Source organism: Parafrankia discariae (genome assembly GCF_000373365.1).
In the GTDB taxonomy this organism is placed as follows: domain Bacteria; phylum Actinomycetota; class Actinomycetes; order Frankiales; family Frankiaceae; genus Parafrankia; species Parafrankia discariae.
The window spans coordinates 1-41992 of the sequence record NZ_KB891219.1 but is presented as its reverse complement, the minus strand read 5'-3'; the positions used below and the strand labels follow the sequence as shown (position 1 = coordinate 41992).

55 protein-coding genes and 1 pseudogene are annotated in these 41992 nt (G+C 70.6%); 11 read left to right on the top strand and 45 right to left on the bottom strand.

Features of this window, described 5'->3' with window-relative positions:
- A partial coding sequence (locus B056_RS40745) for a WD40 repeat domain-containing protein (protein ID WP_195905923.1) occupies positions 1-586 on the top strand: 586 nt, incomplete at its 5' end.
- A gap of 301 nt (positions 587-887) precedes the next feature.
- Entirely contained in the window at positions 888-2147 is a 1260-nt protein-coding gene (locus B056_RS0117275; RefSeq protein WP_018503117.1) for an MFS transporter, read from the top strand.
- A gap of 123 nt (positions 2148-2270) precedes the next feature.
- Here B056_RS0117275 and B056_RS0117270 read toward each other — a convergent pair whose 3' ends face one another.
- Both B056_RS0117270 and B056_RS0117265 read right to left on the bottom strand, forming a co-directional pair.
- Complete coding sequence (locus B056_RS0117270; protein ID WP_018503116.1) at positions 2271-2621, bottom strand: MerR family transcriptional regulator; 351 nt, start codon at positions 2619-2621, stop codon at positions 2271-2273.
- A 496-nt stretch (positions 2622-3117) separates the two neighbouring features.
- Positions 3118-4197, bottom strand: coding sequence for an Lrp/AsnC family transcriptional regulator (locus tag B056_RS0117265; RefSeq protein WP_018503115.1), 1080 nt, complete (start codon positions 4195-4197; stop codon positions 3118-3120).
- A gap of 148 nt (positions 4198-4345) precedes the next feature.
- On the opposite strand from B056_RS0117265, the gene B056_RS36960 reads away from it, so the two are divergent.
- From B056_RS36960 to B056_RS0117250, 3 genes are all read left to right on the top strand, one after another.
- Positions 4346-6013, top strand: a complete 1668-nt coding sequence (locus tag B056_RS36960; protein ID WP_018503114.1) for an MFS transporter — start codon at positions 4346-4348, stop codon at positions 6011-6013.
- Positions 6014-6232: 219 nt separating this feature from the next.
- Positions 6233-6748 (top strand): hypothetical protein, encoded by a 516-nt coding sequence (locus B056_RS42840; RefSeq protein WP_154677090.1) that lies wholly within the window; start codon positions 6233-6235, stop codon positions 6746-6748.
- A gap of 212 nt (positions 6749-6960) precedes the next feature.
- A complete protein-coding gene (locus tag B056_RS0117250; RefSeq protein ID WP_026239798.1) occupies positions 6961-7242 on the top strand; it encodes a cell division protein SepF in 282 nt (93 codons plus the stop codon).
- A 438-nt stretch (positions 7243-7680) separates the two neighbouring features.
- Here the strand turns inward: B056_RS0117250 and B056_RS0117245 are convergent, their stop codons facing one another.
- Together B056_RS0117245 and B056_RS0117240 are read right to left on the bottom strand one after the other, a co-directional pair.
- Positions 7681-7959 (bottom strand): ribbon-helix-helix protein, CopG family, encoded by a 279-nt coding sequence (locus B056_RS0117245; RefSeq protein ID WP_195905922.1) that lies wholly within the window; start codon positions 7957-7959, stop codon positions 7681-7683.
- Between the two features lie 14 nt (positions 7960-7973).
- Positions 7974-8222 carry a hypothetical protein gene (locus tag B056_RS0117240; RefSeq protein ID WP_195905921.1) on the bottom strand — a complete coding sequence of 83 codons (249 nt, stop codon included), beginning with the start codon at positions 8220-8222 and terminating at the stop codon, positions 7974-7976.
- A 1253-nt stretch (positions 8223-9475) separates the two neighbouring features.
- Here B056_RS0117240 and B056_RS0117230 point away from each other — a divergent pair.
- The 3 genes from B056_RS0117230 to B056_RS0117225 are packed head-to-tail and all read left to right on the top strand — an operon-like array spanning position 9476 to position 10445.
- Positions 9476-9820 carry a hypothetical protein gene (locus tag B056_RS0117230; RefSeq protein WP_018503108.1) on the top strand — a complete coding sequence of 115 codons (345 nt, stop codon included), beginning with the start codon at positions 9476-9478 and terminating at the stop codon, positions 9818-9820.
- Positions 9821-9873: 53 nt separating this feature from the next.
- Positions 9874-10038: a hypothetical protein gene (locus B056_RS44485; RefSeq protein ID WP_230203039.1), complete on the top strand. Its 165-nt coding sequence runs from the start codon at positions 9874-9876 to the stop codon at positions 10036-10038.
- Positions 10038-10445: a hypothetical protein gene (locus tag B056_RS0117225; protein ID WP_230203070.1), complete on the top strand. Its 408-nt coding sequence runs from the start codon at positions 10038-10040 to the stop codon at positions 10443-10445. Before B056_RS44485 ends, B056_RS0117225 begins: the two co-directional genes overlap by 1 nt.
- A 588-nt stretch (positions 10446-11033) precedes the next feature.
- Here the strand turns inward: B056_RS0117225 and B056_RS0117220 are convergent.
- The 19 genes from B056_RS0117220 to B056_RS36935 form a co-directional block, all read right to left on the bottom strand.
- Positions 11034-11315 carry a hypothetical protein gene (locus B056_RS0117220; protein WP_018503106.1) on the bottom strand — a complete coding sequence of 94 codons (282 nt, stop codon included), beginning with the start codon at positions 11313-11315 and terminating at the stop codon, positions 11034-11036.
- A gap of 15 nt (positions 11316-11330) precedes the next feature.
- Positions 11331-12089, bottom strand: a complete 759-nt coding sequence (locus B056_RS0117215) for a DNA-methyltransferase (protein WP_018503105.1) — start codon at positions 12087-12089, stop codon at positions 11331-11333.
- Positions 12089-12913, bottom strand: a complete 825-nt coding sequence (locus tag B056_RS41975) for a peptidoglycan recognition protein family protein (protein WP_084647187.1) — start codon at positions 12911-12913, stop codon at positions 12089-12091. The genes B056_RS0117215 and B056_RS41975 overlap by 1 nt, the downstream gene beginning before the upstream one ends.
- 68 nt (positions 12914-12981) lie before the next feature.
- Positions 12982-13215, bottom strand: coding sequence for a hypothetical protein (locus B056_RS0117205; RefSeq protein ID WP_018503103.1), 234 nt, complete (start codon positions 13213-13215; stop codon positions 12982-12984).
- A 3-nt stretch (positions 13216-13218) separates the two neighbouring features.
- A complete protein-coding gene (locus B056_RS0117200; RefSeq protein WP_018503102.1) occupies positions 13219-13524 on the bottom strand; it encodes a hypothetical protein in 306 nt (101 codons plus the stop codon).
- A 334-nt stretch (positions 13525-13858) separates the two neighbouring features.
- Positions 13859-14320, bottom strand: coding sequence for a hypothetical protein (locus B056_RS0117190; RefSeq protein ID WP_018503100.1), 462 nt, complete (start codon positions 14318-14320; stop codon positions 13859-13861).
- Positions 14321-14333: 13 nt separating this feature from the next.
- Positions 14334-17684, bottom strand: coding sequence for a hypothetical protein (locus tag B056_RS0117185; protein ID WP_026239796.1), 3351 nt, complete (start codon positions 17682-17684; stop codon positions 14334-14336).
- Entirely contained in the window at positions 17684-19786 is a 2103-nt protein-coding gene (locus B056_RS39530; RefSeq protein ID WP_018503099.1) for a phage tail tape measure protein, read from the bottom strand. Before B056_RS39530 ends, B056_RS0117185 begins: the two co-directional genes overlap by 1 nt.
- Positions 19689-20078, bottom strand: coding sequence for a phage tail assembly protein T (locus tag B056_RS40735; protein ID WP_076784714.1), 390 nt, complete (start codon positions 20076-20078; stop codon positions 19689-19691). The genes B056_RS39530 and B056_RS40735 overlap by 98 nt, the downstream gene beginning before the upstream one ends.
- A 17-nt stretch (positions 20079-20095) precedes the next feature.
- A complete protein-coding gene (locus B056_RS0117170; RefSeq protein ID WP_018503097.1) occupies positions 20096-20491 on the bottom strand; it encodes a hypothetical protein in 396 nt (131 codons plus the stop codon).
- A gap of 3 nt (positions 20492-20494) precedes the next feature.
- A complete protein-coding gene (locus B056_RS0117165; RefSeq protein ID WP_018503096.1) occupies positions 20495-20926 on the bottom strand; it encodes a phage tail tube protein in 432 nt (143 codons plus the stop codon).
- Positions 20927-21265 carry a DUF3168 domain-containing protein gene (locus tag B056_RS0117160; RefSeq protein ID WP_018503095.1) on the bottom strand — a complete coding sequence of 113 codons (339 nt, stop codon included), beginning with the start codon at positions 21263-21265 and terminating at the stop codon, positions 20927-20929.
- Positions 21262-22287: a hypothetical protein gene (locus B056_RS0117155; RefSeq protein ID WP_018503094.1), complete on the bottom strand. Its 1026-nt coding sequence runs from the start codon at positions 22285-22287 to the stop codon at positions 21262-21264. Before B056_RS0117155 ends, B056_RS0117160 begins: the two co-directional genes overlap by 4 nt.
- Positions 22288-22289: 2 nt before the next feature.
- Positions 22290-24140, bottom strand: a complete 1851-nt coding sequence (locus B056_RS0117150) for an SGNH/GDSL hydrolase family protein (protein ID WP_018503093.1) — start codon at positions 24138-24140, stop codon at positions 22290-22292.
- A 2-nt stretch (positions 24141-24142) separates the two neighbouring features.
- The gene (locus B056_RS0117145; protein WP_018503092.1) at positions 24143-24733 is read right to left on the bottom strand and encodes a hypothetical protein; all 591 of its coding nucleotides are present in this window, start codon (positions 24731-24733) and stop codon (positions 24143-24145) included.
- Positions 24734-24743: 10 nt separating this feature from the next.
- Complete coding sequence (locus tag B056_RS0117140; RefSeq protein WP_018503091.1) at positions 24744-25121, bottom strand: HK97-gp10 family putative phage morphogenesis protein; 378 nt, start codon at positions 25119-25121, stop codon at positions 24744-24746.
- Positions 25121-25825 (bottom strand): glycosyltransferase family 2 protein, encoded by a 705-nt coding sequence (locus B056_RS0117135; RefSeq protein WP_018503090.1) that lies wholly within the window; start codon positions 25823-25825, stop codon positions 25121-25123. The genes B056_RS0117140 and B056_RS0117135 overlap by 1 nt, the downstream gene beginning before the upstream one ends.
- Complete coding sequence (locus B056_RS36940) at positions 25822-26103, bottom strand: WDGH domain-containing protein (protein WP_018503089.1); 282 nt, start codon at positions 26101-26103, stop codon at positions 25822-25824. Before B056_RS36940 ends, B056_RS0117135 begins: the two co-directional genes overlap by 4 nt.
- Positions 26103-26339 carry a hypothetical protein gene (locus tag B056_RS36935; RefSeq protein ID WP_018503088.1) on the bottom strand — a complete coding sequence of 79 codons (237 nt, stop codon included), beginning with the start codon at positions 26337-26339 and terminating at the stop codon, positions 26103-26105. Before B056_RS36935 ends, B056_RS36940 begins: the two co-directional genes overlap by 1 nt.
- 43 nt (positions 26340-26382) lie before the next feature.
- Between B056_RS36935 and B056_RS0117120 the strand changes: the two genes are divergently transcribed.
- Complete coding sequence (locus B056_RS0117120) at positions 26383-26718, top strand: hypothetical protein (RefSeq protein WP_018503087.1); 336 nt, start codon at positions 26383-26385, stop codon at positions 26716-26718.
- Here the strand turns inward: B056_RS0117120 and B056_RS0117115 are convergent.
- The 3 genes from B056_RS0117115 to B056_RS0117105 are packed head-to-tail and all read right to left on the bottom strand — an operon-like array spanning position 26715 to position 28566.
- Positions 26715-27506, bottom strand: a complete 792-nt coding sequence (locus tag B056_RS0117115) for a glycosyltransferase family 2 protein (RefSeq protein WP_018503086.1) — start codon at positions 27504-27506, stop codon at positions 26715-26717. The two genes, B056_RS0117120 and B056_RS0117115, sit on opposite strands and share 4 nt — an antisense overlap.
- Positions 27503-28111 (bottom strand): glycosyltransferase family 2 protein, encoded by a 609-nt coding sequence (locus B056_RS0117110; protein WP_076784713.1) that lies wholly within the window; start codon positions 28109-28111, stop codon positions 27503-27505. Before B056_RS0117110 ends, B056_RS0117115 begins: the two co-directional genes overlap by 4 nt.
- Complete coding sequence (locus B056_RS0117105) at positions 28108-28566, bottom strand: hypothetical protein (RefSeq protein WP_020572552.1); 459 nt, start codon at positions 28564-28566, stop codon at positions 28108-28110. The genes B056_RS0117110 and B056_RS0117105 overlap by 4 nt, the downstream gene beginning before the upstream one ends.
- A 137-nt stretch (positions 28567-28703) precedes the next feature.
- On the opposite strand from B056_RS0117105, the gene B056_RS0117100 reads away from it, so the two are divergent.
- Positions 28704-28931 carry a helix-turn-helix domain-containing protein gene (locus B056_RS0117100; protein WP_018503083.1) on the top strand — a complete coding sequence of 76 codons (228 nt, stop codon included), beginning with the start codon at positions 28704-28706 and terminating at the stop codon, positions 28929-28931.
- Here the strand turns inward: B056_RS0117100 and B056_RS0117095 are convergent.
- The 19 genes from B056_RS0117095 to B056_RS0117000 all read right to left on the bottom strand — a co-directional run bounded on the left by B056_RS0117095 (position 28925) and on the right by B056_RS0117000 (position 41411).
- A complete protein-coding gene (locus B056_RS0117095; protein ID WP_018503082.1) occupies positions 28925-29635 on the bottom strand; it encodes a hypothetical protein in 711 nt (236 codons plus the stop codon). The two genes, B056_RS0117100 and B056_RS0117095, sit on opposite strands and share 7 nt — an antisense overlap.
- Before the next feature lie 5 nt (positions 29636-29640).
- Positions 29641-29808 (bottom strand): hypothetical protein, encoded by a 168-nt coding sequence (locus B056_RS42835; RefSeq protein WP_020572551.1) that lies wholly within the window; start codon positions 29806-29808, stop codon positions 29641-29643.
- Between the two features lie 13 nt (positions 29809-29821).
- Positions 29822-30433 carry a glycosyltransferase family 2 protein gene (locus B056_RS0117085; RefSeq protein WP_018503081.1) on the bottom strand — a complete coding sequence of 204 codons (612 nt, stop codon included), beginning with the start codon at positions 30431-30433 and terminating at the stop codon, positions 29822-29824.
- The gene (locus B056_RS0117080) at positions 30424-31095 is read right to left on the bottom strand and encodes a hypothetical protein (RefSeq protein ID WP_154677088.1); all 672 of its coding nucleotides are present in this window, start codon (positions 31093-31095) and stop codon (positions 30424-30426) included. The genes B056_RS0117085 and B056_RS0117080 overlap by 10 nt, the downstream gene beginning before the upstream one ends.
- On the bottom strand, positions 31092-31331 hold the full coding sequence (locus tag B056_RS0117075; protein ID WP_018503079.1) for a hypothetical protein: 240 nt from the start codon (positions 31329-31331) through the stop codon (positions 31092-31094). The genes B056_RS0117080 and B056_RS0117075 overlap by 4 nt, the downstream gene beginning before the upstream one ends.
- Positions 31328-31669 carry a head-tail adaptor protein gene (locus B056_RS0117070; protein ID WP_018503078.1) on the bottom strand — a complete coding sequence of 114 codons (342 nt, stop codon included), beginning with the start codon at positions 31667-31669 and terminating at the stop codon, positions 31328-31330. Before B056_RS0117070 ends, B056_RS0117075 begins: the two co-directional genes overlap by 4 nt.
- Positions 31666-32082, bottom strand: a complete 417-nt coding sequence (locus tag B056_RS0117065) for a hypothetical protein (protein WP_018503077.1) — start codon at positions 32080-32082, stop codon at positions 31666-31668. Before B056_RS0117065 ends, B056_RS0117070 begins: the two co-directional genes overlap by 4 nt.
- A gap of 1 nt (position 32083) precedes the next feature.
- Positions 32084-32932 carry a hypothetical protein gene (locus B056_RS0117060; protein WP_018503076.1) on the bottom strand — a complete coding sequence of 283 codons (849 nt, stop codon included), beginning with the start codon at positions 32930-32932 and terminating at the stop codon, positions 32084-32086.
- An 84-nt stretch (positions 32933-33016) separates the two neighbouring features.
- Positions 33017-33550 carry a hypothetical protein gene (locus B056_RS0117055; RefSeq protein ID WP_018503075.1) on the bottom strand — a complete coding sequence of 178 codons (534 nt, stop codon included), beginning with the start codon at positions 33548-33550 and terminating at the stop codon, positions 33017-33019.
- 89 nt (positions 33551-33639) lie between these two features.
- Positions 33640-34386 (bottom strand): VG15 protein, encoded by a 747-nt coding sequence (locus B056_RS0117050; RefSeq protein WP_018503074.1) that lies wholly within the window; start codon positions 34384-34386, stop codon positions 33640-33642.
- Positions 34386-35723: a phage portal protein gene (locus tag B056_RS0117045; RefSeq protein WP_018503073.1), complete on the bottom strand. Its 1338-nt coding sequence runs from the start codon at positions 35721-35723 to the stop codon at positions 34386-34388. The genes B056_RS0117050 and B056_RS0117045 overlap by 1 nt, the downstream gene beginning before the upstream one ends.
- Positions 35724-35744: 21 nt before the next feature.
- Complete coding sequence (locus B056_RS0117040) at positions 35745-37391, bottom strand: hypothetical protein (protein ID WP_018503072.1); 1647 nt, start codon at positions 37389-37391, stop codon at positions 35745-35747.
- On the bottom strand, positions 37360-37851 hold the full coding sequence (locus B056_RS0117035; protein WP_018503071.1) for a phage terminase small subunit: 492 nt from the start codon (positions 37849-37851) through the stop codon (positions 37360-37362). The genes B056_RS0117040 and B056_RS0117035 overlap by 32 nt, the downstream gene beginning before the upstream one ends.
- A 12-nt stretch (positions 37852-37863) precedes the next feature.
- Positions 37864-37998 (bottom strand): HNH endonuclease, encoded by a 135-nt coding sequence (locus tag B056_RS43645; RefSeq protein ID WP_020572549.1) that lies wholly within the window; start codon positions 37996-37998, stop codon positions 37864-37866.
- Positions 37999-39443: 1445 nt separating this feature from the next.
- Positions 39444-39677, bottom strand: coding sequence for a MerR family transcriptional regulator (locus B056_RS0117020; protein WP_018503069.1), 234 nt, complete (start codon positions 39675-39677; stop codon positions 39444-39446).
- Positions 39674-39892, bottom strand: a complete 219-nt coding sequence (locus B056_RS0117015; protein WP_018503068.1) for a hypothetical protein — start codon at positions 39890-39892, stop codon at positions 39674-39676. The genes B056_RS0117020 and B056_RS0117015 overlap by 4 nt, the downstream gene beginning before the upstream one ends.
- The gene (locus B056_RS0117010) at positions 39889-40767 is read right to left on the bottom strand and encodes a hypothetical protein (protein ID WP_018503067.1); all 879 of its coding nucleotides are present in this window, start codon (positions 40765-40767) and stop codon (positions 39889-39891) included. Before B056_RS0117010 ends, B056_RS0117015 begins: the two co-directional genes overlap by 4 nt.
- Positions 40768-40774: 7 nt before the next feature.
- Positions 40775-41167, bottom strand: coding sequence for a hypothetical protein (locus B056_RS0117005; protein WP_018503066.1), 393 nt, complete (start codon positions 41165-41167; stop codon positions 40775-40777).
- Complete coding sequence (locus B056_RS0117000; RefSeq protein ID WP_018503065.1) at positions 41148-41411, bottom strand: hypothetical protein; 264 nt, start codon at positions 41409-41411, stop codon at positions 41148-41150. The genes B056_RS0117005 and B056_RS0117000 overlap by 20 nt, the downstream gene beginning before the upstream one ends.
- Before the next feature lie 407 nt (positions 41412-41818).
- Here B056_RS0117000 and B056_RS42825 point away from each other — a divergent pair.
- Positions 41819-41992 (top strand): annotated as a pseudogene (locus tag B056_RS42825) (IS256 family transposase); the annotation flags it as partial.

Here is a 41992-nt window from a genome sequence, read left to right as displayed (position 1 = left end):
CCTGTGGGACGTCACCGACCGGACCCACCCCCAGCCACTCGGCCCACTCCCCGATCACCACACCGACTGGGTGAACTCGGTGGCGTTCTCCGCCGACGGCCGAACTCTGGCCAGCAGCAGCCTCGATAACACAGTGAGATTGTGGAACCTGTCCGACCGATCAAAGCCCCGCCCTCTCGGCCAACCTCTCTCCGGCCACACTGGCGGGGCGAACTCGGCGGTGTTCTCCCCTGATGGCCGTACGCTGGCCACCAGCGCCAGGGATACCAGAATCCGGCTGTGGGACGTTACCGACCGAGAAAAACCTCAGCTACTCGACCCACCCCTGGTTGGCCACAAAAATACAGTAGGGCCTCTTGCCTTCTCCACCAACGGCCGCATTCTGGCCAGCGGCAGCTACGACAACACGGCGCTGCTGTGGGATCTGACCGACCGGTCCAATCCCCGACGGCTCACCCCACCCCTGACCGGCCATACCGACTGGATATGGTCGATAGCATTTTCTCCCGACGACCGCACTCTGGCCACCGGCAGCAAAGACAATAAGATACAGCTATGGGCGCTGTCAGGATCAGAAAACCAGTAAAATGCCACCCGATCCCCGGAATGCGTTCGGACGGGGCAGGATCGAAGCGAGGACGTCAACGTCACGGCCGTGATCGCCGGAATCCTTTGACCAGAGCTCACACCGGCGCGGGGTCCGTTCGCCGTCGGCCTCCGTGGCCTGGACGTCCACCGAGTCGGTGGCGGGTCGCCCACGCCACCCAAGCCGAGATCGAGGCCGAGATGCCCTGCCCACGCACCCAGGTCGTCGCGGCCGTCGAGCAGGCCCGGAAAAGGGGACGTTCCCACGACCGGATCGCCGCCAGGCCGGCCGAGGATTCCGCGTGGGGCTGAGGCACGCCCTGCTCGACGTCGCTCCCCTGCGTTCGTCCCCCGCCTTCCGGCGGTTGTGGATCGGGCAGACCCTTTCCGGCATCGGCGGTCAGATGGCGCTCGTCGCCGTGATGTTCCAGGTCTGGCAGACGACTCAGAGCACCGTGTGGACCGGGGCCGTCGGTCTGGCCCAGGCGGTCCCGCTTGTCACGCTCGGGCTCCTCGCCGGATCGATGGTCGATCGCGTGGACCGGCGGACGTTCTACCTGATCACCACCGGTGGGCAGGCGGCCTGCTCGCTCCTGCTCGCCCTGCAAAGCTTTCTCGGGCATCTTCCGACCGTCGGCGTGCTGGGACTGGTCGCGGCGCAGTCGTGCTTCACCGCCGGCAGCGGCCCGGCGTCGCGCACCTTCATCCCGTACCTGCTGCCCCGGTCGCAGCTGGCCGCCGGCCTGGCCCTGCGCGGGCTGGCCGTCCAGGGTTCCATGCTCGCCGGCCCCGCCCTGGGCGGGCTGATCGTGGGCTGGCTGGGCGTCGGCGGGTGCTATCTGCTCGACGCGCTCACCTTCGCCGCCGTCATTTTCGGCGCGTTCGGCCTGCCCCCGATGAGCCCCGGGGACGCGCCCGCCGCACCCGGCCCGCGCGGAGTGCTGGAAGGTCTTTCCTTCCTGGTCCGCACCCCCGTCATCCGCGGCGCCCTGCTCACCGACCTGGCCACCACCGCACTGTCGATGCCCGTCAGCCTGTTCCCGCTGATCAACGCCGAGCGGTTCGGGAACGACCCGCGCACTCTCGGCCTGTTCCTCACCGCGATGGCCGTCGGCGGCCTCGTCGCGTCCCTGCTCTCCGGGGCCTTCATCCGACTCCCCCGCCCCGGCCTGGTCATGATCTGCGGTTCCGCCACCTGGGGCGCGGCGCTCACCCTGTTCGCCCTGGCCCACGATCCCTGGGTCGGGCTGGCCTTCCTGGTCCTGGCCGGCGGCGCCGACACCGTCTCGGTGGTCTCCCGCAGCACGATCGTCCAGCTGCACACCCCCGGTGAACTACTGGGCCGCATCAGCGCCGCCGAGACCATCGTCGGGCAGGCCGGCCCGCACCTCGGCAACCTGCGCGGCGGCGTCGTCGCGGCCGCCACGACCGGTACGGCCAGCCTGATCAGCGGCGGCCTGCTGTGCCTCGGCGCCGTCGCCGTGGTGGCGGCCACCACCCCGGCCCTGCGCTGGTCCTCCGCGGGAACGCCCCAGCCCCACGCGGCCCCGGCCGGCCCCTGACCTCTCGGTGAGCTCCCGGGAGCTCGACACGCCTCGAAAGCCGCCCGGTCCAAGGCGGGCCGCCGGGGCCGAACCACTCCCGCTACCGCACCGCGTCCCACTCGCCTTCCTGCCAGTCCGCCGTCATGAGGTTTCAGCGGGCGGCGGCGAGCCTGTCGCCGGTTGGCGTAGCTGCTGATTGAGCCGCTGAGCCTCAGCAAGTTGATCTTCGAGGATGACGATGCGGCAGGCGGCGTCGATCGCGGTGCCCTGGTCGACGAGTTCACGGACGCGGGCGGCGATCCGCAGCTGGTAACGGGAGTAGCGGCGGTGGCCGCCCTCTGAGCGCAGCGGCGTGATCAGGCGGGCTTCGCCGAGGGTCCGCAGGAAAGCGGGCGTGGTGCCGAGCATCTCGGCGGCGCGGCCCATGGTGTAGGCGGGGTAGTCGTCGTCGTCGAGACTGTCGGCCGTTTTGCGTGTGCTTCCAGGGGTCATCGCGCCTCTCGGGACACGTCTAGGGGCCTTGGTGCCGTACGGCACCAAGGCCCCAGGGGGGTTCAAAACCATTTACCGGCCAGAACGCGCCGGACTCTGGAAACCGCATGCCCACCTGAGAGGGTGGCGATGCAGGGATCGGGTGTGCGTGACCGGGGACCACCTTCCAATCCGGGGCCTACGGTGACCGAACGAGCTGGATCATCGCTCGGCCGAGCCTGACGGCGCCTGCCCCCTCTCCATACAGACCGACTACCGGGTACTTGCCGGACTCCTTACGGTGATGCTCGGCGACCCGCCTGGCCGCCGCCCCGCTCGCGACAGTTCATGTCTGCCGCGACCATGGACTCTCTTGGCTACGAGATGAACTCTACCCAGGACGGCAGCCAATGTCTACCGTGGCGGCGACAGATTTTTCGGGATCGAGGACACAGCTGTGCTCCGGAGCCCAATCATCACCAGCGCCGGCCGGGGACGACGCGGGCGCACCTGCCGATCAGGCCGGCTGGCGGCGCGGGCGGTGGACGAGGGGCGGTTCGACCAGACGGCCGTCGTCGGTCCAGGCTCCGGACTGCTTGACCGTACGGAAGACCGGTGAGATCTCCAGGGTCTGGATGCCGTCGAGCTGGCCGACGCGGCGGGTGGTGAAGGCGTAGAGATCGGCCAGGTCGCGGCAGACGACGGAGGCCACCAGGTTGTGCCGGCCGGACCGGGCCGCGGCGAACGCGACCTCCGGCAGGTCGGCGAGCGCCTGGCCGGTCTCGTGCAGCCGGGCCGGGCTGACTCCCATGTAGAGGTGGGCCTTCGCGTTGTAGCCGAGTCTGGTCATGGCCAGGTCCATGTCGAGGTGCATCGTGCCGCTCTGCAGCAGCGCACCGAGCCGGCGGGTGACCCGGCCCTCGCTCATCCCCGCCGCGGCGGCCAGCTCCGCGTAGCTCGCACGGCCGTCGCGGGCCAGCACGGCGGCGATCGCCTCGTCAGCCGGCTCCAGCGGCACAGGCCGCGGCGCGGGGGCGGCGGCCGACGGGACGGCGGCAACGCGCAGCGCGGCCGTCTCGTCGGTGCCCAGATACCCGGCCAGCGCTCCCCAGTCATCGGAGCGCTGGCCGACGAAGTAGTGCAGCAGGACGGAGGCCTCGACGCTCAGGACATGGGCCGCGCGGGGCAGCCGGCGGGTGAGCAGGGTGTCGCGCTGCTCGGCCGACAGCGACCGGATCGCGAAGGTCACCTCGGATCCGCCCGCGGACAGGACCACCCATGCGATGTCGTCGCGCCGCGCCAGCGCCGCGGCCAGCGCCTCGGCGCTGTCAGGACGGCAGTGCACCCGGACGCTCCACGGATGCTCGCCCGTCGTGGCCGGGTTCAGAATGCCGAAGATCCGCAGGATCCCGTCGCGGCGCAACGCGCCGTAGCGCCGGGCGACCGTCCGTTCGGGCAGGCACAGCACGGCCGCGATCCGCGCGAAGGGCGCTCGGGGCGCGAGCTGCAGCGCACGGATGATCCGCAGGTCGTCCGGGTCGGTCACCACGTGCCGAGCCCGCGTCGTGTCGGATTCCCGCGGGACGGCCGTCGTCACGGCTGGAAATCTACACGGCGTGCCATATCCGGCGGTTCGTTTCCCGACGGCCGGCAAAGTGGAGACCGGCGTCGCGGGGCAGTCCCCGCGGGCGAGGTCGTCCAGGTCGCGGGGCCGACGCCCGGTCCGAAGGGACGTGTGAGGGTCGATGGAACGCAAATGGTGGACGCTCGTCGCGGTGCTGGCGTCGACGTTCATGCTCCTGCTCGACATCACGATCGTCGTCGTGGCGCTGCCCGACATCCAGCAGGAGCTGAACACCAGCTTCAGCGACGTGCAGTGGGTCGTCGACGCCTACGCGCTCACCCTCGCGGCGCTGCTGCTGACCTCCGGCTCGCTCGCCGACCGGTACGGCCGCCGGCTGCTGTTCCTCATCGGCCTGGGGATCTTCACCGCCGGCTCCGCGCTGTGCGCGGCGGCGCAGACGCCGCTGATGCTGATCGGGTCCCGGGCGCTGCAGGGTGTCGGCGGGGCGATCCTGTTCGCCACGTCGCTCGCGCTGCTCGCGATGAACTTCCACGGCCGGGAGCGCGGCATCGCGTTCGGCGCGTGGGGCGCGGTCGCCGGCGTGTCGACCGCGCTCGGGCCGATCCTCGGCGGTCTGATCACCAGCGGAGTGAGCTGGCGAGGGATCTTCTGGGTGAACCTGCCGGTCGGTGTGGCCGCGATCGCGATCGCGCTGCGGAAGGTGGACGAGTCGCGCGCCCCGCACGCCCACCGGCCGGACTGGGCCGGGTTCGCGACGCTGACCTCGGGGCTGGTCGCGCTCGTCTACGGGCTGATCCGGGCCAGCGAGGACAGCTGGGGCGACGGCGGCGTGATCATCTGTCTCGTCCTGGCGGCGGTGCTCCTCGTGGCGTTCGTCGTGGCCGAGACGCGGGTGGCGCACCCGATGTTCGACCTGTCGCTGCTGCGGATCCCGACGTTCCTCGGCGGCTCGGTCGCCGCGTTCGCGATGAACGGCTCGCTGTACGCGATGCTGCTCTACCTGACGGTCTACCTGCAGAACGACCTGGGCTACTCGGCGCTCGGAGCCGGCCTGCGGATGCTGCTCCTCTCCGCGACGGCGATGGTCGTGGCGGCCGCGGCGGGGCGGCTGTCGACGGTCGTACCGGTCCGCTGGCTCATCGGCCCGGGCCTCACGCTCGTCGGCGCCGGGCTGCTGCTGATGGCCGGCCTGGACGCCGGATCCGACTGGACGCACCTCATTCCGGGACTCGTCATCGCGGGCGCCGGGTCGGGTCTGGTGAACCCACCACTGGCCTCGACGGCGGTCGGCGTCGTGCATCCGTTCCGGTCCGGCATGGCGTCGGGGGTGAACACCACGTTCCGCCAGGTCGGCATCGCGGTCGGCACCGCCGCCTACGGCTCGATCTTCACCGCCCAGCTCGCGCACGGCCTCGACGACCGGCTCGCGGGCGTCCCGGCGCTGGCCGGGCAGGCGGACCAGATCGCCGACGCGGTGCACGGCGGCGGCGCGGGCCAGGTGATCGGCGCCGCCCCGGCAGCGGCCCGGCCCGCGCTGACCGACGCGATCCACGCCAGCTTCGCCGGTGCGCTGAACGACCTGTTCGTCACGGCCGGCGTCCTGGCGATCCTCGGCGGCGCCCTGGCCCTCGCCCTGATCCGCGGCAAGGACTTCGCCGCCGTCCCCCAGCAGGCCCCGCCAACCGGCGCGAGCCCGACTGGCACGGACTCAACCGGTACCGCCCCGACCGGTGCCACGCCGGCTCAGGCCCCTGCCGGGGACCAGAGCCCGCCGGCAACTCCGGCTCCGGGCCAGACACCAGCCGAGTCGAGCAAGCCCGCAACGTAGGCCTGGGCCCCTTCAAGGAACGTGGAACCTCAGGGAACGTGGAACCGTCACACCGAAGGGACAGGCCGTCCTGGGACAGATCGAAGACTGCCAGGACGATCAGTTCCAGACCCCCGAACCGCGCCAACACAGAGCCCACCGGCCCGTCACGAGACGCCATCCCCCTCTTCCCGCACGAACTTCGTTGCGCCGCCACCGCCGCCCGGTGACAGTGAACGAATGGAGTGGATCTCCATCACCGGCTCCTGGCAATACCTGCAGGGCAGCAGCGATCAGCCCGGACTGTGGAACAACCAACCAGCGCAAGGATCCCTACCCGTTCCGCAGACAGCGCATCTCTCCGGCCTGCTCGCTCGGCACACGACCACCACGAACCGATGCTGGTTCGCGGTATGGCGAGGATTCGGCGCACTCGTCGTACCCACCGTCGGAATCCCGACCGTCGCCATGACGCACCGTCCCATGGTCCTGCTGACCGGCCCGTTGACCGCGGCGACCACATCGCTGGAGCATCCACCCTGGGATCAGCGGGCCAGCCTGTGGTGGCCCGAGGACCGTGCATGGTGCGTCGCCACCGATGTGGACCTGATGACCACCTACGTCGGCGGCAGCCAGGCCTGCATCAACGCTCTCACCGCGGACGATCGGCTCGAAGCCATACCCGTCCAGGCCGACCAACGGATCACCTGGGACAGCGACAGCATCAACCCGACCCCGCCGCGCACAGCCCACTGAGCGACTCGTCCCACGCGGAGCAGAGCCGGCGGCTGGCCTCGACGACCGCCTGATCGGAGATTGACGAGCAGTTCCTCCGGCGGCAGCCCCGTGCGATCGGCCTCGGCGAGTGGCGGGGTTCCTGTCACTCTCCATCAAGGCACGCGAAGGCGGGCGGGATGAGGTTTCAGGCAGCGACATCGACGGATAATCTGCACATGAGTCCTGCCGGGATGACCAATCTCGATGAGCCGAACGAGCCAGAAACAATCATGGTCGAGACGCTCTCCGACTGCGGCCGGATCGTGGAGACCATCCGCGACAGGGGCCCCGTCATCATGGATCTACGCGCCATCGAGGCCGCGGATGCCCAGCGGGTTCGCGACTACGCCATCGGCGCGGCCTTCGTGCTTCGCGCCGAGGCGTCCTCGCTCGGCGTCGGCGTCTACCTGGTGGCCGGACAAGATCTGCCCCCGGAGCAGGAACGCCAGCTCCGTCACCGCTACGCATCCTGACCGACTCCGCCCGTGCCCCGACAGCCACGGCGGACGTTGCTACAAAAGGCCGATTCCCCGGGCCCCAGAGGCGCCGCAGGCGCCCCGTCTGGGGGCTCGGGGGACGTCCCCCGACCAGCATTACGGCTGCGCCGCAGGCGATCCAAAGGATCGACAAGCATGCGGAACCAGCGCGCGGGCGCGGCAGGGATCGACCTGCGACCACCCGCTTGTAAGCGGATATAGGGCTAACGCCGTACTTCACCTGCATAGATACAGGTCACCGCGGAGCGTCGGGCCCACAATTGAGTTGTGTCTAAACGATCTCTATCGACACGGTTCCGAGATACCCAACATGACGAAAATCACACACATCACAGCACTGCCGGATCTCCTGAACGAGCGCAGACAGGATCACGGCATGGGAACGCAGACCTTTCCCCCACGAGTCTCGCGCTGTCAGGCGACGTCGAGCCAGGCACGGAGGGCCTGCCGGATCACCTCACTGGCATTCGTGTGGTCAGCAGCCGCGCGACTCGCCAGGGCCGCTCGCAGCTCCGGATCAAGCCGCACCGGCACGACCTCGCCCGGCGCCGACCCGATCGGCCGCCGCCCACCCCGGCGCCGCAGAAGCTCGACGTCATAGCCGGCCTCAGCCTCCCCAGCAAGCCGCGCCACGAGCTCGTCAGTAACTGGCACCCCACCTGACGTGGGGACACGCCCTGTCTCGCCTGTCATCTCACCCCTCCTCATCACGGCAGGAGACCCCGATACTTCGGACGCGTACGCATCGCATGGATGATCAGTTCGGTGCCATCGTCAAGGAGCAGGACGACGATCTCCAGAAGGTTGCCCGACCTATCCGGACCCAGCCGAAGCTCCCGCCGCGGGTTCTCGTCGTCGAGCGCGAAGGCGACCAGGTACCTCACAGCGGCGTGAAGGATGTCGGCGTCGGCCACTCCGTGCTTACGCGCCGACCGGTGGATCTCCACATCCACCATCGTAATACGAAACCTCGACCTGCAGCCGGACCGCCATAGAGGGCGCCGGGACCGGACCAGCGCGCCCCACCGAGATCACCCGGAACGGATCCGATGAACCGGTCGCCAGCCGCAACCGCCAGGAAGCACCGACGACGCAGGTTCGGCGCGCGACGAGCGACCGTCGCGCGGCGTGTACGCCCTGCCGCGTCGAGCGGCGCGCAGGGGCCCCCTTCCAGGGAGTATCTGAGGGCATCCCGGCGTGCTGGATGGGTCCAGGCGACAGCCCTACGACTTGCGGGCGACACCGATGACATAGGCCCAGAAGCCGCCCTCGGTCGACTGGGCCGGGTCCTTACTCAGGCCGACACGCAGGTTGCGGTCAAACACTGGTCCGCAAGGCTTGGACAGGCTGGGCCGCATACGGCTGACCCCACCCACAGGATTGTGGTGGCCGCGGGTTCTTTCAGGACAGGCCCCGTTCAACGGCTTCGAGAGTCGATCCACCGTCGGAGTTGAAAGCGATCCTGGCCGTCGGCGCGCCGGCATGAACGAGGTTGACCACGGCCTCGAAGAACTCCAGCAGCGGCTCAGGCTTGCGGACACCACCGCCGATGACAACGACATCCCACCTTGGCTGGCGACCGCCCGCTCGATCCGACCCACGGCCGACTCATCGAGTGGGACAAGGAGTTGCTCCCCTAGATAACCGGCTTCCTGGACCGATTCGAGACCGTACGCGAGACCCCGGTCAACCTCCTGGGCATCAATACCTGGCAGCGCTTTCGGGTGAGAACCGACAATCAGGACATGGGTGGCAGCCATCTCGACAGAACAGGAGGCACGGTCGCCGGGCCCGATGCCGGGACCAGGGGCTTGGCCGCACTCCCCAAAGCACTGAACCCGTACACACCACGCCCAGGGCCGTGGTCAACTACCTCATGATCGCGCACTTAAGTTGTGTCTGAGCGCTGCACTCTCCACGCCGACCCGAGAATCGATCTTTACGAGGTTCGGAGCTAGGAGACACTTGTCCCCCGGCAGACATACATGCTGGTCAGGAGCCCGGCCAAAGGATCGACAAGCACGCGGAACCAGCGCGTGGGCGCGGCAGGGATCGAACCTGCGACCACTCGCTTGTAAGTTACTCCCCCGTTAACGCAGAGCTGACCTGCATTGTTGCAGGTCGCCGGGCACCATACGGGGTCGAGTTAACATCTCCCACGGCGGTGCCACACGCGCCTTACAAGGGCGCCTGACCGCCGGAGATACCCATGCACGGCTCTATACCCTCGACCCCATCGGCACATGAGATACCTCACAGCGCGACGGAACATCGAGGTGTCGACACGAGCCCCAAGCAGGCATCCGCTCTCCCCCTGGCGGCGCTGCAGCCGAGCGACAACGACCTGGCGCAGGCGCAGCGGATCTGCGCCCCGCACGACACCCCCGCTGCCGTCCAGCACGCGGCCGGCACATACATCTCCGTCAGGGCCGAGATGCTCGCCGAGGAGCTCGACGGTGACGCCGTCGATCTGATCGCCCGCCTGGTGCGCGAGATGGCCGCCGGCGCCCGTGTGGCACGTGCCCGTCTCATCGAACTGCGCGGCTCCGCATGAGCCGCGCCGGCGGGCACGAGCGTGGCGCTGGCGGCCGCTACGCCAGTCAGCGCGTGCGCGATATCGCTGCCGACCCGCACGGCACTCGCGAGCAGCGCCGCGCCGCCCGCAATCTGAGCATCAGCTGCCCGCTCGGATGCGCGAAGTGCCGCGCGAACGGCACCCCCCTCGCCAAGCAGGCGGCCGCCACGGCGCCCACAGGGGATGGGACGGCGTGATGGACGCGATGGGCATCCAGGCGCCGGTTTCCGTGCCGGAGTCGGCTCCGGCACGGCCCGGAGCTCTGAGGCGGGCGCTCGGCCGCCGGCGGGCGCGGCGGGCCGCGCGACGCGCAGACCAGAGCGCGGCCGCAGCCGCAGCGCTCTACACCGCGCTGCAGGAGTGGGCGGATGGGTCGGACGAGCGGGCACGGTTCGTCCGCGCACTGGCGACGGAGTGCCGCGGTGTGTGGCTGCGGGAAGCAGCAGCCGGCAGGCTGCGCCGCTGGTTCCTGACCACGGACCACGAGGGCATGAGCGATCTCGTCGTGTCGGTAGATCTCGCTGGGCTCCGCCAGGCGTTGCGCCGTGGGCGGGTCGCTGGCGAGCAGGCGAACCTGGCCATGCTGCGGCGCATCGTCGGCTGATCCTTGGCACGACGAAGCCCCACCCGGAAGGGGGACTACCAGGTGAGGCGTCGCCGCGTCTGCCATCGACAGCGGCAGGTTACCGGGCTCGGTGTCGCCTGCCCTGGCGCTACGGCGCGTGTCGGCACCCGGATATGACGCAGCCCCGCCCGTGTTCCCCATCAGGCGGGGCTGCGCTGCGGATGCCCCCCGCAGACAGGTGCATCCACCGGCAGGCTAGCCCGCACCCCCGGGGCTGGACACGATGAAACGCTGGCCTGTCCCGCACACATGAGGGGCCCGGTCGCCCCCCTGCGGGTGACCGGGCCGGCGGCGCCGGGTTCGAGGTGCGGCGACGCGGCGGTGACGGTACCCGCCATTCCAAGGTCACCCCGGTGACCAGCGCGGCGCGCCGTCAGACCCCGGACACGACGAAGCCCCGCCCGGGGACACGGACGGGGCTTCGTTGCAGATGCACCGGGAGGAGCACCCGCCCGCAGGCTAACCCGCGCTGTTAGGACTGGACATGACGAAACGCCGGCCACCCCGGGTGGGGTGGCCGGCGCTGTCGTTCGCGGCATGGTGCGCCTGGTTCGGCGCCTGTCGGGGTTACCGGGCCGGGTTGACCGGCCCTTGGTTAGTCGGGTCGAGGGAGGCCGAGCCGGTGATGCCGCGGTTCGCGCCGATGGCGCTGAGGATGACGTCGCCGGCGGCGCCCGCGGCCGCGCCGGCCGCAGCGGAGAGGAGAAGCCGGGCGGTGGAGATGTCGCCGGCGGCGGCCGCCGCGGTGATAGCGGCCAGGCTGGCGCCGAACGAGACGCCGGCCGCGCGGGTGGCGCGCTCGGCGAGGTCGCGGGCGGCCGCGGCGATGCGGGTGAGGACGTTACGCACGGGGTTCCTCCAGGGCTATCGGGACGCGGTGGACAGGCGGCGTGCGGCGATTTCGGCGTAGCGCTCGTCGCGTTCGATGCCGATCGCGCGGCGGCCGAGGGCGGCGGCGACCAGGAGGGTGCTGCCGGAGCCGGCGAAGGGGTCGAGGACGACGCGCCCGGGTGGGCAGGAGTAGCGGATCAGCGGGGCGAGGATCTCCCGCGGCTTCTCCGTCGGGTGTAGCGCCTTCCCCCGGAGGCTCTTCGCGGGGATAACGCTGTGGACGAGGCGGGTGCCGTCGTAGAGGTAGGTGGAGGCGCCCATCCCGGAGAAGTGCGGGGCCTTGTCCGGGCCGGAACGCGAGACCGTGCCGACCTTGAGCTTGGAGACCGGGTTGGGTTCCCACTGCGGGTCCTTGTAGATCTCCCGCCATTTCCCTCGGTACCAGTGCAGTGCGTACTCGTGGACCCGGCGGAAGCGGTCGGCGACCGGGCCGGTGCCGGTGGCTTTCTGCCAGATGATGTCCTGGGAGAGGCGCCAGCCACGGAAGTCGTCGAAGTGCTTGAGGAACATCCGCATGCTGCCGAAGCACCACATCGATGCCGCGGCGCCGGCGGCCAGCCCGGGCCAGCCGTCGGGCCATACATCCCAGGCGAGGCTGATCTCGCCGTAGGGAGGGTCGGTGACGATCGCCTCGGCGGTCAGCTGGTCGGCGTACTCGGCGAGGAGTTCCAGGCTGTTGCCGTGATACAGGGTGACCTGGTCGTTTTGGTAGTAGGGGGTGGGTAGCCCCATCAGGTTGGGGTGACGGTGTACGTGCGGGGCGCGGCGAACGCCGCCAGGACGCTGTCGAGCCGCTCGAGTAGCGCGCCGGCGACGGCGGGATCGGCGCCGGTGCCGCCGGCGAGCAGGGTCCGGATCTCCCGGAGGGCGGTCTCCTGGGTGGCGGTCCAGGCGCTGAACGGCCCGCCCAGGAAGTTCTCGATCCGGGCGATCGTGGCCTGGAGGTCGCCGGCCTTGTTGTAGGTCTGCGCGAGGACGTCGCCGACGTCGCCCTGGCGGACGGTGGGCTTGACGTCGCCCATCTGCGCCCAGAGCGCGGCGAGCGTCTTCGCCGCAGACCGGTCCGCGATGGTGTTGATTTCGGCCTCGGTGAGGGGCACGTCTTCCTCCGGGGTCGGTGTGGTGGGTCGGCCGAGCGCGGCGGCGAGGATGTCGCCGCGGCGGTTCGCGCGGATCGTGCCGGGGCAGGAGTGGCCGCCCCAGGCGGCGCCGCCCATCCGGTGCGTGCCGATGCCATAGCCGGACGGCGAGTCGGTGACCTCGGCGCGCCAGCCGAACTCCCGCATCCCCCAGGCGAAGAACTCGCCGAGGCGCTGAACCTGGATGGGTGTGTAGTCGTCGGTGTCCCGGCCGGCGCACTCGCAGCTGATCCAGGAAGCATTTCCAGCGCCCTGAGCCCAGGCTTTGTCGCCGAACACGACGTACTGCTCGAAAATGCCGTCAACCGACAGCCAGAGGTGCGAGCTGACCTCCGCGTCCGGGTTGCTGAACCAGCCGAATGGCGGACTGGTGCCCATCTGGACATGTGGGATCAGGCCGCGGGTGGGCTGGACCATCCCGCCGGAGCTGTGGTTGATCGGAATCGGGCGCCAGCGGGCGCCCGGGTAGCGGGTGGGGTAGCTCGTCACCGGAGGCCTCCCAGGGACCAGATGCAGGCGCTGGCGGCGACGAGCGCCAGGGCGATGAGGAGCGCGGCATAGCGGAGCCGGTCCGCGGCCTGTTCGGCGGGAACGCGGCCGACCGGGCCCATCCCGCGGGGAGGGGGGGTGCCGGCTCTGGTGTGACGGTCGGTCCAGGTGGCCCGGTCGATCTCGCGGCACGGCTCGCCGTCGCGGACCTCGTCCCAGAAGCGGGCCATGGGCTACCCGCGCTCGGCCGGGGGCCGCGACTTGGGGGGCGGGGCCAGCGGCCCGAGCTCTGCCGGGCAGCCCTTCCTGATGTATGCGTCGTAGGCGTCCCAGCTGATGGTCAGGGTAACCGGCCCGGCCGACTCGGGCAGCCGCTCAGCGAGCCGGGTCATGTCCCGTTTGAACGCGCAGTCCGCGCGTACCTCGACGCGCAGCTGGCGAAGCGCACGCTGGGTGTCGCGTACGTACCAAGCAGCGAGGACGGCGAGCAGCGCGGCGAGTAGGACGGCGCCGATCCGGCCGCGGACCGAGCCGATCACCGGGCCACCACCAGGATCGCCGTCAGCCCGAGGCAGCCGGCGGTGAAGAGGAGGGTCCAGGTCCATCCTCGCCAGACGGTGGCCGCGGCGGCGGTGGGTCGTCGCGCGCCCCGCGCCGGGCCCGGTCGATCTCCCAGGCGTCGGGCAGTCCCATCATGAGAGCGCAGACGCCGACGATGATCGGCCGCTCGAGGCCGGTCGCGAGCTCGTGGATGACTCCGAGGAGTCCCACGACGCGTGAGATCGCCTCGAAGATCCCCGTGGCTATGGTCGACCATCGGCGCATGTCCCCTCATCTGTCTGGTGTCGTGCGGGCGGCGCGGCCGTGAGGCCGTCAGATGGTGTGGAATTCGCCGCAGACGATCAGCGCGTCGCCGTTGCCCCAGGTCCAGGGATAGGTGGCGTTGGCGCCGGTCGAAGTCGTCGAGCCGAAGATCATGCGGCTGAAGGTCGTCGCGGACATGACGGTGAGGCCCGCGAACCGCGTGAACGGGGCGCTGTCCGTGCCCAGCGCAACCCCCAGCTGAGGTGCGGTGACGTCGAGGGTGACCCCGGATGGGAGGCCGATTTCGATGACGCCGGCGACGGTGGTGGTGCTGCCCCAGACGATCTGCGCCAGGACTTTGATGACGCCGCTGTTCATCCACCGGTACCAGCCGACCCGTGTCCCGTTACCGATGCTGAGGTTGGTGAGGGACGGGATGTAGGGGGTTTTCGGTCCGCCGGCGACGCCCTGCAGGTCGTCGGCGTCGACGAACGAACCCGCGTAGAAGTTCGGCGGGACAGGCTGTGTCACAGGGGTCTCCCGGTCAGAGGGCGATGCGCATGGGCCGGGCGAGGCGGACGTCGGTGCCGGTGGGCCAGGCCCTGCTCACGGTGTTGATGGCCCGGGTGACGGTCAGCCGCTGCACGGTGATCGTCCGGAAGTCGTCGAACGACAGCGTCGGGTTGACGTTGGTGTTGCCGGCAAAGTACGAGGCGACCAGGCCGACCCGGCCGGTGTCGATCATGTCGGTGGTGACGGTCGTGCTGATCTGCCAGAAGCCCGGTTCGGCGTCGGCGTCGGGCCAGAGGCGGCCGAGGACGGTGTGGCCGACGACGCGCATGCGCAGCCACACGGCGGCGCCGGGGGTGTAGCTGATGCCCGGGTCGGCGGTGGCGAGCTGGGTGCCGGCGCGGGTGACGGAGAGGGTGAGTGCGCCGGTGGTCTCGGCGTGCACCCGCACTCGGTAGAACGCGGTGGTGCTGACGTAGCGGGCGAGGATCCCGGCGAGGACCGCGGCGCCGGTGCTGGTCTGGGGGATGACGATGCGGGTGAGGATCTCGACGTCGCCGAGGTCGCCGACGAGCGTCTGGTGTCGTACGGCGGTGGAGGTGAGCAGGATGGTGCCGACGCCGGCGGCGACACTGCGGTCGCTGGCGGCGCCGCCGGTGTCCTGCCAGGCGCCGCCCACATCGGGGGTTCCCCAGCTGTTCGCCACGGTGCGGCCGAACGCGTCGCGGGCCCAGTTGTCGACGGCGCTCACCCGCACGACCTCGGCGCCGACCCGGGCGTCGAACGGGTGCTGGCCGGCGACCGCGTCCGGGCCGGCGGAAGGCGCCCAGGGCCGGCGGTCGTAGGTCGGGTCGAGCTGGGTGGCGACGACGAGTTCGGTGGCGTTCTGGGTGGCGGCCGCGGCGAGGGCCGAGCCGCTGGTGTCCGCGCGGGTCGAGTCGGGATTCCCCCACACCCCGGGCAGCCACGGGCTCCCAGGGGTGCAGTTGATTTCGACGTCCCACTGATCGACGTTGATCGTCTCGGTGTAGCCGCGGGCGATCAGTTCGACGTCGTCCGGGGGGATCCACGGCGGCGGGTTGATCAGTTGGACGCGGTCGAGGAGGTCGAGGTCGACCACGTCGTCGACGAGGTGCGGGGACGCGAGGAGGTCGACGCGGATCGTGGGGTAGCGGGCCTCGTCCACCGTGCCCAGTGCCATCCGCCAGGCGGCGTGCGGCTCGGTCTGCTCGTCGGCCCGCAGGTTGAGGGTGATCCCGGTGTCGTACCGGCCGGCGCCGGCGGGCGGGGGCTGGACTGAGAGCCGGCCGACCTCGAGCGCGACCCGCGCGGACGCGCCGGATTTGCGGGTGACGGTGACGTCGTTGACCAGGCCCTGGTCGTCGTCGACGGGCCGCAGGTAGGGGGCGATGTCGCCGGCGGCGTAGTCGAGCTCGAGCGCGACGGGCTGGTTGTAGACGGTGCGCCGGCCGCGTAGCCGCAGGCCGAGGGTGTGCCGCCGGTCGTGGAGCAGGCCGCCGTCGACCTCGCCGGTCTCGGCGAGGACGTCCAAAAATGTCGCGATGGGCTGTGGTCCCATCGCGTCCGCCGTGTCCTGCGCGCCACCCACCACGACGGGTACCGCTTCTTCGGCGCCGACGCGGATGATCCGCGCGGCGGCGGTCTCGCCGGTGTACCCATGGTCGGCGGAGGCGTACAGGTCGACGTCGGCGTCGTTCCACACGCTGATGTGGCCGAGCTGCAGGCCCTGGTATCCCTCACCCGGGGTGCACTGCCAGGCCGTGACCACGCCGAGGGTGCCTGCGTACGGCGTGATCGGGAAGGAGCTGAACGCCCCACCGATACTCAAGAACAGGGGCGAGATTTCGACGTTGCCGCCGTTCTGGCGGCCGAGCAGCGCGATCCGCGCCCAGGAGCCGACGAGTCCTGCGACGTTGGCGCTGCCGTCGTAGCCGACGCCGTAGACCAGGCCGCCGGCGGCGTTGTACCCCTCGAACCGCACGAACAGGCCCGGGCCGTAGGTGAGGATTCGATGGTGGACCACGGTGCCCGTGGCCCGGACATCCATCAGCGTCGTGTACGTGCCGACAGGCAGCTCGTCGACGCGGTAGACAACCTCGACGCGCCATTCGCCTGTCTGCCGGTAGCTGGGCACCAGGCCGGTCGCGGCCGCGGGGTAGCCGATCGCGGGCAGGGGCTCGGATCCAGCGCTGGCCTCCCCGGACGCGAACGTCCATCCCGACGGCACCAGCGGGGCGACGCGGGGCAGGGGTGAGGCGGCGTAGGTGGCGGATGCGCCGTCCTCGCACGGCCAGTAGGCGACAGGCAGTGCCGGGGTGCCGCTCATCAGCCGGCGCCGCAGCGTGGACTGCAGCGGGCTGGCGCCCTGGCCCAGGCGGCGGGTCACCCCGGCCGCCTGGAGGGAGACCTGCACGTCGCGGCCGGACAGGTCCCATTCGGTCGGCCAGGCCGCGACCTCGCCGGCGAACCGGGTCCGGTAGTCGGTCACCTCCGCGTCGCCCTGCACCGTCCAGACCCGGCCAGCGGAGTCAGTGAACGAGGTGGCGCCCGGGGTCTGCACAGTCAGATCGGGAGCCGCGACCAGGGTGCCGCCGATCCCGTTGCGGATCTGCGCGCCGTAGACCCGGCACGTGCCCCCCTGAGCGAAGGCGCTGGGCGTGCCCAGGTCGACCGGGGCGGTGCCGGCCGCGTAGATGCTGGTGACACCGGCCTGCACGACCGAGCTGATGAGGTCCCACGGGCCGTTCAGCGACTGGCCGCGGAAGAAGTTGATGGTGCGTCCGCCGCCGCCGTGGTCGACGTCGATGGTGACACGGACGATCACACGGCGGTCCCGGAACAGGTCGAACACCGGCACCGTCGAGGTGGCGCTGCGGTAGGTCGCGCTGGTCCCGTCGGTGGTCCACTCGAAGACCAGCCGGCCGTCGGCCGCCAGGTCGAACAGCCAGCAGCGCTCGTTGCCGGCGTTGTTCCACCTGGCGGCGAGAGTGAGCCAGCCATCGCGGCCGACGCCGTCCGCGGCGCAGTCGACGCGGACGTCGAGGTCACCGGCGATGTTGAGGGCGCTCACGCCTGGGGTGGTGATCCGTCCCGTGTCGAGGGCCAGGTGCGTCGGGCCCTGGCGCACCTGCACCCGCACCGGGGTGTTACGGCCGAGGACGCCGTAGTACGGGCTGTACGGGTTGCGCGGGCTGTACTGGCCGCCCCGGTTGTTCAGGCTGAACGAGCACGCCGACGGATCGGCGCGCGGAGCCTCGTCGGCCTGCCCGTGGCGGATCACGACCGGGTTCCGCACGAACACGTCGTCGGTCACGTCCACCCACGCGGAACCGATCCGCAGCTGGGCCCGCGTCTCAGGTCCCATCAGCCGGCCCCGAACGCGGTCTGCACGGACCCGCGGCCGTCGATCTTCACCATGCGACGGACCAGCCGCTTGAACTCCTCGTCAGCGCCGGTCACGTCGAGGACCACCCGGCCCTGACCACCACCGCCACCGGAGGTGACGCCGCGCGGGAGCGGGGTGACCCGGGCACCGCGGGGCAGGTCGAGCAGCTCGGGGCCGGCGTCGCCGACCACCGCGGGGCCGCCGCGGCCGATGATGCCGCCGGCGGCGAGTAGCGGAATGTCAGGGATGCTCCAGCTTTTCCCGCCGAGCTTCGGCACCCAGCCGGGCACACTGAACCCGACCTTGCCGACGCTGTTGTTCCAGGCCGAGGCCACCGCGTTGAACGCCGATTTGAACGGTGCATAAATGATCTGTCCGACGGGAGACAGGGCGGAGCCCAGGTTTCCCGGCAGATCTTTGAACCAGTTCAGCACCCCGATGCCCGCGTTTTTGATCTCGGTCCAGTGCGTGACGATCTGGATCACCGCCGCACCTATCGGCCCGGTCAAAATGCTCAGCACAAGCGGCCAGTTATCCCGCACCCAGCCGAGAGCAGCGGACGCCCCATTTCGAATAGAATCCCAGTGTTTTACTATCTGCCCAACCGCAATTCCAACGGGCCCGGTCAAAATCTGAAGCAAAAGCGGCCAGTTATCCCGCACCCAGTTATAGACAAACTGTATCGCGGTCCAAATACCCGAAAAGGCGCCGTTGATTATCTCGCGCGCCGTTTCGGATTTCATGTACAAGGCGACAATCCCGGCCGTCAAAGCGACAACGGCTATTATGATCAAAGAAACGGGATTGGCGGACATCGCCGCGTTAAAAGCCCACTGCGCGGCAGTCCCGATAGCCGTGGCGACCCGCCAGGCGGTCTGCGCGGCCGTCCAGGCGGTTGTGCCGACCCGCACCGCGAGAATCGCCCCGGCCAGCACACCGAGGACAATAATGAGCGGCTGAACAAATCCTCGGTTTTGCATTCCGAACTGCACGAATGTTCCGGATATCTCGCCGAGCTTCTGCATGGCGGAACGTTTGAAGGTCTCCAGCGCCCTGGCCGGGTTCTCGGCAATCGTGGTCATGGCAGCGTCCGTGCGGCCGGCGATGTTATCCATGCCGGCCGACGCCGCGGCAGTCGCCGGGTCAAGCGCATATAAAGCGGCACCAAGCGTGTTAGCTGGATCACCGAACAAGGCAGCCGCAGCGTTCAGTTTCGTCTGCTCGTTCGAGGTGCCACGCAGCGCATCCATGGTCATCTGCAATGCCTGCTGCGCGGCAGGCCCACCTTGACCGATCATCCTGGACATGTCGGCCGCGTTCAGGCCGATACTTTGGAAGGCGGCCTCGACCGAGCTGCCGCCCTTGAGCGCGGTCTCACCGAAAATACCGATCGCGTCGGCGACCTGATCGGCGTCACGGGCACCGCCCTTCAGGCCCTGCGAAATAAGACCGGTCATGGTCTGGCCGTCGACGCCTACCCGGGCGAACAGGGGCGCGTATTCGTTGAAGGTCTCCAACAGGTCGCCGGCCTTGTCACCGGAGCCCTGCAGGCCGGCGACGACGATGTCGAATGCCTCATCAGCGTCGGAAGCCAGGCCGTTGCGCAGCAGGTTCCCGACCGCGGCGGTGGTCACGCCCAGGTCCTGATCGAAGGTTTCGGAGACCATCAGGGCCTTGGACGCGATGCCTTCCAGCCCACCCTCGGCCCCCTCACCGAGATCGCCAATGTTCTGTTGCACGCCCTTAATCGCGAGGCCGACCGTGTCGAGGGAGTCCCCCCACCCGTCGGCGTACACGTCGCCCTGGACCCTGCCGAGCTCGGCGGCGCGGTCCCCGCTCGCGCCGAGCTGGGCGGCGAGCTTGTCCCCGGCGGCCTCGGTTTCCAGGCTCTGTGTGATGCCGGCGGCCAGGCCGGCGCCGACGCCTGCGCCGATGGCGGTCGCGGCGGAGGAGATCCGGTCACCCATCCGGGTGACGGTCGATTCAGCCCGGGCCATCCCCGCTTCGAGGTCGCCATCGAGGTCGTCGGCGTCCCCGGCGATCCGCACCAGAAGGGTCGCGAGCCGGCTGGTTGTCGCCATGACGCCGCCCTTCTGAAGTTGTATCGGTGCCGCCCAGCGCCTTGTTCATCGAGCGGACGGCGGCAAGTTGGTCTTCCCACGTCTGGGGCTTGTGGTCCCATTCGAGGAGGAAGTCCGCGAGTTTCTTCCGGACGCCCTTTTTGCTGGCGAGCATGTTGGTGATGGTGGCGGCGATGAGGGCCGCCTGGTAGTCGCCGCGGACGGGGCCGAGCGGGCCGTGTACCTGCTCGTAGGCGGCCCAGGCGGTGATTTCGCGGGAGTCGATGCGGGCGAGGAGCTCGCCGACGGTCATGCCGCCCAGGGCGAGGGCTAGTCGGTGGTGGAGTCCTCGTTCTGGGCGCTGTCGAAATCCTCGGTCAGCTCGCCCAGATCGTCCTCGGACAGGCCGCAGAGCTTCTGCGCGGCTTCGAAAAGGCGGTCGATGGGCTTGGCGTTGCGCCGGCCGAGCGCGGACAGGTCCGCGTCGCTGAACATCGGGGCTCCGGTTTCGTCGACCGCACACAGAATGATCAGTTTGGCGCGGGCGTTGCGCATGTTGACGCGCCGTTCCCGCCCCTTCTGGATCAGGCAGGACTGCTCGAAGGCGTCGCGCTGGGCGCCGGTGATGGATCGGAGCCGCACGGCGCCGCCCCATTCCGGGCATTCGACGTCGACGGTCTTGCGGTCGTCGGCATTGAGGATCGCGTCGCGACCGAGAAGGGCCATGTGTCAGCTCCCGAGGGTGGTGAGGTTGGGCTTGCCGCTGACCTTCCAGGTCGCGCTGCAGGCCACCTTGTCGTCGTGGGGATATTCCGGCTCGACGTTGGTGAGGACGAGGGCGACCTCCCAGCAGGTCTGAACCGCGTCCGGGAACACGACCTGGTAGTTACGGGGACCGTCGTCGTCAAAGTCCTCGTGAAGGCTGGTGTGGGTGTCCTCACCGGTGTCGTAGTTCATGTCGATGCTGATTTCGCCGCCGTCTTTGATCCCACCGATGAACTCACGCCACTGCTGCGGGGAGCCGTGGGAGGTCATATCGAGCGTTTCCCGCTCCATACCGGGACCGGAAATGTTGGTGACGTAGGCGATCGGGGTGAAAACTTCGCTGGGAGCTCCGTTGCCCCGGCGGAGCTCGGTACCGAAGGCGTCCATGCCGCCCATTCAGACCTCCTGAAGGATCGTGCTGGTGATGCGGAACCGGAGCACGTGGTGGCGGATCCGGGGGTCCGGGTCGGGCAGTGCCTGGGCGAACTCGAGCCGGGTCGATATCCACCTGCGGCCGGTGATGGTGAGCGGCTGGTGGTCGAGGAGCGCGACGAGCCGGTCAACGATCGCGTTGCCTTGGGCGTAGCCGCGGATCTCCGTCCAGACGTGGAGGGTGAGCAGCGTCTGCCGGCCGTATCCACTGTGGGTGTTGTCCGGGGTTTCGATGGCCTCGCCGAGCGTGATGTACGGGCGGCGGGCGGTTTCGGGAACGAAGTCGAAAACACCTGTGATCACGGGTCGTCGCCCATCAGGATCGGGTCGGCGGTGAGCAGCTCGTACACGGCGCGCTGCACGGGGCCGAGGCTCGCCGCGGCGGTCGGCGGTACCCAGGGCACGGGGATGACGCCGCGGGCGTGCGGGGCGAGCTGGACGGTGCCGGCGGCCGCCGCGCTGGTGCGCCGGCCCGCCGCGCCAGCGCCCCGGGCGGTCAGCGTTCCGGAGCCGGTGCCCTGTCGGGTGGTGGTGATGATGGCCGTGCCGAGCAGGATCCCGCCGGCGGTCGCGGAGGCCCGGTGCCCGGCCGGCCCAGCCGCGGTCCCGACGGCGCTGAGGCCACCTCGGGTGCCGCCGGCGGCCACGCGAACCGGTGTGACCGTGCCGCGCAGCTGCAGCGCGCCGGCGGCCGCGGCCGTGGTGACCCGGGTCGCAGCCGCTCTTCCCGCCTCGGTGACAGCGGCGCCGGTGTCAGCTGGCCGGCCGCTCGTCAACGCCGAGGCTCCGGCTACCGCCAGGGCGGACGCCGCGTCCGCCCTGCCTGGTATCACCGGGGTGCCGTTCACCGCGGGGACCATCGACAGCGCGCTGGCTGCGGCGGCGGCCGGGGCGGTACGGACCGCGGTGACGGTGCCGACGAGCAGCAGCCGGCCGGCCGGCGCCGCGGTGCCCGTCCGGCTGGTGGTGGTCGCGACGGCGAGCGCCAGGCGGGCGCCGGCGGTGCCACCCGCGGCCCGGATCGCGGTGGCCGCCGCGGCGACCGCGGGACGGGCCCCGGGCGCCGAGCTGGCCGCGTGCACGCCGACCACCGCGCCAGCGAGGCCGGTTCGACCGGCCGGGCCGGCGGGGGCGGTGCGGCGGGCGGTGGAGGTGCCCGCGGCCGCGGCCGCGCCGGCGGTGCTGCCCGGCCGGGTGCCGGCGGTGGTGGTCTGGGCGGCGGTGAGGAGGGTGCCGGCGGCCTCGCTGTCGACGTCGCCGGCCGGGTCGGCCTCGCCGATGCCGTACGGTCCCAGCCCGAAGCGGCGGGTACCGAAGCCGGCCACGGTCAGGCCGCCGGGAGGGCGTACCGGTCGGCGAGGTAGGCGACGACACCGCTGATCTCCGTCTGGGTCAGCGCGCGGCCGATCACGGACAGGTCCGCGACCTCACCGGTGAGGTAGTTCGCGGTGCCACCGCTGTTGGTCGCCAGGCGCAGGCCGGGCAGCGCGGCGTTGACGCCGGTGCCGGTGGTGCCTCGAGTCGTGAACGAACGGCTGTCCCAGTGGATGGTCGAGCTGGCGCCGTTGTAGACGATGACGGCCACGTGCCAGGCCAGGTCAGCGGGCTCTCGGCTGTTGAGTTCCCCTGCGGCGCCGGCGCCGATCTGCACGACGGTCGGCGTGGATCCCGCGTAGACGAACACCCCGGTGCGCCCTGACCACCAGTTCATCGGCTGCACGCCGTTGAGGTCGAAGCGGGCGACGGCGGCGATCGTGATCGGTACCGCGTGGCTGGCCGCCCACGCACCGGTGTCCATGTGCTGGGAGTTCGCCGCGTTGAACGACACGGACGGCCGGCCGTTGATCCGACCGGTCAGGTAGGTGGGGCGGTTGGTGCCGGTCTGGGCGAGGGCCGCCGTCTCGGATCCGGCCACGGGCGTCCACGTGGACACCGGGTCGTTGTTGGCCAGGCCGGTGATCGCGCTGGCGTCATACCGGGCCAGCAGGCCCGACAGGCCACTCGGGTCGATCATGGCGGGGGTGTGGACGCGCATGCCGGCCAGGCGGGGGCTGCGCAGGCTCTGCTCGACCTGCTCGGCGATGTGGGCGTGGCCGCGGTCGGTGGGGTGCACCAGGTCCGGGTCGAGCAGGTTCCAGGCGTCGGCGCCGTTCGATGCGGGGAAGTGCTGGCTCACGTCGGCGTAGGCGATGTTGACAGGGTCGTTCGCCGCGAGCTCGCGCATCACCTCGAGGTAGGCCCGCCACGGGTAGGCCGGGGTTGCACCGACGTCGAGCCGTGGATACGTGCCGGGCAGGAGGATCGCCGGCGGCGGGTACGCGACGGCTTTGATGTTGCCGATCAGCGTGGTGAGGTTCGAGCCGAAGGCGCCGGGGGCGACGCCAGTCGCGTACTCGTTCGCCCCCAGCATGATCGGGCAAAGACCGGCGCCGAGCTGGGCGATCCGCACGGGGATGGACGGGCCGAGGAAGTCGGAGGTGACGGCGCCGGCGCGGCCGGACTGGTACACCTGCACGCCGGCGGCCAGGTCGCCGTTGTGGGCGTACACGCCGCTGATCACACAGGCACCGATCGCTGTGATCGTCAGGGAGTGTGAGCCTGCGGTGAGCACGGCCGACGACCAGGTGCCGTCGTGCCTGTTAGCGGCCCCGGTCGTGTCCGGGGTGATCGTCGTGGCCGCGCCGCCGTCAATGCTGACCGAGAACTGGCCGGCGCCCGGGCCCTGCTCGAACAGGATCGTGACGCCCGTGGTCAGGGTGAAGGTGCGGCTCATCGTCGCGCCGATGGCCAGGGTCACTGACTGCAGGCCGAGGCCGATGACGGCGGTGCCGACGGTGCCGGTGGTGGTCCAGCCGGTGTCGACGCCGGCGACGTGCGCCCCGCCGGGGATCCCGGGCGGGTTGAACCGGCCGTGCAGCAGGTCGCCGAGCCGGTTGACGTAGCGGCGGTCGATCACGCTGGCGCCGGTCCCGAACGTGGTCGACGAGCCGATGCAGACGATCCGGGTGGGGCTGGTCCACCGGCCGGCGAGTGAGGCCCGCCAGGACCGCAACGCCTGCACGGCCCGCGGCGCCTCCACCTCGGCGTCGAACGCGCCGAACGCATCCGTGACGTCCTGCCCCCAGACATCCGGATCCAGGGGATCGGTCGAGATCGCCGGCAGATCGTAGTCGACCATGGTCAGCCGGCGAGGGTGAGCGTCATCGCGTTGACGTTGATCGTCCCGGCGGCGTCGAACGTCTCGACACGGATCCGCTGGACCAGGCCGGAGCCGGCCGCGGTGATGTCGACCGCGGATCCGCCCTGGGTGGCGGACAGCTGCAGGGTGTCCGTCGCCGCGTTGATCACCCAGTAGTGGGCGCCCACGGTGAGACCGGCCGGGACGGCGCCGCCCACTCCGGGCAGGACGGTGACGCGCTGCCCGTTGCTGTACCCGTGACCGGGTGAGGTGAGGGTGTCCGTGGTCGCCGCGGCGAACTGCCGCGGCGCCTCGCCGCCGCTGTTCGGGAGCATGCCGCGGAACACCCCACCGGTCACCGCGGTCCACAGGCCCAGCCAGGCACCGGTCGACCCGTCCGGCATGGCCAGGCTCTCCGTGCCGGTCATCGCGACGACCGCGCCGGACGCGGCGTCCCAGGCGATCGCCTGCCGCGCCGTGCTCGACTCGTTCGCGCCGGACGCCGAGTAGGCGGAGTGCACGGCCAGGTACCCCATCAGGGTCGCGGCCTGGTCCAGCGCGGCGTTCTTCACCGCATCCGTCAAGATCGGCATGAGTGTCCTTTCAGGCTCCGAGCTCGCGGCTGATCTCGCGAGTCATACGGCGGGGCAGCTCGGCGCGCTCAGCCTCGGCGGCCGGGCCGAGCATCGGCTGAGCTGGGGAATGCGACGTTCCGAACTCGACGAAGTGGCCGTAGAAGCCGTCGCCGGTGAACCCGACATCGCCGCCCAGGCCGTCGCCGTCGACCTGCGAACCGATCCCGACCTGTTGCAGATCTCCGGTACGGACCGGAGCGCGGCGCTCGGCGTCGGCCTGGACGGCCTCAACGGACTGCTCAACAGCGCGGCGGATCCCGCGGAGCACCTGCCCCTCGATACGGCCGATTGCGTCACGCAGCTCTTTGAGGCCTTCGATGCGAACCGCCTGGCCACGTCGCGCCATCAGCGGGCCCTTTCCTCGATCAACGTCCGCATCGCGCGGCGATCCCGGCGAGCGGCGCGGTAGCGGCCGGCGAGCTGGTAGGACTGCTCGGAGCCGATGGTGCGGCTGATCCGTTCCTGCGGCGGATGCCACAGATGCCACAGCACGCCGGGGAGGCGAACCACCTCACCGAGCAGGGTGTCGGCGGCCCGACCGAACGCTGCGTCCTCGCCACCCCAGCCACGGAAACGGGGGTCAAAGCCCCCCATGTCCTCGAAGGCCTCGCGGCGGATCGCGAACAGGCCACCACCGCGCATCCCCGGGTAGGGCCGCTCGGCGAGCGCCTGGCGGGCGGCGCCGACAACCTCGAGCGCCTCGCCGGCGAGCACCCGAGCGGACGCGGCCGCGGTGAGGCGGCGGACCTGCCGGTGAGGCATCACCCACGGCGCGCCGCCGGCAGCCAACGCGGCCGCCCTGGTGACCGTGTCGGTGGGCGTGGCCCACACGTCGGCGTCGGCGACGACCAGCACGTCGGCGGTGCAGCCCTCGAGCGCCCGGGCGACCGCGGCCGCCTTGCACCAGGGCCCGACCGAGGCCGGTAGCTCGCCGACCCGCAGCTCCCACTCCGGGAAGGTGGTGCGCCAGCGGTCAGCGAGCCACTGCCAGTGGCGGTCCCGCTCGCCGCCATCCGGCCGCCAGGGGACGACGACCGCGACCCGCGTCATGCTCCGAGCTGGGCCAGTCGGGCGTACTTCTCCTCTGTGGTGTGGCCGTCCCAGTCCGACGGACGCTCTTCGAGTCCGGGCGGGAACAGGCCCATGTCGGCACGGTTGACATGCCAGCACAGCTGGCCGGCCGGGGTGTGGATACAGATCACCGGCCACTCGGGCTCGGCCTCGTCGATCGCCCAGTGCGCCTCATACGCGCGTGCGAGGTGAGCGACCAGATGGGCACGCTCGCGATAAGCAGCGTCAAGCTGCTCGGCAGGAACGAGGATCGACATTAGAGCGCCGCCCGGACGAAGCAGTCCTTCGCCTCGAGCAATTTGCGGAGGCCGGCGGTGAGCTCCGGTCCGTCAGGCAGGGTGCGCACCATCTGCTCGGCGAGCTCGCCGAGGGGCCGGGAGACCTCCTGCAGGTGGGCGGGCAGGTGCGCCCAGGTGAAGAACTTCAGCAGGCCGAGGGTCGCAGGGTGCCGGTCGTCGAACTCCCCGGGGCCGCCCGGAATCGCGTCGTCCATGATCAGTTCTCCTGTTCTCGGGTGGGCGCGGGATGATGCAGGCATGAGCTCGGAACTGAAGCCCCTGCTAGAAATCCAGGACATGGAGGTCGAGTACGACACCGAGGAGGTGCCGGCGGATGCTCTCCCGGAAGGCGATCAGGGATTCCGCGTGTACAGGCACTCGGGCCTGGTCGCGGTCACCATGAGCGGCCGTCGGCGTGACGGTGCAACGGCCAAGGTTCGGGTGACCGTCGAGCAGCACAGCGACCTCGACCGGGCGATCGGCTACGCCGTGCAGCGGATCACCACCGCGCCGGCCGGGGTGGCAGAGGAGGAGCACCGGCACGAGGGCGGTGCGTGGCGCCAGGTCGGGTCGTCCGTCGGACTGACGCCTTAGCTCTCCCACCACCGGTAGGGGGCGGGGTCGCGGAGGAGGCCGGCGTCGGTCGGGCTGAGGTACCACCAGTGTTCGCGGAACACCTCGTGCAGCAGCTCGTCGCCGCCTTGGGCGTGGAGCCGGCCGTAGGCACGCCAGTGGGCGCCTTCGTGCTCGGGCAGGTCGGGTGCGGCCGCGTACGCCGCAGCGCCGTTACGGCCTTTGCGGGCGAACTGCTGCGGGCTGCGCGCCGGGAAGTGGCGAACGGCCAGCGCGCCCTCGAGCGGCGGCCCGCCGGCGGGGAGGGTGACGCCGTGGTTGCCCTGATGGATCACCGCACCGGGCTGCCAGCGCAGCGCGACCTTGCCCAGGGGGCCGGGATCGGTCTGCCGCCAGACCATCGTCCGGAACGGATCGTCACCGGGCTCGTCGAGCGCGGTCGCCAGGTGGTTGTACAGGTCGGCGACGGCGTAGGGGCGGCGGCTGGCGGTGAGGACGTCGGCGATCCGGTCGGCCGGGGAGTACCAGAGTTCGTCGGCGTCGAACGGCACGATCCAGGTGGCCTCGAACAGCCGGTGCGCGATGCCAGCGAGCTTGGTCATCTTCGCCGACTGGTAGTAGGCAGGATCCCGATCGTCGACAACGACCAGCGGTAGGTCGGGGATGAGGGCGTCGAGGATCTCCCGGGTGCCGTCGGTCGACCCGTTGTCAGCGACCAGGAGCTGGTCGACTTCGCCTGCCATGTGCCGCAGGGTGCCGGCGATGATGTCGGCCTCGTCACGCACCATCGCGATCCCGACGACGGTCACGCCAGCCCCCGAGCCCGGCGGGTCTGCTCGTAGTACTCCGGGTCGCCGCCGCCGAGGTAGACGATCGCCTCGGCCGCCCATCCGCGTTGCCAGCCCATCGCCCACACATCTTTCGTCAGCTGGTGGTCCTCCATCGTTCCGTCCGCCGTCCATGGCCGTTCCGAGTAGCGCAGCCCGGCGTCGTACAGCTCCCGGCGAATGATCGAGTTGCCGCCCACCGGCCAGGACGGCATCGATGTCCACGGCTCGTCCCCGGCCGCGGCCAAGCCGACCTGGCCGACCTGCGGGTCGGTGAACGCGGCGAGCACCCGGTCGCACCAGCCAGGCACGAACTCGGTGTCGTTATCGATCCGATGCAGCAGCGTGGTCTCGAGCGGCATCGACTCCCAGCCCCGGTTGGTCGCGTAGCCCGGATACCGGTTCTCGCCGAGAAGAACTACGGGTACGTCCAGCGCTGCCAGCCAGTCCGTCACCTCGGCCGGAGAGCCGTTGTCGACGATTACCACGGAATACGACACGGTAACCGTGGCGAGGTAGCTCTTGAGGGTCCGTTCGGTAAGTTTGCGCCGTTTGTAGCTGACAATGCAGCTGTGTATATGGGTCACTGGAGGACGATCGCGCTGACGGTGGTGGCTTTCAGCAAGGCGCGATGCACGTCCACCGCCGCATCGCTGGCACAGACATACTCCACTTCCGTCTCCTCTGCGAACTCGGAGGCACCGGAAGCGATCATCGTCACGTAGGCGGAGCCGGCGCTCGCGCGAGTGTTGTCATTTCCGGCGATGCCATCGACGAAGCCACACTGAATAAAGGACTCGGAACCGAGGGAATTGTCGACCCAAGCCTTGGCGAGCAGCTCGTACCGGCCGGCCGGTAGCGTCACCGCCGCCACGGTGACGCTGCCGTTCACGCTCTGTGGACCGGCGGTGTAGTCCTCGTAAACCGTCCCGCCGCTGGCCATCACCGCGACGGTTCCGCTGGTCGGATCGAACGGGTCAGCGCGCGCGATCGCCGCGGCGGCAACCACGCAGACGACCAGCACCGCGAGTACGGCGATCAACGATGTGCCTCTCTTACGGATCATTGCCCGCCCTTCCTCGGTAGCCGATCCCGACGGCTGTCGTGGACGGCTAGCCTTCCGATATGGGGACGCACCCACTCGAGGTGGGAACTACCGGCGAACGAGTGCGCCGTCGCGTGACGCAGCTGCGGAAGGCACGGCGCCTGACGCTCGTGCAGCTCTCGGAACGGCTGACGGATCTCGGGCGCCCGATCCTGCCGACGGGGCTCTCCAAGATCGAGCATGGTGAGCGGGGGCTGAGCGTCGACGATCTGGTTGCGCTCGCGGCGGCGTTGGATGTCTCGCCTGAGCAACTCATCGATCCGTCCCCGATCATGCTGGCTGTGGAGACCGTGATTCAGTAGCCGGTGCCTGCGCGCTGGTGGCCGATGTGTTCCACCCATTCGCCGCTGTCTCGAGCGCCCCAGAAGCCGAAGCGGACCGCCGGACCGGGGACTCCCCAGGGCAGACCGCGCTCGAGCAGGCCGAGGCCGAACCGGCCCTCCGACTCGGCGCCCGTCGGCCAGCCCGTCGAACAGAGTGCGGCCCTGTAGAGACAGGGGTTGGTGGTGAAGAACCGTCGGTGCTCGAGCCAGGCGTGTCCGTCGTCGTCGCCGGAGATCTCGACGTAGCTGCCGGGGTGCTGCTCGACGATGCCGCCAGCGGCCCGTTCCGCGTCGTTCCAGGGCTGCCGGCGGAGCGCAAGCTGGGCGAGGTGCGGGCTGGCGGTGAGCACCTCGGCCATCGCACGCAGGTCGACCGGCTGGCGAAAGACGAAGTCGTCTTCGAGGTGGAAGACGAAGTCGACCTCAGCGGCCTCAGCTTGGAGGCTGAGGACTGTCCACGCCCACCGGATGGACCCGCCGAATCCAGCCCGGCGGTTGCTCGCCGAGATCAGCTCAACGTGCGGGTATCGCCTCCTGAGCACCTCACGATGGTCGCCATCGCCGGTGTCGTCGTGGATCATCCACCGGACGAGCGGGCCACCGAGGTTCCACTGGGCCGACTGAATTGTCCGGTCGAGCAGGTCGTCGCGGCCGTCGGTCATCACGAGCACGGCGATGTTCACGGAGGTCAGCCCCGTGCCAGGGTCACCCAGATAGCCGCCGCCTCCCGCAGCAGAGGCAAGGCCTCCTCACGGGGCGCCAGATCAGCCATCGCCTCGAGCTTCTCCGCGACAGCCGCGGCACGGTTCCAGGGATCAGGAGGCGACGGCTGGTCCTCGTTCACGACGTGAGCCACTGGATGTCCTCTCTCACAGGATGCCGTTCGCTGCCGCGATGGCGCGGTGCGCGGCGAGCCGGGTCTGCCTGCTCGGCGCCCGATTCCGGCTGCCGGGGCGGACGTGGGCCCGGTAGATCGCCGCGGGCATGGCCTCGAAGCTGGCGCCGGCGAGGTGGCAGCGCAGCCAGAGATCCCAGTCCTCGGACCAGTCGAAGTCGCGCCAGCCGCCGACCTGGCGGACCAGATCGGTGCGGACGAGGGCGCCGACGACCAGCCAGTTCCCCTGCAGCAGGCAGGCTGCCTGGCAGTGGTGGCTGTGACCGGCCACGGTCGGCACAGCCGGGGTGCTCGCGCGCAGCCGGCCGAGGCCGCGGACATAGCGCACCGCCGGCGCCCGGACATCGGCGGTGCCGGCGGCCATGGCGTCGAGGTAGCCCGGCTCGAGCTCGTCGTCGGCGTCCAGGTGGATGACCCACTCGGTGTCGACGAGGGCCAGGGCGCCGTTGCGGGCGTCGTGGAGGGTCTCTGCGTGGTAGTGGACGACGGGGACGCCGAGCGCCTCAGCGGACGGGATCGCCCGGCGGACAGCGAGGTCGTACCACCAGGACAGGCCGAACGTGCCGATGGCGACGGTCACGTCCACAGCGACTCCCGCTCCCGGAACAGCGGCTCGCCCTGCCGCATCCGCCGGCGGCGCTGCAGGTACAGCCGGTCTACCGGCGCTTTCCGGTAGTCGGGGTGCAGGTGCTCGACGTGGGAGTTCTCGGCGAACGCCCAGGCGCCGCGAGCACGGGCGACCTGTACGAGCTCGTCGTCGCAGTACTCGTGCCAGTAGCCCTCGTGCAGCACCTCACCGGCCTGGTCCGCGGTCGCTCCTGGCTGGTCGGCGTACGCCCTGGCGACGAGGCTGTGGGTGGCATGCTCGCCGGCGAGCACCCGCGGGCTGCCGAGGTCGTTGGTTCCGACGACACCGATGCCGGCGGCAAGCTGGGCGCGGGCGGCCTGGTACCAGCCGGGGCGGAACAGCAGGTCGGAGGCGCCGAGGAACAGCAGCGGCCGGTCGGTCGCTCTGTACCCGGTGTTGATCTTTCGGGCGTAGTCGCCGCGGTCGTGCCGCACCGCGAGCGCCCGGCCTCCCACACGGCCGATCTCGGCGACGACCGTGTGATCCCTTGGGGTGACCAGCCACAGCACCTCGGCGTCGGGGACGGTCGTACCGATAGACATGAGCAGGGGGGCGACGCGGTGTGGCCGGCCGAGCATCGGCACCAGGATCGTCAGCTCAGCACCCGTGCTGTCGGTCATGCCGAGCACCTGCAGTACCCAGCGAGCTCGACAGGCCCCTCGCAGCTACCGCAGACACCCGCCGCCATGGACGGAGCGCTGGGCATCGGCATCCGCCGCAGGACAGCGACCTGCCCGTCCCAGTCCTGCGCGGTCGCGGCCGCGGCCTCGCCCCCACGGGTGTGCCGGTGCTGCCCACCCTGCACCGAGTAGCGCGAGTTCGCGCCAGCGGTCACGAGGCCAGGCGGGAGCTTCACGATGGCTCGTCTCCCGGCTCGGCCTGGACCTGCACCAGGCCGGCCTTCCTGTAGCGAGGCGTGGACGGCTCGACGACGGAGTCGACGCGGAACGTCTGCCCGTCACCGCGCAGCTCGTCGCCCCGGGCGATGTCGGCGTCCGGCTCGGCGTAGCCGTTGTGGGTCAGCTCGGCGCCGGCCTGCGCGGCCAGCAGCCGCTCGGCGGCGGACGCCTGGTCGATCTTCATCGGCACGGTGTCGACGAGCATCGGGGTGACGGTCTGGCCGCCGGCGCCGTCGTCCTCAGCCACCGGCCGCCACACCTCGAGCTCCCGGTTGAGCCGGCGGGTGATCCTCACCAACACCACTCCGACGGCTGCACGGGCAGATCTCCCTCCAGTTGGATGGAACCGAAGCCGGCGCGGCCCGCGGCGCGGCGCACCGTCTTCGTCTCGGCCTTGGTCAGGTACAGGTCAGCGCTCGCGTTGCCCATCTGCCAGCTGTGATCACCCAGGGTTTCCCCTGTGAGCCCCTCGGGGTTATCCGTGCTGCGCCGGACCATGGCGACCACGACCGGCACCACCACATCCGGCGTGGTCACCGTGACCCCGTCGCCGGCGACCCAGTCGAGGCCAGCCTCCAGGCGTACGAGGGCGCTGGCGTCGCCGAGCAGGGCAGTCAGCTGCGCCTGCTCAGCGATGTCCAAGTCAGCGAGGACCTGCCCGGTCCGCGTGAGGTAGGCGGCCAGGTCGACCAGCGGTGGCAGGGGCACGTCAGCTCAGGCTGGCGAGCTCGAGCTTGTACGCCCGGCGGATGTCCGTACCCGCCTCGTTCTCCGCGACCACCGCGGCGCCGGCGAACGTGGACAGCACGCTGGCGTCGGAGAGGATGTTCGGGTCGTACTGGAAGATCTGCCGCATCGAGATGCCACCGCTGGTCGTGGTGGCGGACTCGCGGGCTCCGCGCGGGGCGACCGGCGACCGGTTGGCCATCACGAACCCGGAGCGGTGGTACAGCACCGCGGTGCCCGCGTCGAGCCCGTTGGCCTCCACCCAGGTGAACCCTCGCCACCGGCCGATGATCGCCTCGCGCAGGGCGGTCTGGTCACCGGCGGCGTCCGCCCGGGAGAACTCGTCGAGGCCCAGGACGACCTCGGCGAACTCCGGCGAGCAGGCTGCCCACCGGTCCGTCGCCGGCGCGTTCGCCCGGGAGATCGCGGTGCGGGCCTCCAGCACCCGGCTCTTGATGTTGGCGGCGGTGACGTCGTCGTCATCCGAGGTCAGGTCGTTCATCGCTGTGGCGAGCTCGTTCTCCGCCCCGGTGGCGACCGCGGCGACCTGCACCCGGGTGACCTGTCGGGCGAAGTCCTCCAGCTCCAGCGACGCTTCCTCGTCGGTGATCCGCTTCGCGTGGTAGAGGTGCTCCAGCGAGACGTCGACCGGGACCTCGTTCACGGTGTCGTAGGTGATCGTCGTCCCGGGGGTGGCCTGCTTGCGGGCCGTTCCGGGCTGGGGGACGCGGACGGTGATGGTGTCGCCGTTGCTGCCGGCGAACTCCTCGCCCGGGATCATGGTCGCGGTCCGGGGCAGGACGAGCGTCCGGGTGAGGAGCTCGATTGCCACCGCCGAAATACCCTGTGCGGTCAGAACCGCCACGGTCTACCTCCTGTATGTGAACCCGCGGCGGCTCTGGCCGAGCGGGGTTGATCAGAACGGACGTTCGAGGATCGACGCGGCGAGCTTGCCGGGGTCGACCTTCGGCTCGGACTCAGGTGCGGCGCCCGGGCGGAGCTTCTCCGTCGGCTTCCCACCAGGCCGGGGCTTCGGCTTGTCCTCGGCCGCGGTCTCCTTCGCGCTGCCGCCGAACGTGGCGAGCAGCTCGTCGGCGTCGGCCTCGAGCTCCTCCCGGGTGGCGCCCACCAGGCGCTTCGCCTGAGCGACTGACAGGCCCTTGTCGGCTCCGACCTCGATGCGGAGTAGCCGCTGTTCGGCTTCCTCCGCGCGTCGTTCGGCGCCGGCAGCCGCGTCCTGCAGCCGCTGCGTCTCCGACTTGTCCTTGTCCGCGGCGGCCTGCAGCTGAGCCGTCGCGTCCTTCAGCGCCTTCTCGGCGGCCCGGCGGGCGCGCCGCTCGGAGGCCAACGCCCGCTGCGCGCCGTCCTCACCTCCGCCGTCGGTGTCGGTCGACGTCACGTCGTCCTCCGCCGTCTCGGTGCCGGTGTCGGTGTCGTCCTCGTCGGCCATCACGGCCTCCCTCGTGTCACCCCGCCCTCACGGCAGGGACGGGCATCGCGCCCGGATTTGATCTCCGTCCCATCGCGGGGCGAAGACGTCTACTCGGCGGCCGCGACGGCGGCCTGGCCGGTCTGCTCGGCGAGTGCGCGGCGGAACCGGTTCAGCTGGTCGTCCTTGCCGGCGGCGGACTCGCGCCACAGTTGCTCGAAGCGGCGGGTGGTCGCGGGCAGCTCGGACCCCTCGAACACCGGCTCCGAGGTGCACGCACAGTGGTCGTGTGCCTGGAACCGGCTCGTCCGGTCGGACTTGTAGGCCGGGCCGCGGCTGGCGAGCATCGCGCAGAACGCGCACGGCTGGCCGGAGGTGACCCGCACCCAGCCGCGGGCCTTCGGATCCGCGCGCACCGTGTCATCCACCGTGCGGCGGCCGCCGTCCAACACGAGGCGGGACGCGGCGCCGGCGGCCTGGACCAGCCCAGTCCTCCGAGCTTCCCCCAGGGTCTGGCCGGCGCCGATCGCCCGGCGGGTACCAGCCAGACCGGTGGCGAACAGCGCCGCCTGGATGAGGCCGATGCCGATGCGGGGCGCGATCCGGGGAATGATCTCCCCTGCGACTCCCTCAGCAGCGCGGAACCGGGTGTAGTAGGCGCTGGCCAGACCCGACGAGGTGCTGTGCCGCTGCAGCACCAGGTTCACCGCGGCCTCGGTGAACGACGCGAAGCTTTCGTCGCTGCCGGTGAACAGGGGCCAGATCGTCTGCAGGTCCCGCGTCGTCGCCGCGCGCAGCGCGAGCTGCTGGCGCCGGTACTGGTCAGTCAGCTGCGTGGCCTCCGCCGAGCCGGCCATCAGGCTGGGGCGGGCGCGGGCGGTTCGGGCACCGGCGTCTGCGCGGGGAGGGCCGCGGCCTGCTGCTCGAGCAGACTGCTCAGCTGCGAGAACGCATCACCCTCTGCGGCCGCAGCACGCCACCGCTCGACCTGCTGCTGGCTGACGCCCGGGATCATTTCCCACAGCTCGGCCGCGGGAATGCTCAGCTGGCTGGCGAGCTTGCCGAGAGCGTCGGCGACCTGGGCGAGGCTGCGGGATTCGGTGTCGCGCCAACGCACCTCAGCGTCGGGGGCGGGTTCGGTACCCATCATCTCGCCGGCGAGTTCGAGTGCCTGTTCCCACGCCTCACCGACGACTGCCTGGTTCTCGGTGACCGCCCGGCGGTGGGCGGCTTCGGCGGCGACGAGCGCATCAGCGGAAAGGTTCACCAGCTCACCGAGCAGCTCATGCGCCGGCGTCTGGGAGATGGTGGCCAGGTGCTTCAGACTGGCCTCACGGCTGGCGATGTACCCGGACAGGTCGGTCTGCGCAAACTCGCCGATCTTCACGTCCGGGTCCTCGAAGTTCATGAACTTCGACGCCGACGCCTTGAGTTTCTGCTCCTCGGAGTCGGCCAACCAGCCGATCACCCACCGTTGGCGGAACGCCCCGTAGTGCTGCGCGACGAGCAGACCGAACGTGGTCACGTTGATCTGGTCCTGCAGCGGCATCAGCGGCTCGACGACACCGAGCACCTCCTCATCGAGGTCCTCGGTTTCCCGGACACGGATGACCGGGCACTTCCCCGCGTCATGCTTCTCCGGCTCGCCGACCATGGTCAGCCGGTCGGCGTCGGCCCCGGCCAGCATGTACACGGCCTGATCGTCGTAGAACCGCCAGCCGGACCGGCGTTTCTCCAGGGCGTAGCGGGGCCAGTCGTCGTCATCGCCGTAGGCGGCGGTCAGGCTCCGCGGCGACACCCCACGGATCACTGGCACCGGATCACCCGGCAGAACCGTGATGTAACTGGCGCCGTAGGCGAGCGCGGCACGGTGCACGCCGATCTGGCGGGCGTCGAGCCGGTTACGCTGCCACGCTCCCCACGCCGGAACATCGTCCGCGGCGCGCGGCACCCGGTACCCGTCGACGTACATCGCCTGCACCCGGGCACCAACGACGAACCGCAGCATGTTCACCCGGGCGAACTTCGCCATCCGGTGCAGCTCCTGCGGCGCGGCCTCAGGCAGACCGGACAGGCGCCGGTCGGGGTCGTCGCGCAGATACTCCCGGATCCGCTTCAACCGCGGCGCTTCCTGCTCGCGCAGGTCGAGCAGGAGACGGGCCTGGGCGACAGCACCATCGGCGGACAGCACCATCGTCAGGCCCTCCTCTCCTCGTCAGAACATCGCGCGGCCGGTCCGCCGTCGGCGTTTCACCCAGGTCGGTGAGGCCAGGACCAGGCGTCGGACCATCCGCGCGCCGATGACGCACACACCGGCGTCGATCTTGCGGGGCGAGTCGGGGGATTCCTTCCCGACACTGACCCCGTACCGGTTCGGCCGGTTACGCATGTTCGCCACATGCCGGGCGAGCACAGCGCTCCCGTCATGGCTGAACTTGCGGTCACCGATCTCGGCCGCGACGAGCTCGGCGGCCTTGGTGAACTCGAAGGTGTGCGAGCGCATGTCCCAGGCGATGCGCTGCGGCTCACGCCCACCCGGCACGGCGTGCACGCACAGCTGGTTCCTGCCGCCCAGCAGCTCGGGCCAGTCGACCTTGACGAACGACTCCCATTCCTGGACGTCGGCGAAGAACCCGACGACGTCCCATCGTTCGATCGCCGCGCGCACCGCCCGGTCCACCGCGGCGACCGGCACCCCGTCGGTCGTGTCATGGCGCGGGTCGGGCTCCCAGGCCTCGACGAGGAACACGTGCCCGTCCTCGATGCGGCACCCGACCAGCGCCGTGGCGTCCCTCGACTTCGACCCGTCGAAGAACAGCGCGACCGGTTCGCCGTCGGCGACGGCCTTGGCCGTGTCGGCCAGCTGCGACCAGGCCTCGGGCGTGGTCCAGGCATCCTCGGCGGCGATGGGCCGGTTGAGGTACTTCCGCTTCGACTCATCGGGGCGGGCGTTCAGCGACCAGATCCGGTTGATGATCGGCCGCAGGTCCTGCCAGGGGCAGTCCGCGTAGACGTGCTCGAGCGCGGCCAACAGCGACGCCTCGTCGTCGAGGCGGGTGTCGGCCGGGGCGATCCGCGCGTCGTAGAGGATCCGCGTCTCCGCCCGGCTGCGGCCCTCCTCCTGGGCCAGCCACGCATCCCACGTGCCCTCGGCGACCGAGTCGATGCCAGGCACCCAGGCGTTCGACGTTTCCAGCATCCGGGAGCCGGACTTCGCGAGGTTGTCCTGGATGGTGGAGGCGAGCTCCACACCGCCGTTGTTCGGTTTCCAGTGCTCGGTCTCGTCCGCGATGCAGAACGACCCCTCAGCCCCTTCCGCCGCGGTCGCCGAGGAGGTGATGACCTCCAGCGTCCCCTCGGGGAGCCGGTAGTACTTCACCTTCCCCGGGTCCAGGCCGTGCCCCTGCACGACCCGGCTGCCCTTCGGGGCGAAGGCGCGGACCATCCGCATGGTGTTGCCGGTCTGGGACTCGGCGGTCGCGGCGATCTGCACCAGCGGCATGTCGACCGGCTTACCGACCACCTGCCCCTTGCGGTGATCGATGTCGTGCACCCGCACCGGCGCGCAGAACTCGATCAGCCCGAGCACCGCGGCGAACGGCGACTTCCCCGACCCCTTCGCCAGGCGACGCACCCCGTGGTGGAACAGCCACCTGCCCTCGTCATCGACGGCGTACCACCACAGCACGAACCGCATCTGCCCCGCAGTGAACTGGAACGGCCTGCCGGCGCGCGGCCCGTTCGGCTGGACCAGCCAGTGCTCCGCCCACCACGCCGCCTCGTAGCCGAGGGTCAGCTCAGGCAGGCCAGGGGGGAGGGTGACAAGCCGGTCAGCCGGAGAGAGCGCGCCGCCGGTACTCATCGAGCTTGGACAACGCCCCCTCCTCGGCCGGCTCCTCGTCGGTGCGGGTCAGTTCAACGCGGGCCCGGCGCCGTTCCCCCTCGGTGACCATCAGCCCGGTCATCGCCTTCAACCAGGCGGCCAGGCTCGCCCCTTTGACCGGCATCGTCGCGGTCAGCGGCTTGCCGGTCTCCTCATCGCGGCCGACGATCTGCGGCTGCAGCTCGCGGGAGATGACCTCGGCGAGCAGGTAGGCCGTCGCCCAGTCCGACGGCTCGTAGTACACCGACTGCCCCGACTCGGCCAGCGCCTTGTACCAGCGCCGCGCGATCGGATGCCAGTCCCGCGCAGCCGCCGGCGGCTGCGCCTTCCCCGCAGGAGCGGCCGGCGCGGACCGCACCTCCACCTCGGGCTTGTTCGCCCGCCGACGCTGCGCCTGCCGCTTCGGGACCGGACCGCCACGGCCAGGGACGCCAGACATGCGGACCTCCCGTCAGAAGAGCGCGGCCTGCGCGAACTGGTCACGCTTGATCGAGTTGCAGAGGAAGTGCGCGCACTGGACATTCCACGGGGCGTGGACTCCGCCCAGCTCGACGCCGGCCGCGAGCGGAACGATGTGGTCGATCACGGGCGACTTCGGGTGTGGGACCTTCTTTGTCCGGGCCACTCGCTTACCGCACAGCTTGCAAGTCCAGCGGTCCCGCTCGAAGATCTGCCAGTCGCTGACCTCGGCAACATAGGCGGCGCGTTTCGCCGCTCGCCGTCGGCTCCTGCAGAGGCGCTTCTTGCACAACTCCGAGCAGGTCTGTGTCTGCGGCTGGTCGTGGATGAATGGCTTGCCGCAGCGCAGGCAACGCCCGGCGTACCAGCGACGGCGAAGCCTCGGCTCCGGACGCGCCAGCGGGACTGGCGACGCCCGGCGTGGTGCGCTGCCGCAGTAGAGGGCCACCTCCTTCGATCGGAGCTGACGGCTTCGCGCTGCGGCCCGCGCAACGCACGGGCGACATCGGGTGGTCGACCTACCCTTGCGCACCTTGATCGAACAGCCGCAGTCCTGGCACCGGCGGGTCTCTCTGTGCCGGTCCTCAGGTCGAGCGCCGGTTGCGGCCAGGAGGCGCTCGCCGTAGGCGCGAGTGTGAGCGGACACGCATGGCCGGCACCGCGTGCCTCTTCCTCCCCGCTTCCGCCTGTCGATCCGAAAGTCGATGATCGGCTTCTCCGTGTCGCAGCCGCGGCAGAGGCGAACGGTCTCCACCCGGCACCTCCCGGACATGCGAGAGGCCCGCGCCGGGAGACGCGGGCCTCTTCACCCACAGCGATCAGCGCGGGTGCTACGGAAGGTGACGACGGGCGGCGCGCGGGGGGCGTCCCGAACGTCATGACCCGTAGTGGATCTCCGGCTGTATGCCCACCGGTCAGGGGACCCCCCGGGGCCGGGGGTCCTCCCCCACCCCCGACCGGCGCGCGGTCACTCAGGGTGAGGCAACAGGCCTGGGTGAGGCTCGGCAGGGCGTCGGCGTGCGGTGTAGCGCCGGTTACTCACGGCCGCGCCCTGCCGGCCGCTGCGGGTGGCGTGGCAGGGGTGGCACACCCCGCGCAGCTGGGAGTCGCGATGGTCATCGGATGCGCCCATGTGGTCGACCTCGACGGACGGGGCGAGGTGGCACAGACGGCAGGTCGGGTCGCGGGCGAGGATGCGCCGGCGGATCGCTGGCCAGCCTCGAGGCAGGGGGCTGCTACGCCTGCTGCTACCCACAGGCAGGAGTGGGGCTGGGCGCGGGCGGGGCGCAGGCATGGGGGTGGGGGGTGCACTCAGGGGGGTGGATCTTCTCCCACTCGCAGCAGAAGGCGGGATCCCGACACAGACGCTCGATGACCTGCCCGAGAGGGATCATGTCCGAGAGCCTCACCCCACCAGCCCCCTTGCCACGCTGTGCGGCTGGCGCCCCGGGCAGACCCAACAGGGCGCCAGCGCCCTCAACGTACGACAGCGCCCCAGACCTGGCACGGGCACAGGCGGGACGCGCGGTGTCGATCCCTACCGATACGGGTGGGAGCACATCACGTATACGGCTAGTCGATCACCGGCGTCAAGCCGACACGCCTACGGTTGCGCCGTGTGGCCGTCCTCGCGGCCGACACCCGCATCAGCTGCGCGCCGTCGTAGCGCGGCACCCATCGCCGCCCGACGAGCACACGGTCGACCCGAACCAGGTCGCCGTCGCGGGCGTAGAGCCGAATGGTGCTCTCCGGGATACCGGTGACGTGAGCGAGCTGGGCCACCGTGCCCGCCGCCACCGTGCTCACAGCGGGTCGTCTCTGCTGCGGTCGAGGTACTCGCGATCGATCGGTGTCGCCTCGGCCTCGGCGACAATCCGCATCCGTGGCTCGCAGCCGCTACGGCTGGCCGCGTTGACCGCCTCGGCCAGCCGACGCGCAGCCACGGCCTCGGTGTCATCCAGCTCGAGGAGCACCGTCGTGCTGCCATCACATCCCGCGACACGGACGATGTAGCTGCTCACGCGGACCTCCGGTCACCGTGCATCAGGTCGAACAACTCGGCCCGGCCCTGGACCCCGACCCAGACCCGGCGACATCCCGGACAGCGGATCGCCGCAGCCTCGGACTCGGCAGCCGCGGTCGGGTTACGGACATACAGCCGGGCCGGCCGCCAGACATCCACCGGGCCGGCGTCCGGGTCGCTCCGGCGGCGAGTCGTGGTCCACGCGGCCGAGGCTGCCCAGTCGTACTCCCGGCACACCCCATCGACGAACTCGGCCAGCGGCTCCCAGTCCAGTCCGGCCCACGCCGCGGTGTAGGGCTGACGGTCCGATGGGCAGGGGTCCAGGCGCATGGGCCGCAGGTCCATGTCCAGGGCCTCACGCGCCCGTGTCCGAGCCAGGGTCAGGCGGGTAATGCCCACGGTCACCCAGCGCGGCTCCGCGCCGCCTTCGGTCAGCTGGTCCACGAGCATGGGCACATGGGCCAGCGCGGACATGCCCCGTTCGCGCCGGGCATGTCCAAGCCGGTGCCGCAGGTCCGCGACGAGCTCCGTGGCCGCGGTCCAGATCTCTTCCTGCGCGGTCAGGATGCCCAAGTCCAACGGGGGCCGCGACCCGGGCACGGACCGGCCGCCCTGACCCGGTTTCGTGGTCGCGGTCAGGGTGGGCCGTGCCCAGCCGGCGCCGCCGGTGATGCGCGGGTCCGGACCGGGAGTGCACACCTGTGTCCACTGGTCCGGGCGATGCCCACGACGGTGGTGGGCACACCAGATGTCCGCGGTCCGGGTGACTGTGGACCTGTCCGGCCCGTCTGCCGGTTCGGCGCCCAGCGCAGCGCCCAGAGCGCGATAGAGGGACTCCAGCTCGGCGACGAGGCCGGACAGGTCATCGGTCACGGGGACATCATCTGCCCGGATCGAGAGGCAGTGGACGCCACGTGCCCGCGGCTTTCATGTCCGCGATGCGCCGGGCTTTCGCGGCCCGGTAGCGGTCGAGCCAGGCCGGGCCTGCTCGGCGCATCAGGGCTTCGATTTCGGTCACGAGGGCGGCCAGGCCGTCCTCGTCGGCGAGCCACAGGACCCGGGTCCGGTCCTGGGTGCGGTTGATCCGGCCCTCGACGAGCAGGGTCACGAAGTCCCGCCCATCGGACGCGTTGTGCGCGATGGCCACGTCCAGGCCGGCCAGCAGGACCGCGTTGGACGTGTCCACGACCACCGCGTTGCGGTCATGCGGACCGCCCGGGCCGGCGATGTCCCCGCCGAGGTCTCGCGGGTCGTCAGGGCTGATCCGGGGCACTGTCGCTTCCTCCCTGTTCCCAGTACGGGGCGAGCCGGCGGGCCCGGAGGCGTAGGAGCCGGATCTGCGCCGCCGCACCGACGCGGTCGCCGGCGGTGAGCGCCTGGTCGAGCGCGAGGGCCAAGACCTCGAAGGACGGCGTCGTCTCCAGGCCGTCCTCCTCTTCTTCGCGTGGCTCGAGGTCGGCCGTGTAGATGCGGGCGTACCGGCCATCGCCTCCGGTCGGCTCATAGCTACTGGTCATCGCCGGGTGGCTCCTGTGGCTGCGGGGCAGGCGGGGTCGTTCGGGGCGACGGCGATGGACCCGCGGTTGGCGTCACCCTTGTAGATCACGCACACGCGGTTGCGGCCGTCACACTTAGCGGCAACGTTCGAGAAGCCGTCGGGGAAGGTCAGGACATCGGCCGGCTTGTCGTTGCGGTTCGCGACCGCCGAGTCCCGGAACGGCTCGGTGGCCTTGCCCGTGCACCCCGTGGCCGAGGCGACGATGGTGCCCCCGAGAAGGGCCGTGGCGAAGAAGCGACGTCCCGCGAGGCGGGCGGAGCAATGGTTGAGACCTGTGGATCGGTTGGGGAGGGCGTACCTTCCCGGTGATCGAGGTTTGGGTCTCAGTCAGGCCGACGTTGGCGCGTCGGTCGGGAAGGCACGCCCGTGCTCACGGTAGTCCCCGAGGAGAACACGCCCGCTGATGGTTCGGCGGGTAGCCCGTCGCTGATCGATGAGATCGTCCGGGAGGGTGCCCGGCGGATGCTCGCGGCCGCGTTGGAGGCCGAGGTCGACGCCTACATCGCCGAGCTCGCTGACCAGCGTGACGACCGTGGCCGC

What these genes read in the sequence shown, in the direction of transcription:
- B056_RS0117035 (WP_018503071.1), bottom strand. Translation starts at nt 37,851, where the DNA reads ATGTCTGGCGTCCCTGGCCGTGGCGGTCCGGTCCCGAAGCGGCAGGCG.
- B056_RS0117055 (WP_018503075.1), bottom strand. Translation starts at nt 33,550, where the DNA reads ATGGCCGACGAGGACGACACCGACACCGGCACCGAGACGGCGGAGGAC.
- B056_RS36940 (WP_018503089.1), bottom strand. Translation starts at nt 26,103, where the DNA reads ATGTCGATCCTCGTTCCTGCCGAGCAGCTTGACGCTGCTTATCGCGAG.
- B056_RS0117205 (WP_018503103.1), bottom strand. Translation starts at nt 13,215, where the DNA reads ATGGCCCGCTTCTGGGACGAGGTCCGCGACGGCGAGCCGTGCCGCGAG.
- B056_RS0117165 (WP_018503096.1), bottom strand. Translation starts at nt 20,926, where the DNA reads ATGGGCGGCATGGACGCCTTCGGTACCGAGCTCCGCCGGGGCAACGGA.
- B056_RS0117185 (WP_026239796.1), bottom strand. Translation starts at nt 17,684, where the DNA reads ATGGGACCTGAGACGCGGGCCCAGCTGCGGATCGGTTCCGCGTGGGTG.
- B056_RS40735 (WP_076784714.1), bottom strand. Translation starts at nt 20,078, where the DNA reads ATGACCGTCGGCGAGCTCCTCGCCCGCATCGACTCCCGCGAAATCACC.
- B056_RS0117270 (WP_018503116.1), bottom strand. Translation starts at nt 2,621, where the DNA reads ATGACCCCTGGAAGCACACGCAAAACGGCCGACAGTCTCGACGACGAC.
- B056_RS39530 (WP_018503099.1), bottom strand. Translation starts at nt 19,786, where the DNA reads ATGGCGACAACCAGCCGGCTCGCGACCCTTCTGGTGCGGATCGCCGGG.
- B056_RS0117225 (WP_230203070.1), top strand. Translation starts at nt 10,038, where the DNA reads ATGGACGCGATGGGCATCCAGGCGCCGGTTTCCGTGCCGGAGTCGGCT.
- B056_RS0117145 (WP_018503092.1), bottom strand. Translation starts at nt 24,733, where the DNA reads ATGCCGATCTTGACGGATGCGGTGAAGAACGCCGCGCTGGACCAGGCC.
- B056_RS0117000 (WP_018503065.1), bottom strand. Translation starts at nt 41,411, where the DNA reads ATGACCAGTAGCTATGAGCCGACCGGAGGCGATGGCCGGTACGCCCGC.
- B056_RS0117150 (WP_018503093.1), bottom strand. Translation starts at nt 24,140, where the DNA reads ATGGTCGACTACGATCTGCCGGCGATCTCGACCGATCCCCTGGATCCG.
- B056_RS36960 (WP_018503114.1), top strand. Translation starts at nt 4,346, where the DNA reads ATGGAACGCAAATGGTGGACGCTCGTCGCGGTGCTGGCGTCGACGTTC.
- B056_RS0117045 (WP_018503073.1), bottom strand. Translation starts at nt 35,723, where the DNA reads ATGGTGCTGTCCGCCGATGGTGCTGTCGCCCAGGCCCGTCTCCTGCTC.
- B056_RS0117215 (WP_018503105.1), bottom strand. Translation starts at nt 12,089, where the DNA reads ATGGGGCTACCCACCCCCTACTACCAAAACGACCAGGTCACCCTGTAT.
- B056_RS36935 (WP_018503088.1), bottom strand. Translation starts at nt 26,339, where the DNA reads ATGGACGACGCGATTCCGGGCGGCCCCGGGGAGTTCGACGACCGGCAC.
- B056_RS0117250 (WP_026239798.1), top strand. Translation starts at nt 6,961, where the DNA reads ATGACCAATCTCGATGAGCCGAACGAGCCAGAAACAATCATGGTCGAG.
- B056_RS0117245 (WP_195905922.1), bottom strand. Translation starts at nt 7,959, where the DNA reads ATGACAGGCGAGACAGGGCGTGTCCCCACGTCAGGTGGGGTGCCAGTT.
- B056_RS0117140 (WP_018503091.1), bottom strand. Translation starts at nt 25,121, where the DNA reads ATGGCGCGACGTGGCCAGGCGGTTCGCATCGAAGGCCTCAAAGAGCTG.
- B056_RS0117170 (WP_018503097.1), bottom strand. Translation starts at nt 20,491, where the DNA reads ATGGCCCTTCTCGGTCGCGACGCGATCCTCAATGCCGACGACCGCAAG.
- B056_RS0117080 (WP_154677088.1), bottom strand. Translation starts at nt 31,095, where the DNA reads ATGACCGACAGCACGGGTGCTGAGCTGACGATCCTGGTGCCGATGCTC.
- B056_RS41975 (WP_084647187.1), bottom strand. Translation starts at nt 12,913, where the DNA reads ATGGTCCAGCCCACCCGCGGCCTGATCCCACATGTCCAGATGGGCACC.
- B056_RS42840 (WP_154677090.1), top strand. Translation starts at nt 6,233, where the DNA reads ATGGAGTGGATCTCCATCACCGGCTCCTGGCAATACCTGCAGGGCAGC.
- B056_RS0117040 (WP_018503072.1), bottom strand. Translation starts at nt 37,391, where the DNA reads ATGAGTACCGGCGGCGCGCTCTCTCCGGCTGACCGGCTTGTCACCCTC.
- B056_RS0117050 (WP_018503074.1), bottom strand. Translation starts at nt 34,386, where the DNA reads ATGGCCGGCTCGGCGGAGGCCACGCAGCTGACTGACCAGTACCGGCGC.
- B056_RS0117135 (WP_018503090.1), bottom strand. Translation starts at nt 25,825, where the DNA reads ATGACGCGGGTCGCGGTCGTCGTCCCCTGGCGGCCGGATGGCGGCGAG.
- B056_RS0117120 (WP_018503087.1), top strand. Translation starts at nt 26,383, where the DNA reads ATGAGCTCGGAACTGAAGCCCCTGCTAGAAATCCAGGACATGGAGGTC.
- B056_RS0117230 (WP_018503108.1), top strand. Translation starts at nt 9,476, where the DNA reads ATGCACGGCTCTATACCCTCGACCCCATCGGCACATGAGATACCTCAC.
- B056_RS0117240 (WP_195905921.1), bottom strand. Translation starts at nt 8,222, where the DNA reads ATGGTGGATGTGGAGATCCACCGGTCGGCGCGTAAGCACGGAGTGGCC.